This is a genomic window from Citrobacter freundii complex sp. 2025EL-00176 (assembly GCF_053309355.1).
Map to the genome: position 1 here is coordinate 1 of NZ_JBRYHT010000009.1, position 57,671 is coordinate 57,671.

At 53.0% G+C, this 57,671-nt stretch carries 51 protein-coding genes and 1 pseudogene (1 of these 52 running past the window's edge); 21 read left to right on the top strand and 31 right to left on the bottom strand.

The window, feature by feature from the left end; all coding sequences use genetic code 11:
- Positions 1–114: 114 nt before the first annotated feature.
- Genes tauD through tauA form a run of 4 tightly spaced genes read right to left on the bottom strand, consistent with a single transcriptional unit; the run spans position 115 to position 3,531 of the window.
- Positions 115–966, bottom strand: coding sequence for a taurine dioxygenase (gene tauD / locus ACVXHP_RS16730; RefSeq protein ID WP_316128393.1), 852 nt, complete (start codon positions 964–966; stop codon positions 115–117).
- Positions 963–1,793 (bottom strand): taurine ABC transporter permease TauC, encoded by an 831-nt coding sequence (gene tauC, locus ACVXHP_RS16735; protein ID WP_447571843.1) that lies wholly within the window; start codon positions 1,791–1,793, stop codon positions 963–965. The genes tauD and tauC overlap by 4 nt, the downstream gene beginning before the upstream one ends.
- Positions 1,790–2,557, bottom strand: a complete 768-nt coding sequence (tauB, locus tag ACVXHP_RS16740) for a taurine ABC transporter ATP-binding subunit (protein WP_200007795.1) — start codon at positions 2,555–2,557, stop codon at positions 1,790–1,792. Before tauB ends, tauC begins: the two co-directional genes overlap by 4 nt.
- Positions 2,558–2,568: 11 nt before the next feature.
- Entirely contained in the window at positions 2,569–3,531 is a 963-nt protein-coding gene (tauA, locus tag ACVXHP_RS16745; RefSeq protein ID WP_316128394.1) for a taurine ABC transporter substrate-binding protein, read from the bottom strand.
- A 343-nt stretch (positions 3,532–3,874) separates the two neighbouring features.
- On the opposite strand from tauA, the gene ACVXHP_RS16750 reads away from it, so the two are divergent.
- The 6 genes from ACVXHP_RS16750 (at position 3,875) to fbpC (ending at position 11,658) form a co-directional block, all read left to right on the top strand.
- Positions 3,875–4,504, top strand: coding sequence for a response regulator transcription factor (locus ACVXHP_RS16750; RefSeq protein ID WP_137360367.1), 630 nt, complete (start codon positions 3,875–3,877; stop codon positions 4,502–4,504).
- Positions 4,504–6,045, top strand: coding sequence for an MASE1 domain-containing sensor histidine kinase (locus ACVXHP_RS16755; protein ID WP_447571844.1), 1,542 nt, complete (start codon positions 4,504–4,506; stop codon positions 6,043–6,045). Before ACVXHP_RS16750 ends, ACVXHP_RS16755 begins: the two co-directional genes overlap by 1 nt.
- An 85-nt stretch (positions 6,046–6,130) precedes the next feature.
- Positions 6,131–7,426 (top strand): MFS transporter family glucose-6-phosphate receptor UhpC, encoded by a 1,296-nt coding sequence (gene uhpC, locus ACVXHP_RS16760; protein ID WP_304696766.1) that lies wholly within the window; start codon positions 6,131–6,133, stop codon positions 7,424–7,426.
- Entirely contained in the window at positions 7,423–8,454 is a 1,032-nt protein-coding gene (locus ACVXHP_RS16765) for an ABC transporter substrate-binding protein (RefSeq protein WP_200007803.1), read from the top strand. The genes uhpC and ACVXHP_RS16765 overlap by 4 nt, the downstream gene beginning before the upstream one ends.
- Before the next feature lie 67 nt (positions 8,455–8,521).
- Entirely contained in the window at positions 8,522–10,600 is a 2,079-nt protein-coding gene (locus tag ACVXHP_RS16770; RefSeq protein WP_316128398.1) for an ABC transporter permease, read from the top strand.
- A gap of 11 nt (positions 10,601–10,611) precedes the next feature.
- Positions 10,612–11,658, top strand: coding sequence for a ferric ABC transporter ATP-binding protein (gene fbpC, locus ACVXHP_RS16775; protein WP_447571845.1), 1,047 nt, complete (start codon positions 10,612–10,614; stop codon positions 11,656–11,658).
- A gap of 108 nt (positions 11,659–11,766) precedes the next feature.
- Here the strand turns inward: fbpC and mmuM are convergent, their stop codons facing one another.
- From mmuM to ACVXHP_RS16815, 8 genes are all read right to left on the bottom strand, one after another.
- Entirely contained in the window at positions 11,767–12,699 is a 933-nt protein-coding gene (gene mmuM / locus ACVXHP_RS16780; protein WP_447571846.1) for a homocysteine S-methyltransferase, read from the bottom strand.
- 146 nt (positions 12,700–12,845) lie between these two features.
- A complete protein-coding gene (gene mhpT / locus ACVXHP_RS16785) occupies positions 12,846–14,057 on the bottom strand; it encodes a 3-(3-hydroxy-phenyl)propionate transporter MhpT (protein WP_200007811.1) in 1,212 nt (403 codons plus the stop codon).
- A gap of 68 nt (positions 14,058–14,125) precedes the next feature.
- Positions 14,126–15,139, bottom strand: a complete 1,014-nt coding sequence (gene mhpE, locus ACVXHP_RS16790; RefSeq protein ID WP_038638043.1) for a 4-hydroxy-2-oxovalerate aldolase — start codon at positions 15,137–15,139, stop codon at positions 14,126–14,128.
- Complete coding sequence (mhpF, locus tag ACVXHP_RS16795; protein WP_447571847.1) at positions 15,136–16,086, bottom strand: acetaldehyde dehydrogenase; 951 nt, start codon at positions 16,084–16,086, stop codon at positions 15,136–15,138. Before mhpF ends, mhpE begins: the two co-directional genes overlap by 4 nt.
- Positions 16,083–16,892, bottom strand: a complete 810-nt coding sequence (mhpD, locus tag ACVXHP_RS16800) for a 2-keto-4-pentenoate hydratase (RefSeq protein WP_304696762.1) — start codon at positions 16,890–16,892, stop codon at positions 16,083–16,085. The genes mhpF and mhpD overlap by 4 nt, the downstream gene beginning before the upstream one ends.
- 9 nt (positions 16,893–16,901) lie before the next feature.
- Positions 16,902–17,768, bottom strand: a complete 867-nt coding sequence (gene mhpC / locus ACVXHP_RS16805) for a 2-hydroxy-6-oxonona-2,4-dienedioate hydrolase (protein ID WP_200007818.1) — start codon at positions 17,766–17,768, stop codon at positions 16,902–16,904.
- Between the two features lie 28 nt (positions 17,769–17,796).
- Positions 17,797–18,741 (bottom strand): 2,3-dihydroxyphenylpropionate/2,3-dihydroxicinnamic acid 1,2-dioxygenase, encoded by a 945-nt coding sequence (mhpB, locus tag ACVXHP_RS16810; RefSeq protein WP_200007820.1) that lies wholly within the window; start codon positions 18,739–18,741, stop codon positions 17,797–17,799.
- Between the two features lies 1 nt (position 18,742).
- Positions 18,743–20,407: a bifunctional 3-(3-hydroxy-phenyl)propionate/3-hydroxycinnamic acid hydroxylase gene (locus ACVXHP_RS16815; protein ID WP_447571848.1), complete on the bottom strand. Its 1,665-nt coding sequence runs from the start codon at positions 20,405–20,407 to the stop codon at positions 18,743–18,745.
- A 190-nt stretch (positions 20,408–20,597) separates the two neighbouring features.
- On the opposite strand from ACVXHP_RS16815, the gene ACVXHP_RS16820 reads away from it, so the two are divergent.
- Complete coding sequence (locus ACVXHP_RS16820) at positions 20,598–21,410, top strand: DNA-binding transcriptional regulator (RefSeq protein WP_316128500.1); 813 nt, start codon at positions 20,598–20,600, stop codon at positions 21,408–21,410.
- 567 nt (positions 21,411–21,977) lie between these two features.
- Here the strand turns inward: ACVXHP_RS16820 and ACVXHP_RS16825 are convergent.
- Positions 21,978–22,700, bottom strand: a complete 723-nt coding sequence (locus ACVXHP_RS16825; RefSeq protein WP_447571849.1) for a hypothetical protein — start codon at positions 22,698–22,700, stop codon at positions 21,978–21,980.
- 389 nt (positions 22,701–23,089) lie between these two features.
- On the opposite strand from ACVXHP_RS16825, the gene ACVXHP_RS16830 reads away from it, so the two are divergent.
- Entirely contained in the window at positions 23,090–23,611 is a 522-nt protein-coding gene (locus ACVXHP_RS16830; RefSeq protein ID WP_316128404.1) for a hypothetical protein, read from the top strand.
- Positions 23,612–23,739: 128 nt separating this feature from the next.
- The gene (locus ACVXHP_RS16835) at positions 23,740–24,597 is read left to right on the top strand and encodes an alpha/beta hydrolase family protein (protein ID WP_447571850.1); all 858 of its coding nucleotides are present in this window, start codon (positions 23,740–23,742) and stop codon (positions 24,595–24,597) included.
- 110 nt (positions 24,598–24,707) lie between these two features.
- Here ACVXHP_RS16835 and ACVXHP_RS16840 read toward each other — a convergent pair whose 3' ends face one another.
- A complete protein-coding gene (locus ACVXHP_RS16840; protein ID WP_200007833.1) occupies positions 24,708–25,424 on the bottom strand; it encodes a YebC/PmpR family DNA-binding transcriptional regulator in 717 nt (238 codons plus the stop codon).
- Between the two features lie 512 nt (positions 25,425–25,936).
- Between ACVXHP_RS16840 and ACVXHP_RS16845 the strand changes: the two genes are divergently transcribed.
- Entirely contained in the window at positions 25,937–26,491 is a 555-nt protein-coding gene (locus tag ACVXHP_RS16845) for a GNAT family N-acetyltransferase (RefSeq protein ID WP_316128406.1), read from the top strand.
- A 101-nt stretch (positions 26,492–26,592) separates the two neighbouring features.
- Here the strand turns inward: ACVXHP_RS16845 and ACVXHP_RS16850 are convergent, their stop codons facing one another.
- Positions 26,593–27,285 carry a B3/B4 domain-containing protein gene (locus ACVXHP_RS16850; RefSeq protein ID WP_447571851.1) on the bottom strand — a complete coding sequence of 231 codons (693 nt, stop codon included), beginning with the start codon at positions 27,283–27,285 and terminating at the stop codon, positions 26,593–26,595.
- Positions 27,286–27,328: 43 nt separating this feature from the next.
- Here ACVXHP_RS16850 and ACVXHP_RS16855 point away from each other — a divergent pair, with 43 nt between their 5' ends.
- The gene (locus ACVXHP_RS16855) at positions 27,329–27,931 is read left to right on the top strand and encodes a helix-turn-helix domain-containing protein (RefSeq protein ID WP_447571852.1); all 603 of its coding nucleotides are present in this window, start codon (positions 27,329–27,331) and stop codon (positions 27,929–27,931) included.
- 55 nt (positions 27,932–27,986) lie between these two features.
- Here ACVXHP_RS16855 and ACVXHP_RS16860 read toward each other — a convergent pair whose 3' ends face one another.
- Positions 27,987–28,463, bottom strand: a complete 477-nt coding sequence (locus ACVXHP_RS16860; protein WP_038638021.1) for a cold-shock protein — start codon at positions 28,461–28,463, stop codon at positions 27,987–27,989.
- Positions 28,464–28,549: 86 nt separating this feature from the next.
- The gene (locus ACVXHP_RS16865; RefSeq protein WP_042310259.1) at positions 28,550–28,795 is read right to left on the bottom strand and encodes a YmjA family protein; all 246 of its coding nucleotides are present in this window, start codon (positions 28,793–28,795) and stop codon (positions 28,550–28,552) included.
- 378 nt (positions 28,796–29,173) lie between these two features.
- Between ACVXHP_RS16865 and ACVXHP_RS16870 the strand changes: the two genes are divergently transcribed.
- Positions 29,174–29,950: an MBL fold metallo-hydrolase gene (locus ACVXHP_RS16870; protein ID WP_447571853.1), complete on the top strand. Its 777-nt coding sequence runs from the start codon at positions 29,174–29,176 to the stop codon at positions 29,948–29,950.
- A gap of 18 nt (positions 29,951–29,968) precedes the next feature.
- A complete protein-coding gene (locus tag ACVXHP_RS16875) occupies positions 29,969–30,919 on the top strand; it encodes a GlxA family transcriptional regulator (protein ID WP_447571854.1) in 951 nt (316 codons plus the stop codon).
- On the opposite strand, the gene ACVXHP_RS16880 is transcribed toward ACVXHP_RS16875, so the two are convergent.
- Entirely contained in the window at positions 30,916–31,551 is a 636-nt protein-coding gene (locus ACVXHP_RS16880) for a class I SAM-dependent DNA methyltransferase (RefSeq protein ID WP_447571855.1), read from the bottom strand. The genes ACVXHP_RS16875 and ACVXHP_RS16880 overlap by 4 nt on opposite strands.
- Before the next feature lie 124 nt (positions 31,552–31,675).
- Between ACVXHP_RS16880 and ACVXHP_RS16885 the strand changes: the two genes are divergently transcribed.
- From ACVXHP_RS16885 to ACVXHP_RS16895, 3 genes are all read left to right on the top strand, one after another.
- Complete coding sequence (locus ACVXHP_RS16885; RefSeq protein WP_316128411.1) at positions 31,676–32,767, top strand: LacI family DNA-binding transcriptional regulator; 1,092 nt, start codon at positions 31,676–31,678, stop codon at positions 32,765–32,767.
- Positions 32,768–32,888: 121 nt separating this feature from the next.
- Positions 32,889–35,966, top strand: a complete 3,078-nt coding sequence (locus ACVXHP_RS16890; protein ID WP_447571856.1) for a beta-galactosidase — start codon at positions 32,889–32,891, stop codon at positions 35,964–35,966.
- 123 nt (positions 35,967–36,089) lie between these two features.
- Entirely contained in the window at positions 36,090–36,362 is a 273-nt protein-coding gene (locus ACVXHP_RS16895; RefSeq protein WP_447571857.1) for a YceK/YidQ family lipoprotein, read from the top strand.
- Positions 36,363–36,408: 46 nt separating this feature from the next.
- Here the strand turns inward: ACVXHP_RS16895 and prpE are convergent, their stop codons facing one another.
- The 4 genes from prpE to prpB form a co-directional block, all read right to left on the bottom strand.
- Positions 36,409–38,295, bottom strand: coding sequence for a propionate--CoA ligase (gene prpE, locus ACVXHP_RS16900; protein WP_447571858.1), 1,887 nt, complete (start codon positions 38,293–38,295; stop codon positions 36,409–36,411).
- Between the two features lie 40 nt (positions 38,296–38,335).
- Positions 38,336–39,787 carry a bifunctional 2-methylcitrate dehydratase/aconitate hydratase gene (locus ACVXHP_RS16905; protein WP_200007855.1) on the bottom strand — a complete coding sequence of 484 codons (1,452 nt, stop codon included), beginning with the start codon at positions 39,785–39,787 and terminating at the stop codon, positions 38,336–38,338.
- A gap of 37 nt (positions 39,788–39,824) precedes the next feature.
- Complete coding sequence (gene prpC, locus ACVXHP_RS16910; protein WP_200007857.1) at positions 39,825–40,994, bottom strand: bifunctional 2-methylcitrate synthase/citrate synthase; 1,170 nt, start codon at positions 40,992–40,994, stop codon at positions 39,825–39,827.
- Positions 40,995–41,062: 68 nt separating this feature from the next.
- Positions 41,063–41,944: a methylisocitrate lyase gene (gene prpB / locus ACVXHP_RS16915; RefSeq protein ID WP_447571859.1), complete on the bottom strand. Its 882-nt coding sequence runs from the start codon at positions 41,942–41,944 to the stop codon at positions 41,063–41,065.
- A 252-nt stretch (positions 41,945–42,196) separates the two neighbouring features.
- Here prpB and prpR point away from each other — a divergent pair, with 252 nt between their 5' ends.
- A complete protein-coding gene (gene prpR, locus ACVXHP_RS16920) occupies positions 42,197–43,807 on the top strand; it encodes a propionate catabolism operon regulatory protein PrpR (protein ID WP_200007862.1) in 1,611 nt (536 codons plus the stop codon).
- A gap of 32 nt (positions 43,808–43,839) precedes the next feature.
- Here prpR and yahO read toward each other — a convergent pair whose 3' ends face one another.
- A complete protein-coding gene (gene yahO / locus ACVXHP_RS16925; protein ID WP_003830901.1) occupies positions 43,840–44,115 on the bottom strand; it encodes a DUF1471 family periplasmic protein YahO in 276 nt (91 codons plus the stop codon).
- Between the two features lie 337 nt (positions 44,116–44,452).
- On the opposite strand from yahO, the gene ACVXHP_RS16930 reads away from it, so the two are divergent.
- The 4 genes from ACVXHP_RS16930 to ACVXHP_RS16945 all read left to right on the top strand — a co-directional run bounded on the left by ACVXHP_RS16930 (position 44,453) and on the right by ACVXHP_RS16945 (position 48,553).
- On the top strand, positions 44,453–45,085 hold the full coding sequence (locus ACVXHP_RS16930; protein ID WP_200007864.1) for a LysE family transporter: 633 nt from the start codon (positions 44,453–44,455) through the stop codon (positions 45,083–45,085).
- Positions 45,086–45,165: 80 nt separating this feature from the next.
- A complete protein-coding gene (locus ACVXHP_RS16935) occupies positions 45,166–46,554 on the top strand; it encodes a diguanylate cyclase (RefSeq protein ID WP_200007866.1) in 1,389 nt (462 codons plus the stop codon).
- A gap of 220 nt (positions 46,555–46,774) precedes the next feature.
- Positions 46,775–47,869 (top strand): 4Fe-4S binding protein, encoded by a 1,095-nt coding sequence (locus ACVXHP_RS16940; protein ID WP_316128416.1) that lies wholly within the window; start codon positions 46,775–46,777, stop codon positions 47,867–47,869.
- Positions 47,870–48,004: 135 nt separating this feature from the next.
- Positions 48,005–48,553: a hypothetical protein gene (locus ACVXHP_RS16945; protein WP_316128417.1), complete on the top strand. Its 549-nt coding sequence runs from the start codon at positions 48,005–48,007 to the stop codon at positions 48,551–48,553.
- Between the two features lie 100 nt (positions 48,554–48,653).
- Here ACVXHP_RS16945 and foxA read toward each other — a convergent pair whose 3' ends face one another.
- The 8 genes and pseudogenes from foxA to pepT all read right to left on the bottom strand — a co-directional run.
- Positions 48,654–50,762, bottom strand: coding sequence for a ferrioxamine B receptor FoxA (gene foxA, locus ACVXHP_RS16950; protein ID WP_165408425.1), 2,109 nt, complete (start codon positions 50,760–50,762; stop codon positions 48,654–48,656).
- 121 nt (positions 50,763–50,883) lie between these two features.
- Positions 50,884–51,864, bottom strand: a complete 981-nt coding sequence (locus ACVXHP_RS16955) for a helix-turn-helix transcriptional regulator (RefSeq protein WP_447571860.1) — start codon at positions 51,862–51,864, stop codon at positions 50,884–50,886.
- Between the two features lie 174 nt (positions 51,865–52,038).
- Positions 52,039–52,854, bottom strand: coding sequence for a methyl-accepting chemotaxis protein (locus ACVXHP_RS16960; RefSeq protein WP_447571930.1), 816 nt, complete (start codon positions 52,852–52,854; stop codon positions 52,039–52,041).
- Positions 52,846–53,622: pseudogene (locus tag ACVXHP_RS16965) on the bottom strand (HAMP domain-containing protein); the annotation flags it as partial. The pseudogene ACVXHP_RS16965 and the gene ACVXHP_RS16960, both read right to left, overlap by 9 nt.
- Positions 53,623–53,938: 316 nt before the next feature.
- Positions 53,939–54,187 (bottom strand): hypothetical protein, encoded by a 249-nt coding sequence (locus ACVXHP_RS16970; RefSeq protein ID WP_233612645.1) that lies wholly within the window; start codon positions 54,185–54,187, stop codon positions 53,939–53,941.
- Positions 54,188–54,202: 15 nt separating this feature from the next.
- Positions 54,203–54,832: a DUF2913 family protein gene (locus ACVXHP_RS16975; RefSeq protein ID WP_447571861.1), complete on the bottom strand. Its 630-nt coding sequence runs from the start codon at positions 54,830–54,832 to the stop codon at positions 54,203–54,205.
- A gap of 298 nt (positions 54,833–55,130) precedes the next feature.
- Positions 55,131–56,492 carry a C4-dicarboxylate transporter DcuC gene (gene dcuC, locus ACVXHP_RS16980; RefSeq protein WP_447571862.1) on the bottom strand — a complete coding sequence of 454 codons (1,362 nt, stop codon included), beginning with the start codon at positions 56,490–56,492 and terminating at the stop codon, positions 55,131–55,133.
- On the bottom strand, positions 56,489–57,671 hold the 3' portion of the coding sequence (gene pepT / locus ACVXHP_RS16985; protein ID WP_447571863.1) for a peptidase T. The gene runs 74 nt beyond the window's last position; the window shows 1,183 of its 1,257 coding nt (coding positions 75–1,257); its start codon lies beyond the right edge, outside the window — the gene reads right to left on this strand; it ends in the stop codon at positions 56,489–56,491. Before pepT ends, dcuC begins: the two co-directional genes overlap by 4 nt.

Below are 57,671 nucleotides of genomic sequence, written 5' to 3' on the forward strand. Positions count from 1 at the left end.
ACGGCGCTGTGACTGGTCGTGCCTGCAATCCGTAACCGCGAAACGTGAAAAGGCTTGCAGGCAATAACAGTATCTACTCTCTGTAGGTCCGGTCAGCGAAGCGCCAGCGGCCATTTATCCCGCCCGATAAAAAGGTTTGTCACCCAGAATCGTCGCCCGGTGCATAATGCGCCGCTGCGGCAGGTAATCCGCGTTGGCATAGTGCTGCGTCACGCGATTATCCCAAATCGCCACATCGTTAGGCTGCCAACGCCAGCGCACCTGGAACTCCGGTTTGGTGATATGTGCAAACAGGAATCCCAGCAGCGCCTCGCTCTCTTTTTCCGTTACATCAACAATTCGTGTGGTAAATCCTTCATTCACAAACAGCGCCTGCTTACCCGTTACCGGATGGGTACGCACCACCGGATGTAACAACGGTGGATGTTTGGCGACAGCCTCCAGCCAGCGCTGATGATCCTCTGGCGTCTGGCGATATTTATATTCCTGAAACGATTTACGAAAATCATGCTCTGCACGCAGGCCGCTCAGCAACTGGCGAAACGGCAGTGAAAGAGCATCATAAGCAGCAATCCCGCTGGTCCACAGCGTGTCTCCCCCGGTCGAGGGCAACTCTTTTGCCGCCAGAATCGCCCCGGCGGGCGGCGTGTCGATAAACGTCACATCAGTGTGCCAGTTGTCGTTATCGGGCGGATTATCGTTGTGGGTATCCAGCACGATTATTTCGTCCACCCCTTCGGCATGTGGGTAAACCGGATGAATATGCAGGTCGCCAAAACGTAGCGCCAGCGCACGCTGCTGCTGGGGCGTAATCACCTGCTCACGCAGGAACACCACCTGGTGGCGCAATACAGCATGATAAAGCTGTTCAAACTGGTTATCGCTTAATGGGCGCGTTAAATCCGCGCCGGTAATTTGTGCGCCAATGTACGGCCCCAGCGGGGTAATGCTCAGACGTTCACTCATTGTACTTCTCCATGCCAGGGCGTCAGACGGCGCTGAAGCGCGCGCAGACCCAGCTCTAAAATAAACGCGATAACTGCAATCACCGCGATCCCCGCCAGCACCACATCCGTTGCCAGAAACTCACCGGCTGATTGCACCATAAATCCTAAACCTCGCGTGGCGGCAATCAGTTCGGCTGCCACCAGGGTTGACCACCCCACGCCCAGTCCAATACGCAACCCGGTAAGAATTTCCGGCAAGGCACCCGGTAAAATCACAAACCACAGCACCTGCGCACGGCTGGCCCCCAGCGACTGTGCGGCCCGGACTCTCACCTGCTGCGCGCTTTTTACACCCGCCAGCGCCGACATCGCCACAGGGGCGAAAATCGCCAGGTAGATCAGCAGGATCTTGGAGGTTTCACCAATACCAAACCAGATAACCATCAGCGGTAAATAGGCCAACGGCGGTACCGGACGATACAGTTCAATGATGGGATCGAGTATGCCGCGAATCGTCGGGCTTAACCCCATGGCGATACCAACCGGAATCCCCAACAGCACCGCCGCCAGCAGCGCGATAACAATACGCGTCAAACTGGCCGCCAGATGCTGCCACAGCGTGGCATCCATAAACCCCTGCAGCCCGGCAATACTGATGAGTTTTTGCAAAACCTGGCCCGGCGGTGGCAGAAACAACGGGCTGATTAACTGCAGCGCCGCCACCGCCCACCACAGCGCCAGAATCACGGCTAGCGTTCCAAGGCTTAAGGTAATCTGCCGCGAGAACGGCCAGCGCCAGTTCAGCGCCCGCGGGCGGCGGGGTTTGTCATTGATCACCACGCTCATGAGAAGGCCTCCCGTTGTTCAAAGACACGACTTAACACATACTCGCGCATGGCGATAAACTGCGGATCGGACTTAATGCTGCGGCTTGCCTCTCCAGCCACAAAACGCCGGGCGAAATTAAGCGGCAGTCGCTCCAGCACCCGGCCAGGCCCTGGCGACAGCAATACCAGTTCTGTGGCCATAAACACCGCTTCTTCGATATCGTGGGTAATCAACAACACCTGTTTCCCGGTCTCATGCCACAGCTTCAACAGCAGGGTTTGCATCTGCTCGCGGGTAAAGGCGTCGAGCGCGCCAAACGGTTCATCCAATAGCAACAACTGCGGGTTGGCCGCCAGCGCCCGGGCAATGCCGACGCGCTGACGCTGTCCCCCGGAAAGCTGCCAGATAAAGCGTTTTTCCGCGCCCTCCAGCCCAACTTTCTGCAACATTTCCTGAGCAATTCTCTGACGCTGCGGCTTTTCCATGCCCGCCAACTGCAGACCGAAAGTGACGTTATCCAGTACGTTACGCCAGGGCAACAGACCTTCATTCTGAAACACCACCCCGCGTTCTGCGCCAGGTCCTTCGACCTTATTGCCCGCCAGCATAATGCTGCCGTGTTGATACGGCACAAATCCGGCTATCAGATTTAACAATGTGGTTTTCCCACAACCGGAAGGTCCCAGCACCACCAGCAGTTCACCGCTATCGAGCGTCAGGTTGATATCTTCAAGCACCGGTTTGCCGCCGTAACTGGCATTAAGATGAGAGATTTGCAGCATCAGCGTCCCCTTTATTGCACGAAACGATCGGTCACGTATTGGCTGTAATCCGTCGCGACGGCGGGCACTTTGCCCTGCTCTTTGAGAAACTGCGCGGTGTCGATAATCGCTTTGTTCACCGGCCCGGTTAACTCAGCAGTTTGCTGTTGTGGTGTCAGGTAAGTGTTACCTTTCACCAGGCCCGGCACATCCGCCTCTGGCACGCCGCTTAAGCGCGCCAGTTTGCTGATATTTTCTGGCTGCTTGAGCCATTCATCAGGATTAGCAATATAGGGCTGCTGCGCATCAATGGCGCTTTTCGCAAATGCTTTCACTACCTCAGGGTATTTCTCGGCAAAATCTTTGCGTACCACCCAGACGTCAAGCGTAGGCGCACCCCATTCGCCGACCTTTTCCGAGTCAGTCAGTACCTTACCGTCTTTTTCCAGTGCATTGACCGCCGGAGCCCAAACGTACGCGCCGTCAATGTCTCCGCGCTGCCAGGCGGCAATAATCGCTGGTGGCTGTAGGTTCACAATCTCTACCTGGCCGGGTTTAATCCCCCAATGTTTCAGCGCGGCCAGCAGACTGTAATGGGTGGTGGAAATAAACGGTACGGCAATGCGCTTACCAATCAAATCTTCCGGTTTACTGATGTTTTTCTTTACCACCAGCGCTTCAGAATTGCCGAGCTTTGATGCCAGCAGGAAAACCTCAATCGGCACCTGCTGACTGGCCGCTACCGCCAGCGGACTGGAGCCAAGATTACCTATTTGTACGTCGCCGGATGCTAACGCGCGGACGATGCTCGCGCCGCTGTCAAACTTGCGCCAGTCAACGGTGGCTCCGCTCTCTTTAGCAAAGGTATTATCCGCTTGCGCCACTTTGGCGGGTTCGGCGGAAGTTTGATACGCAACGGTGACGTTCACCGCCTGCGCCTGAAAGGTGATGAATGCCAGTGCGGCAAGAAGTGCGTTACGCGATGAAATAGCCATGATTGTCTGCTCCCCTGTCTTGTTATGGAGGCAGTATTTCGTTGCGGCACACTTTGATAAAGGAATTAAAAATTCTGGCTAAGAACAAAGCGTTTTTAGAAAAAAAGTGGCAATGCTTATACACAAAATCATTCAAGATGCGTCGAGGCGGCAAGGGAAGAAATCCCCAGGAGCATAGATAACTATGTGACTGGGGTTTCTGAGTGCAGCCAACAAAGAGGCAGCTTGAAGGATGACGTGTATTGCGATTTTGTTACATTCGTTACATAACTGCGCCTGGATGATTGCCAGCGCTGCGCTGGCAGGCATCATAGAGGCTATTGTCAGGCAAGAGAGCAATATCATGATTCATGTTGTGCTGGTGGATGACCATGTGGTGGTGCGTTCCGGCTTTGCGCAATTACTCAGTCTCGAAGATGATCTCAACGTCATCGGTCAGTTCAGCAGCGCGGCCCAGGCCTGGCCTGCATTACTGCATGACGATGTCAGCGTTGCGGTGCTGGACATCGCCATGCCGGATGAAAATGGCCTGAGCCTGCTAAAACGACTGCGGGCGCAGAAGCCCGGTTTTCGCGCCATTATTCTTAGCATTTATGACTCGCCGACGTTTGTACAAAGCGCACTGGATGCTGGCGCCAGCGGCTATTTGACCAAACGCTGCGGACCCGAAGAACTGGTGCAGGCGGTACGATCGGTGGGTATGGGCGGGCATTATCTGTGCGCCGATGCGCTGCGAGCCTTACGCGGCGGCGAACAGCCCGCGCAGGTCCTGGAGGTACTGACCCCGCGCGAGCGCGAAGTGTTTGATCTATTGGTCAAAGGCGACAGCGTGAAAGAAATTGCTTTTAAGCTCGATCTTAGCCACAAAACAGTACACGTCCACCGCGCGAACGTGCTGGGCAAACTGCAATGCCACAGCACTATCGATCTGGTGCATTTTGCCCTCGACCACCAGCTACTGACGGGGCATTAATGTCGCGTAACCTTCGTCATTGGGTCATCTCCCTGTTTATTCTGCTGGCCTGGGGATCGGGCTGGCTGATGCTGTGGACGCTGGGATTTTACCTGACCCACAACGGTCAGCAGGCGGCATTATTCCTGCCACACGGGGTCTATCTTGCACTGTTGATTCTGCTTTCCCGCCGCTACTGGCCCGCGCTGGTGCTGCCGCCGGTACTGATGTTGTTCTGGCTGCATAGCGAGCAATTACTGAATGGCTATATCCTGCTGGTGGCCCCATTCATTAGCCTTCTTCCGGCGAGCATCGGCCAGTCATACTGGCACCGCTTCCCCCTGTACTGGCAACGTTTAACGCTGTTGCTGACCGCCGTCACCGTCACGTCATTGCTTAATACCGCCCTGCTGCCACCGTTTATCGCAAGCCCGGCAACGTTAATTGGCCTGGCGTCGTTTACCGGCGGCGTGCTGCTGACGCCGTTTGTCTATCTGATCTATGAATTTCTGCGCCAACAGCACCGTTATCATTTGCTCGGGCTGGATACTACCAATCCTCCGCTGCGCACCTCGCTGATCATCTGGTGCAGCCTGTTTTTTATTATTGGCATTGGCACACAGATGGTGTTGTCGCCGGATATCGAGCGCCTGCTGCTGATCGTGGTCTTTTTACCGAACGTGGTGATGGCATGGAAATTTGGCTGGCAGGGCGGCGTGTTGTCCGGATTGCTCGGCAGTATGATGATCACCATCGCCCGGCAGATAGGCGTGGGATTCAGCAATCTGCTTGAACTGGAGATTTTCCTCGCCACGCAAGCGTTGCTGGGTATTGGTCTTGGCATCGCCATCAGCCGCCAGCAGCATCTGGCGCAAAACTTGCACCATTATCGCCAGCGTCTGGAAGCCGAACTGGCGGCCCGCCGTGCGCTAACCGAACAGCTGATTCGTACCGAGGAAGACACGCGAAAAAGCCTGGCGCGCGAACTGCACGACGAAATAGGCCAGAATATTACCGCCATCCAGATTCAGTCGCAGCTGGTCAAACGCGCGCCGGGTCGCGAGCAAACGCTTGAGGCGGCGAATCAGATCAACGATCTTGCCCGGCGCATTCACCACTCCACTCGCCAACTGCTTCGCCAGTTGCGTCCGCCCGCGCTCGATGAATTGTCTTTCAAAGACGCGCTGCATCATCTGGTGAATGAATTTGCCTTTGCCGAACGGGGCATCCGCTGCCGATTTAATTATCATCTGGAAAATACGCCAGAAAATGAAACGGTGCGCTTCACACTGTATCGCCTGATGCAGGAACTGCTCAATAACGTCTGTAAGCATGCCGATGCCAGCGAGGTATCGATTACGCTACGCCAGCGGGAACACCGCCTGTCTCTGGAAGTCGAGGACAACGGCGTGGGTATCCTCCCGGAAAAAATTCCCGGTTTCGGTATCCAGGGGATGCGTGAGCGGGTAAGCGCCCTCGGTGGCGAACTCACGCTGGAATCAAACCACGGCACGCGGGTAATTGTTAACCTGCCCACAAATTTGCAACAAACCAGCCGCTAACCAGGAAAAAGTCTTAGTCACTGCGGACTTTCTCTCATCCCCTTTTGCTTTCACTTTCCTATAGTCAGCACAAACGGAGACCGCCATGCACGCACGCGAAACAGACCAACAATACCGGACGTTACGTCCCCGCCTGCTGATGTGTATGGTGATTGGTTACGCCGCGTTTTATCTGACGCGCAAAAGCGTCAACTATGTACTTCCGGCGCTGCAAACGGATCTGGGACTGGATAAAAGTGATATCGGCCTGCTGGGATCGCTGTTTTATCTGACCTATGGCCTGTCGAAATTCGCCGCCGGATTGTGGCACGACAGCCATGGGCAGCGCGCGTTCATGGGCATCGGCCTGTTTGCTACGGGTGTTTTGAATGTGGTATTCGCCTTTGGTGAATCGCTGACGTTGCTGCTGGCGGTCTGGACGCTGAACGGATTTTTTCAGGGCTGGGGCTGGCCGCCCTGCGCCCGATTGCTGACCCACTGGTATTCACGCAACGAACGCGGTTTTTGGTGGGGCTGCTGGAATATGTCGATCAACATCGGCGGGGCCATCATCCCGCTGATTAGCGCTTTTGCCGCCCACTGGTGGGGTTGGCAGGCAGCGATGCTGGCACCAGGGATAATCAGCATGGCGTTAGGCATCTGGCTCACCCTGCAACTGAAAGGCACGCCCCGGGAAGAGGGATTACCGACGGTTGGAGAATGGCGGCACGACCCGCTGGAGCTGCGTCAGGAGCAGCAAAGTCCACCGATGGGGCTGTGGCAAATGTTACGCACCACCATGCTGAAAAACCCGATGATCTGGCTGCTCGGCGTGTCGTATGTACTGGTCTATTTGATCCGCATTGCGCTCAACGACTGGGGCAACATCTGGCTGACCGAAAGCCACGGCGTGAATCTGCTCAGCGCCAATGCCACGGTGATGTTGTTTGAAGTCGGCGGCTTGCTGGGGGCGCTATTTGCCGGATGGGGATCGGATTTACTGTTTAGCGGTCAGCGTGCGCCGATGATTTTGCTGTTCACGCTGGGGCTAATGGTCTCCGTCGCCGCGCTGTGGCTGGCCCCGGTGCACCACTACGCGCTATTGGCAGTGTGTTTCTTTACCGTGGGCTTTTTTGTATTTGGCCCGCAGATGTTGATTGGTCTGGCCGCTGTCGAATGCGGACACAAAGCGGCGGCAGGTTCAATCACCGGTTTTCTCGGGCTGTTCGCCTATCTGGGGGCCGCGCTGGCGGGTTGGCCGCTGTCGCTGGTCATAGAACATTACGGCTGGTCGGGAATGTTCAGTTTGCTCTCGGTTGCCGCTGTCTTTATGGGTTTATTGCTGATGCCGTTGCTTATTGCCGGCGTTACCCCTTCTCTCAGTCAAAGGATAAAACAATGAAACTGACGCTTACCTCTACCCTGATTGCCTCTGCTCTGGCGCTGGCTGCCTTCAGCAGTGCGGCACAAGCTCAAGGACGTCTGGTGGTATATTGCAGCGCCACCAACGAAATGTGCGAAACCGAAACCAAAGCCTTCGGCGACAAATATGATGTGAAAACCTCATTCATTCGCAACGGGTCGGGCAGTACGTTGGCGAAAGTGGATGCCGAGAAGAAAAACCCGCAGGCGGATGTGTGGTACGGCGGTACGCTGGATCCACAGTCCCAGGCCGGTGAAATGGGCTTGCTGCAGCCGTACAAATCACCTAACCTCGCGCAGATCATGGAGAAATTCCGCGATCCGGCAAAAGTAAAAGGTAACCTCTCCTCGGCGGTGTATGTCGGTATTCTGGGCTTTGGCGTTAATACTCAGCGTCTGAAAGAGAAAAATCTACCGGTCCCCAAATGCTGGAAGGATCTGACCAAACCGGAATACAAAGGGGAAATCCAGATTGCTGACCCGCAAAGCTCCGGCACCGCTTACACCGCACTCGCGACCTTTGCCCAGCTGTGGGGTGAGGATCAGGCTTTTGATTACCTGAAACAGCTCAACGCCAACGTCTCCCAGTACACCAAATCCGGCATTGCTCCAGCACGTAACGCCGCCCGTGGCGAAACAGCGATCGGCATTGGCTTCCTGCACGACTACTCGCTGGAAAAAGAACAGGGCGCGCCGCTGGAGCTGATCTCCCCGTGCGAAGGCACCGGCTATGAGATCGGCGGCGTCAGCATCCTGAAAGGCGCGCGTAACCTCGACAACGCCAAACTGTTCGTTGACTGGGTGCTGTCGAAAGACGCCCAGGAGTTGGCATGGAAGAAAGGTAAATCCTATCAGATCCTGACCAACACCACCGCCGAGACCTCGCCGAACTCGCTGAAGCTCGACGACCTGAAGCTTATCAATTACGACATGGATAAGTACGGCTCGACCGACGTGCGTAAAGCCCTGATCAATAAGTGGGTTAGCGAAGTTAAGATGGGTAAATAAGCCCACGTTGCGTTCATTTGCCGGGTGCGGCGTAAGCGCCCGCCCGGCCTGAAATACCGGAACCGCTATGTCACACACACTTGCACTCCATCCCGTGAAAAAACGGGATGCGATATTTCTTTGGGTTTTGCTCGGCTGGCTGGCGTTTGCCCTGCTGCCAAGCTGGAGCCTGGACTACGGTCTGCTGGAGTCGACGAGCGAGGAAATACTCGCCGCGTACGGCTGGTCACAATTCAATATCAGTTGGTTATGGTATCTGCTGCCGAGCCTACTGCTGGTTCGCCCGTTTCATGAAGCCAGACGCGAACAGCGCGGCCGCCATTATCTTGATGCGGGCTGGGCATTCTTCTGTATGGCCTTTATCGTCGCCAGCGCCACGCTTGAAGGTCGCGGCTTAGGCTATGCCACCATCGTGCTGTTTGTGGCGCTCGGGGCGATCATGACCCTGGCACTCACCCGTCTGGAATGGCTGGGTGGCGACCGTTTTGTCATCGGCTCACTGACCGCGATTGTCGCACTGATCGGTATTTTTATCGTCTGGCCGAGCATCGCCATTTTCATTCCGATGTTCACCAACGACGCCGGAGAATTTGCCCCGCTGGCGTTTATGAATGTGCTGTCGCAGGCGCATATCATTCAGGTGATCCTCAACTCGATTATGCTGTCGATTGCCGTTGGCGTCGGCTGTACCTTCTTTGGCCTGGTGCTGGCGATCTACACCACCCGTATCGCCAAACGCAGCGCCATTATCGGACGTATTTTTTCGATTTTACCGATCGTCACCCCGCCGTTTGTCGTCGGTTTAGGCGTTACGCTGATGATGGGCCGCTCCGGTTACATCACCGAATTTATGGTCGAATGGTTTGGTTTAACCAACACCAACTGGCTGTACGGTTTTACCGGCATCTGGCTGGCACAGGTGCTGGCCTTCACCCCCATGGCGTTTATGATCCTCGACGGGGCGATCAAGACCATTCATCCGTCTTTGGAAGAAGCGTCATACACCCTACGCGCCAGCCGCTGGCAGACCTTTAACGGCGTGTTTGTTCCGCTGCTGAAACCGGCGCTGGCGAACGCCTTTTTGATTGTGGTGGTGCAGTCGCTGGCCGACTTCAGTAACCCACTGGTGCTCGGCGGTAACTTCGACGTTCTGGCGACGCAAATCTACTTCTACATCACCGGTTCACAACTCGATTACCAGGCCGCCAGTACGCTGGGCGCATTCCTGCTGCTGTTCTCGCTGCTGGTATTCTGTGTGCAGTACATGTGGATCGGCAAACGTTCGTACGTTACCGTTTCCGGTAAATCCTACCGGGGTGATGTGCAGCCGCTGCCAGTCACGCTGGTGTGGAGCGTGGTTGCGCTGCTGGCGGTGTGGATTGCCTTTAACGCCCTGCTCTACGGCAGCATTTTCTACGGCAGTTTCACCGTTAACTGGGGCGTGGACTACACCCTGACGCTGGCGAACTTTACCAAACTGTTCGGCCAGGGGATGAGCGACGGCGCTTGGCCTTCACTGCTCGACACTCTGCTCTACGCCGGGATTGCCGCGCCGATCACTGCCATCTTTGGCCTGCTGATCGCCTGGATTGTGGTACGCCAGCAGTTTAAAGGTAAAAAAACCATCGAGTTCACCACCATGCTGTGCTTTGCCGTTCCCGGCACCGTGGCGGGCGTGTCGTACATTCTGGCCTTTAACAGCGCCCCGGTGTACCTCACCGGCACCGCCGCCATCGTCATTATCTCAATGGTGATGCGTAACGTGCCGGTCGGTATCCGGGCGGGCATCGCGGGCTTAGGCCAAATCGATAAATCGCTGGATGAAGCCTCGCTTAGCCTGCGTGCCGGTTCCCTGCGGACCATTACGCATATCCTGCTGCCGCTGCTGCGCCCGGCAATCCTCTCGGCGCTGATCTACAGCTTTGTGCGCGCCATTACCACCGTCAGCGCCATTGTGTTCCTCGTCACGCCGGATACCCGCGTGGCAACGGCCTACATCCTCAACCGCGTGGAAGACGGTGAATACGGCGTGGCGATTGCCTACGGTTCGATTCTGATCGTGGTGATGCTGGCGATTATTTTCATCTTTGACTGGCTGATCGGTGAATCACGTACCTCCCGTTCAAAAGCTAAAAACCAGGCGTAATGGAGCGCACTATGACTCAGAAAAATTTCGTTGAACTGCGCAACGTCACTAAACGATTTGGCAGCAACACAGTTATCGACAATATCAACCTCACCATTCCGCAGGGGCAAATGGTGACGCTGCTCGGCCCGTCCGGCTGCGGCAAAACCACCATTTTGCGCCTTGTCGCCGGGCTGGAAAAACCGAGCGAAGGCCAAATTTTTATTGATGGCGAAGACGTCACCCACCGTTCAATTCAGCAACGCGATATCTGTATGGTGTTTCAGTCGTATGCCCTGTTTCCGCACATGTCGCTGGGGGAGAACGTCGGCTATGGCCTGAAGATGCTCGGCGTGTCGCGCAGCGAAGTGAAGGTGCGAGTGAAAGAAGCGCTGGCGATGGTGGATCTGGAGGGTTTCGAAGAGCGTTATGTCGATCAGATCTCCGGCGGGCAGCAGCAGCGTGTGGCGCTGGCCCGCGCGTTGATCCTCAAACCGAAGGTGCTGTTGTTTGATGAGCCGCTGAGCAACCTCGATGCCAACCTGCGTCGCAGCATGCGCGACAAGATCCGCGAGCTACAAAAACAGTTTGATATCACCTCGCTGTACGTTACCCACGATCAGAGCGAAGCCTTTGCGGTTTCCGATACCGTACTGGTGATGAATAAAGGACACATCATGCAGATCGGTACGCCGCAGGATCTCTATCGTCAGCCAGCCTCACGTTTTATGGCGAGCTTTATGGGCGATGCCAACCTGTTCCCGGCGACCTTCAGCGCAGAATACGTTGATATCTACGGCTATCGTTTGCCGCGCCCGCCGCACTTTAACGATCATGGGGAAGGGATGGTCGGCGTACGCCCGGAAGCGATCACGCTCAGCGATCGCGGTGAAGAGAGCCAGCGCTGCGTGATCCGCCACGTCGCGTATATGGGCCCTCAGTATGAAGTCACGGTGGAGTGGCATGGACAGGAGATCTTATTGCAGGTCAACGCCACGCGCCTGCAGCCGGACGTCGGCGAGCAGTATTACCTCGAAATCCACCCGTACGGCATGTTTGTTCTGGCGGATGCGGCATAACGCTATGTTGCTCGGTAGGCCGGATAAAGCGTTTGTGCCGCCATCCGGCAATGCCTGATGCGCTGCGCTTATCAGGCCTACAGTGAACGATGTAGACCCGATAAACTCTCAGCTTCGCGCTTTTAGCGCGGCAATATCCGCAGGCGTGGTGCGACAGCACCCGCCAATCAACCTTGCGCCAGCGGCCTGCCACTGCGGCAAATAATCAGCCAGCCGCGCGCAATGTTCACCGTGATGATGCCAGGTTTTGCTCGCAGCATCGTAATGCTCGCCCGAATTCGGATACACCACCAGCGGTAGCGCCGTTAAGCCATGCAGATGCTGCAACGCGGCAGTGGTATTTTCCAGCGCAATACAGTTGATGCCTAACGCCACTACCTGCGGATACCCCGCCAGCAGCGCGATAACGTCACGCAGCGGCGTACCGTCGCTCAGGTGCTCGCTGTCGCGCAGGGTAAATGAGAACCACGCGCGAGCCCGCGGATACGCGGTCAACAGCTCAGCCAGCGCGCTAATCTCGGTAAAATTCGGCAGGGTTTCACAGGCCAGCAGATCGGCCCCGGCATCCAGCAATGCTTCCACGCGCGGACGGTGAAACGCCTGAAATTCCTCAGCGCTACGTTGGTAATCGCCACGATACTCTGATCCATCTGCCAGATACGCGCCGTAAGGCCCAACGGATCCTGCCACCAGCAGCGTACCCGCCTGCGGGTTCTCAGCCAGCCAAGCTTCACGCGCTTTACGCGCCAACTCCACGCTTTTGCCAATCAGCGCTTTCGACTGCGCTTCATCCAGGCCGCGCGCGGCAAAACCTGCTGGCGTGGCCTGATAGCTGGCGGTGATCGCGCATTGCGCCCCCGCCCGGTAATAATCAAGATGTACTTCGCGGATAAGCTCAGGGTTTTCGACCAGCACTTTGGCTGACCACAGGCTGTCGGCTAAATCACAACCGCGCGCTTCCAGCTCCGTCGCCATCGCACCATCCAGTAGCAGGAAATCCTGTTTGTCGAGGATGGCGCTTAACGGATTATTCTGCGACATGTTCTGGCTCCTGTTTTAACGGAAATCAGCCCTCACACTATCACAGCCATACCCGCAAGGCTCCGCGCTCACCCGCAATTATGGTGATGTCTCGACCTTGCATCAGACGCAGATGCCAGGTCGGACACTCCCCACCGGACGATCGCTTAAGCACCGTTAGCCGGGATCGGCATCTGCGATTTACGGCTCATCAGAATAAATACCGCCAGGCCCGCCAGCAAAATCCCCGGCGCAGACGCCGCCATTACACCCACCGTTCCGGTGCCCAGCGCTAACATTTTCCCGGCCAGCAGCGGGCCGCTCATCGCCCCCAAACGTCCGACGGCGACGGCAGTGCCCACGCCGGTGGCGCGGATCTGCGTGTTGTAAAACAGCGGCGCCAGCGCATACAGCACGCTTTGCCCACCGGTGGCAAACATCCCCGCGACAAATCCCGCCATCAGCATACCGCTCAATGACGACACCGTCCCCAGCGCCAGCAGCGAAGCCAACATGCCGGTGTAGATCAGTAGCGACATCACCACCGGACGCAGTTTGTCCATCAACGCCCCAAGAATTAACGTCCCGCTGGCCGCGCCGATTTGCAGAGCAAACATCACGCCTGCCGCTTGCGAGGGCTGAAAGCCCTGCTCCACCAGTAGCATTGGCAACCAGTTGATCAGCATATACACCACCAGCAGGGTGAAGAAATAGCACAGCCACAGCAGCAGCGTAGCGCTCGCCGTCGCTGGTGCAAACAGGGCGCGTAGCGGCGCGGCAGCCACCTGTGGTTGTTGGGTATAAACCTGTGATTCCGGCAGCCAGCGCATCAACAGCGGAACCAGCAGCAGCGGGATCACCCCGCCAACCCAGAACACCGTTTGCCAGGCGGAGGCGAGGCCGCTAAACCCAAGCGCCGCCGCCAGCGCCGCGCCAATCGGCACGCCGCAATACATCAGGCTCACCGCCGTGCCGCGAAAACGTGGACCCGCCGCCTCGGAGGTCAGCGCGATCAGATTCGGCAATGCCGCCCCCAGCCCGACGCCGGTCATCAGACGGGCAACAACCAGCGACGAGAAGTCCCAGGAAATCGCCGTCGCCAGCGAGAACAGGCCGAACAGCGCCACGGAGGCAATGAGAATACGCTTGCGGCCATAGCGGTCAGCCAGCATACCGCCCACCAATGCGCCGGGCAGCAGCCCGAGAATACCGGCGCTGAAGATCCAGCCCATCTGCATTTTATCCAGCGCAAACGCCTGCGCGATACCGACGGCAGCGATCCCGGCGGCTTGTAGATCCAGCCCTTCCATCAGGGCGACTAAAAAACACAGCCCGACGGTCAACGTCAGGCGGTAAGATGCGGGGGTACGGGTAGTCATAAGATGTACCTCTGAGGTCACGATGCAGGTGAATCGCGGCTGATACATTGCCAGCCGCGTAATCATTTTTATTTGCTGTTACGCAGATCCAGCGCCACGTCGACGATCATATCTTCCTGGCCGCCCACCATTCGGCGCTTGCCCAGTTCAACCAGAATATCGACCGCGCTCAGACCATAGCGTGCCGCAGCCACTTCACAATGACGCAGGAAGCTGGAGTACACCCCGGCATAGCCCAGCGCCAGCGTTTCGCGATCCACCCGCACCGGGCGGTCCTGCAGCGGACGCACCAGATCGTCGGCGGCATCCATCAGCGCATACAGATCGGTACCGTGCTGCCAGCCGAGCTTATCCGCAGCAGCAATAAACACTTCCAGCGGCGCATTTCCCGCGCCTGCGCCCATCCCTGCCAGGCTGGCGTCGATACGATCGCAGCCCTCTTCCACCGCGGCAATCGAGTTCGCCACGCCGAGACTCAGGTTGTGGTGCGCATGCATTCCGGTTTCCGTCTCCGGCTTCAGCACCGCTTTCAGGGCGCGGAAGCGGGCGCGAATATCGCTCATGTTCATCGCCCCGCCGGAATCGACCACGTAGATACAAGTCGCGCCGTAGTTTTCCATCAGCTTCGCCTGCTGCGCCAGATTTTCCGGCGTGGTCATGTGGCTCATCATCAGAAAGCCGACGGTATCCATACCCAGTTCGCGCGCATACTGAATATGCTGGGCCGACACGTCCGCTTCGGTGCAGTGGGTCGCCACGCGTACCACTCGCGCCCCGGCCTGATACGCATTTTTCAGGTCGTGAATAGTACCGATCCCCGGCAGCAACAGCGTGGCGATCTTAGCGTGCTGCACCACGTCCGCCGCCGCTTCAATCCACTCGAGATCGCTGTGCGCACCAAAGCCATAGTTAAAACTGGAACCTTGTAAACCGTCGCCGTGCGCCACTTCAATGGAATCAACCCGCGCGTCATCCAGCGCTTTCGCAATCTGGCGCACGTTTTCCAGCGAATACTGGTGACGAATGGCGTGCATGCCGTCACGCAGGGTCACGTCAGAGATATAGAGTTTTTTACCGTTCATGCTGCTTCTCCTGCCTGACGGGTGAGTGACTGCGCCATCTTCTCAGCGGTCGCCAGCGCGCTGGAGGTCATTATGTCGAGGTTGCCCGCGTAGGCAGGTAAATAGTGCGCCGCGCCTTCCACTTCCAGATACACCGCAGTTTTCAGCCCGGAAAACTGGCCGATACCCGGCAGATTCACCGGTTTATCCTGTGGAATGACTTCAAACTGCACGCGCTGTTTCAGGCGATAACCTGGGACATACGCCTGTACCGCCGCCGCCATTTCGTTAATAGAAGCTTCGACTTCAATCTGGGAGGCCGCTTCGCTCAGTACATACACCGTGTCGCGCATCATCAGCGGCGGTTCGGCCGGGTTGAGCACAATAATGGCTTTGCCTTTTTCGGCGCCGCCAACCACTTCAATCGCCTTTGACGTGGTTTCGGTGAACTCATCAATATTGGCGCGAGTGCCCGGCCCCGCAGATTTACTGGCGATCGAGGCAATAATTTCGGCGTAATGGACTTTTGCCACGCGAGAGACTGCCGCCACCATTGGGATGGTCGCCTGCCCGCCGCAGGTCACCATATTGACGTTCTGCTGGTCAACGTTAGCCTCCAGATTCACCACCGGCACGCAATACGGACCGATCGCCGCAGGCGTCAGATCGATCAGGCGGATCCCCGGTTTAACGGCGCGAAGCAGGGCGTCGTTCTTCACATGTGCCCCCGCGCTGGTGGCATCAAACACGATGTCGATGTCAGCAAATTCAGGCATGGCGATAAGCCCTGTCACCCCTTCATGGGTGGTGGCAACGCCCATACGTCTGGCGCGCGCCAGACCATCGGATTCCGGGTCAATACCCACCATCACCGCCATCTCCAGATGCACGCCGTGGCGCAGAATTTTAATCATCAAATCGGTACCAATGTTGCCGGAGCCGATAATGGCGACTTTACGCTTACTCATGACTGACTTCCTTTTGTAACCGCCGCTGAGAAAGTGGCGGCAACTGAACCAATACCGTCGATATGGGCTTCAAAACGATCGCCCGCGTTTACCGCCACCATCGGGCCTAAGGCTCCAGTGAGAATGATGTCTCCCGCACGCAGCGGTTCGCCGAGGCTGGCCATTTTGCGCGCCAGCCAGACGGCGGCGTTGATCGGATGCCCCAGGCATTCGCTGCCGCGCCCGCTGGAGACCTCTTCGTTATTGCGCGTCATTTTCATCGCGCAGTTTTTCAGATCTAACCCTGCCGGACGCTGCGCCGGACCGCCGACCACATACACACCGCAGGAAGCGTTATCCGCCACGGTATCGACAAACTTTATTGACCAGTCGCGGATGCGACTGCCAACTACTTCCAGCGCGGGCAACACCCACTCGATGGCGTTATACAGTTCGTCGAAAGTGGTGTCGGCGTTGGGTAGATCGCGATTCAGCACCAGCGCGATTTCCGCTTCAATACGTGGTTGCAGCACGCGGGCAAACGGAATGGTGTCGTTATCGCCATAGCACATGTCGGCAAACAGCGTGCCGAAGTCCGGCTGATCGACGCCCAGTTGCTGTTGCACTTTCGGGTGCGTCAGCCCCACTTTGCGACCAACCACGCGCCGCCCGCGCATCACGTCGTACTGTACGTTGATGCGCTGAATGGCGTAGGCCGCTTCGGCGTTGTCCACGCCAATCAATTCGCGCAGCGGGGCGATAGCTTCCCCTTTTTCCTCTGCCAGGCGTAAGTCAGCGGCTAACTGCTCAAGATTAAGATTCGTCATGTCCGTTCCTTAAGAGCGTGCGAGGAAGTTCAGCACCAGTTGGTTAAAGGCATCCGCATGTTCCCACTGCGCCCAGTGCCCGCAGTCGCGGTAGATGTGCAGTTCAGAACCGGCAATCCCGGAGAGCAGGCGCAAACCGGCGTCCATCGGCACGAACCGGTCGTTGCGGCCCCAGACAATCAGGGTCTGGGCTTTAATTTCACCCAAACGCGGGCTGAAGTCCGGGAACTGTTTCGGGTTGGCTTCCAGGCTCTGGACAAAGTTTTCCAGGTGATCGCGACGCGACAGCATGTTATTCAGGCGCGCCTCAAACAGCGCTTCAGTCAGGTCACTGGTGTCGAAGACAAAGATATCCATCATCAGCTTCAGATTTTCGATGGTCGGTTCACGATACAGCTGATTCAGACGCTTGATGCCCTCGGTCGGCATCGGGGTAAACAGGCTCATGCCCCCTGTTCCACCGCCCATCAGCACCAGCTTGCCCACGCGCTCCGGCCAGCTCAAAGTAAACGCCACCGCACTGTGACCACCCATTGAGTTGCCCAGCAAGTGGATTTTCTGAATATCCAGCTGATCGACCACGCTTTTCAGAATGCGCGCGTTGAGATCGGATCGCGAACCGCGGTTAACGATCCCATCGCTTTTTCCCCAGCCAGGGCAATCCAGCAGGATCACCCGGTATCCGGCCTCAACCAGCGGATCGATGTTGCGGCTGAAATTCGCCCAGCCCGTCGCGCCAGGACCTGAGCCGTGCAGTAGCACCACGGTCTCTTCGCCCTGCCCACAGTCATTGAAATGCACGCGTAAGGTTTCGCCTGCTTCCTGTACGTCAAGAAAACGACTGGTAGCGGCTTCGGTTTGCGGTTGGTAAGTCATGATCTTCTCCTGCATATTCAGTTCTGTTTCAGTTCTGTGTGGTGGCGCTCAGGGAGCCAAATCCGGCGATCCACTCCGGGATCGGGCGGTAATAACGGCCTTCGCTGCGCCAGTTGCCAAAGGCGGAAATGGCGGCGAAGGCGGCAACCCAGGTTTTCACTTCGTGCGTTGATTTGCCCGCCATCGCGGACAGCTCTTCATTGCTGACCGCGTCCAGCTCCTGCAAACGCCCTTGCTCAAGCAGGGTCATAAAGCGGTTATCCCAGACGGGGTTAAGCGGGTGCAGCGTATGCTGGTCTTGCACGAATTTCTCGGCGGCGCTGATCACTCGCTGCTGGCGCAATTCACGCTCGTTTTCGGGTAATTGTTTACCGCTGCCAAGCAGACGATCGCGCATATGGGCATCGGCCTTCGCCAACTCCGGCACCGGTGGCTGATGCGACAGGCCGCCGGAACCTAAAAACAGCACGCGCTTATTCAGCGAACTGGCGAAACGACCAATGGCTTCACCGAGCATGCGGGTACGCTGAAAGCCCGGCAGCGGCGTGGCGACGCCGTTAATAAACACCGGTAACACCGGGACCTTATCCAGGCCGCCGAGCAAAAACTCCAGTGGCTGCGCAAAGCCGTGATCGACCTGCATGTTGTAGGACACGGCAAGATCGATACCGCTTTTCATCACCGCATGCGCGCAGGCTTCAGCGATATCTGTCGGCACCGGCAGTTCACCCGCCGCACTGCCGAAATCGCCGATTGCGGTGGCCCCTACGCCTAAACAGAACGGCGGCATCACATCGTAGAAAAAACCGTTGTAGTGATCGGGGGCAAACAACACCACCAGTTCAGGGTCAAACGCCGCAATACGTGCGCGGGCGCTGGCGATCACGCCGTTAACTTCATCGAGCACGGCCTGCGCCGGGTCGACGTAGCCCACCAACGGCGAGTGGGAAAGACAGTGAAGATAAGCGTGCATATCAGGCCACCTTTTCAACGGGAATATCGGTATTAACGCGGGTGAGCGTCATCACCGACGCCAGTTTATTCAGGGTGCTGCCCAGGGTTTGCGGAATCGCGATCGCGGCCACAAAGCGGTCCGGACGCATCACCACCAGCGCCGAATTGTGCTGGGCAAACCACGCGCGCAGACGGTTTTGCGTATCGCCAATGCGGGTAACGCCGTCATGGTTATCCTGATCGGTATGTATCTGCGTATCCGGCACCACCTGGATAAACCGCGTCCCCAGCGCCTGCCACTGCTGGATCTGCGCTTCACTCATGCCCCATAGCGGATTACAGCCCCAGCCAATCACCGCGAAATTCGGGCCGATGACGTTGTCGAGCAACGTTACTTCGCCGGTTTCCAGCGTGACCTTCGGCTGGATAAACATCTTGCCGACCGGTGAGGTTTTCGCCTCGCCTTCACGTACCAACGCCCCAGTGTGGTACTGCGGCATTGGCTTAAAGCGCATTTCAAGGAAGTAACGTTTGACCGGCGGAATGTAGTTCAGCAGCCAGGAAACCCCGTCGCGCACCGCGCCGTGCCAGCGTTTTGGCGGCGCCAGCACGTTGCCTGCGGTAACCGACAAATCAATCATCGCTTTGGCGTGATCGCGGCGTTCCTGTTGGTAAGTATCCAGCAGCGCATCACCGGCTTTGCCATTAATCACCAGCGCCAGTTTCCACGCCAGATTGAAGGCATCGCGCATACCGCTGTTGTACCCCTGCCCCTGCCAGACCGGCATAATGTGCGCCGCATCTCCCGCCAGCAGCACACGGTCAATACGAAAACGTTCAGCCAAACGGGCGTTATGGGTGTACACGCGCTGGCGGATCAGCTCGACGTTGTCCGGGTTCGGCAGCACTTTGCTCAAGAGTTGGCGCATATTCTGCGGCTCGCTAAGCTGAGCCTCGGTTTCTCCCGGCATCACCATAAATTCAAAGCGGCGCACCGCATGCGGCAGCGCGGCAGAAACATACGGGCGTACCGGATCGCAGCACAGATACACATGCGGCGTACTCAGCGGATCGTTGGCGATATCCACCACAATCCATTGATTCGGCGCGGTTTTGCCTTCGAACGGCACATTCAGCGAGCGCCTGATGTTGCTGGCGCCACCGTCGCAGGCCACCAGCCACTGGGCCTTCACCGTTTCCCGCTGGCCGTCCGGCGCTTTCAGGTTCAGCGTCACTTCGCCATTTTGCTGGCTGAAGGCTTCCAGTTCGCGAGAAAACAGGCAGCGCACGTTGGGAAAACGCGCCAGCCCTTCCAGCATCACCGCATCCACCTGCGGCTGAATAAACGCATTGCGGCGCGACCAGCCAAATTCGTCGGTCATCGGCTGGATATCAGCAAAGCAGCGGCCTTTCGGGGTAAGAAAGCGCATCGCGTGCCACGGCGTGGTGTGTGGCAAAACGTTCTCGACCAGACCAACGGACTGCATGGTGCGCAGCGCTTCATCGTCAATACCGATGGCGCGGGGATAGTCGATCAGCGTGTCGAGCTTCTCCACCACCAGCACCTCAATGCCCATCTGACCAAGATAGTTCGCCATCATCAGCCCTACCGGGCCGGCCCCAGCAATCGCTACCTGCACGGTGTGCTGCACTGCGGGTTGGATATCAGGATTTATCGTTGTCATTTCAGAACCTCACTACTCGGACAAAACGCAATTGCAGGCCCTGGTGAGGCGCAATTTGTTTTGTTAAAAATATGTGAATAATTTTTATTGTGCGGTCAGTATAGAAGTGAGTTTTTGCGCTACAATCAAAACATGCCTGGATGTGCACCAAGTGCACAACGTTGTTTTATCTGTAGATTTGTCAATGAATATGAAAAGTGACGACGGTACTGAATACAAAACCGTGCGCGGGCTAACGCGTGGGTTAATGTTATTAAATATGTTAAATCGGCTTGACGGCGGGGCCAGCGTTGGCCTGCTGGCAGAGCTGAGCGGTCTGCACCGCACCACGGTCAGACGTCTGCTGGAAACCTTGCAGGATGAGGGTTACGTCCGGCGCAGCCTGTCCGATGACAGCTTTCGCTTAACCATTAAAGTCCGTCAACTCAGCGAGGGATTTCGTGACGAGCAGTGGATTTCTGCGCTTGCTGCCCCGCTGCTGGGGGATTTGCTGCGCGAAGTCATCTGGCCGACCGATGTGTCCACGCTGGATGTAGACGCGATGGTGGTACGTGAAACCACCCACCGCTTCAGCCGCCTGTCGTTTCACCGGGCGATGGTCGGTCGTCGTTTGCCGCTGCTGAAAACCGCCTCCGGCCTGACCTGGCTGGCATTTTGCCCGGAGAATGAACGTCAGGAACTGATTGAAATTCTGGCCTCAAGACCGGGAGAAGAGTTCCAGTTGGCCCGCGAACCACTGAAGCTCGACGCTATTCTGGCCCGCGCACGTAAAGATGGCTTTGGACAGAACTATCGCGGTTGGGATCAGGAAGAAAAAATCGCCTCCATCGCCGTTCCCATTCGCAGCGAACAGCGGGTTATCGGTTGTCTGAACCTGGTGTATATGGCCAGCGCCATGAGCATCGAGCAGGCCGCGGAAAAGCATCTTCCCGCCTTACAAAAGGTGGCGAAACAGATAGAAGACGGCGTGGAGTCACAGGAGATTTTGGTTGCCGGGAGGTGAAGTAGATCACATTTGTTAGGTATCGGAGCGTCAGGCTTGAGGATAGCTGAGGCAAATAGCGACTTCATGTCATTTAGGTTGGTTTACACTATATTGTCACATATAAATGGCAATCATCGATTAAGCAATCGACAATTGCCAACAGGATTGAAATCAAAATGGCATATTACACTGGCTGATTAAACTCAACATAAACTGTATAGTTCTCATCCTGCTCTTGATTGAGATCCACGCTTGCGCCTACTGAACCTTTGAACGCATTCATACCAAATCCTAAACGTCCCTCTTTAGTCGATGAGAATACGCTCTTCTTTTTTAGTTCCAGTTCTGCACTAAGGCAACCCCCCTTTTCCCTTGCAAATACAATGCCTTCCTATGATGGTTCATACGGTAATCGGTCGAGGGTTAATCTTGAAGATCTTCATCCACAATAAATATTAAATTTTTCACCTTATCTCCAGACTTAAAACATTCCTATTTTTCGATATCACTTTATACATATAATATACAGACAACAGAATTTCTATGTGATAAAAACCAAATCCTTCTCACAAAAAATAAAAACAATCAATTATTAATGTATTTTTTACATTCTTCTGTTTTTGCAAAGACGTCATCATCTCGACAAGCGATTTTTACTGCATCAACAAAGTTGTTATTGCTTATTGGAGTCCAGAAATTATTAACAATTAAATATTTTTGCCGCTTAACACCATCTCTAAGATTTAAAGTTATTAAAGCAGATTCAAGTTTTGCCATGTATTTATTATTTGACTTCGTCCTATATTCAGCAAATACTACAACATACTCCGGCTCCACATAATTCCTCGCCACCAAAGGTGGGACAAAGAAATTCACATCAGACTTCGCAGCTAATACGTAGCCATTCATTTCTTTATATTCATACGCAGGCATAGAGGATATATTCCCCCCAGGAATTGAAACACCATCCTTAGTAAAAACACCGGTAATATCTTTAGTAATTTTATATATTACCTTTTGTTCAAAATCAGGAACTATTCTGAAGTTTTCAATAACCTGGTCGGTAGAGCTTTTATTCATTAAGTTAAATTGATAGCTTCTTCCAGAAGATTTAACGTACTTGACCTCTACATCTCCAGTCAAAAAATCGAAAACATAGGTAACAGCAAATGTAAGCCCACCAGTAGCTGAAAGCCATAAAATAAAACTACTAACTTTTTTGAGAAAAGGTTTAGGTACACTCTTATCCTTTGGCTTTTTTTTTGACGGATTAGATTGCGGAGCCTTTCGTTTATTGCTTCTTCCCATTTTTATTTATTCATCTCGGTATTATAGTTTTGATGGATGAATGCTTGTATTTTTCCACTGTAGAGTAACAGACATAACCATCCATTTTGATTAGTCATATGGTACTTTACTATTATTTTTTTACAACAGTTTATTGTATCAAAATGGCTATAGATGACTACTAAATATGGTTAGTATTTGGAGTTATTTGGAATCATTTGGTAATTAACGAAGCGCACTTACATAATATAGCCACACATTCTGTAAATGTTGGCAGGATTAGCCTGATTATTAGATTTTAGATAGATTACCAATAGCTCAGGTAGTACTAGCCTTATGACCTCCACTCCGTTAATATATCGACAAAATCATTGTATCAATATTATTAAAATAACGTAGCAGGATGTAATATGAAGAAAGTACTGGGATTATTGTTAATGATGTTTTTAACAGGCTGCTCTACACCAGGCAAACCAGCCTTTTATTACCCCTGGACGCAGTACAAAACGGGCATCGATATCCAGTTACCGAAAGACCCTAAATATAATGATGCTTTCCATGGGACTTTACGCCTCGATGACGATGGTGATTATGCGATGATGGTTATTTATAACGGTGGTAATGTCGTTAATCAGTTCGGCTACGTCACGAAAAGCAATCTTGAAAATTGGATCGCACTTTATTCAAACTTCTTAAAATGGGATCCACAAGATTCGGGTGTAACAACAACGTTCACCATTCCTGATGCTGGCTCGACGTTTAACAAAGAATACGATGTTGAATATCGTTTCGCTCAGGGTAAAAAACGCTTTGTCATCAATAAGCACAGCTCAGGAACCTGGTTTATCGACTTCTCGGAGATATCTTTGGATGAGGCGAATGTGCAGAAAGCGCTTGACGTCTATGAAGCTCTGAGAGGAAAGCTTAAATAGTCTTCCGCTATTCCCGATCTCCTTTAACGAGACCGGAATACAGAACAAAAAAAATCGCCAGATTCGCGAGTTAAAGCTACATTGAATTCAGAACCCACTGGTATGACCACATAGATAAGGCTCAATGAATGAATTCAATAATAATACCGGTCAATGAAGGCGGATTTCTGTCTGCCACGATTTGGCAAAGAAGCGATGCCAGAGCGATCGTTATACTTCACCCAGCCACGGCGGTTGTACAGGCGTTTTATAAGGGGTTCGCTGAGTATCTTTTTAACCAGGGATTCAATGTCATCACTTATGATTACCGTGGAACGGGCCGCTCGAAATCCGGAAAGCTCCGTAGCTACAGCATCTCAATGTCAGACTGGATCGAGCAGGACGTGGGCTGCATCACTGCCTGGGCTAAAACGCGTTACCCTGGGCTTAACCTGCTGGCGGTAGGACACAGTGTCGGCGGGCATGCTGTTCTGCTTTCGACGGCCACCTCCGCCCTGCACGCTGCCGTCATTGTGGCCTCCCATGCCGGGGTGACGAGCACAATAAAACAAACGGCAGAGAAGATGCGGGTCTGGTGCTTGCTGCGTGTTCTGGCCCCGGTTCTTTGCCGTATCTTCGGGTATATGCCTGCCAGGCGCCTCGGACTGGGCGAAGATTTGCCTGCTCCTGTGATGCTTCAGTGGGGACGCTGGAGCGCAATGCCGGGTTATTTCTACGACGATCCTGACTGGGATGCACGCCAACGGGCAAACGAGATAACCTTACCTTTACTGGTGGTGGGTTTTGATGACGACCCGTGGGCTAACCCTGAAGCTATTGCATCCCTGATGGAGCCAGTGCAAAACGCAAAAATCGAACATCGCGAAATTCGGCACGCAGATTTTGGTCTTTCTTCCGTTGGACACATGGGCTTTTTTAGGACGCGGAGTGCGGAGAAATTATGGCCTATCGTCGGTCAGTGGCTGGCGAGACAGAGCCAGAATTGAGCCAGCAGATATTTACTTTTTTTCTGCCGTACTGTCAGACCAGATATACTTTTTTAACAAATTTATTCGTTAAAGAAATCTGCCACAAGACAGATTTCTTTAATTTAGAATTAGATATTTGCAACGTTATGATATACTTTTTGAACATCATCGTCATCTTCAAGGGCATCAACAAGCCCTGCAAAGATTTCTAAATCTTCTGGTGAAAGTTCAATTTCTGATTGAGCAATCATTTCTAATTCTGTTGTGGAGAACTCGGTAATTCCCGCTGCTTTTAACGCTGCAATACCTTTATGAAGGTCGGTAGACTCAGTATAAATAACGATATTGCCTTCATCTTCGGTGACATCACGAACATCAACTTCAGCTTCAAGCAAAATTTCAAAAATATGGTCAGGGTCAGTGCCTTTAAATACAATGACTCCGGTATTGTCAAACATATAGCTGACAGAACCCGCCGCCCCGATATTTCCGCCTTTTTTATTGAAGATTGAGCGAATATTAGCAATCGTGCGGTTAACATTTGAAGTCAACGTTTCAGCGATAACCATGGAACCACTTGGACCAAAGCCTTCATAACGCCCTTGCATGAACGTTTCGTCGCTACCACCTCTGGCTTTATCAATCGCTTTATCAATAACATGCTTTGGAACCTGGGCTTGTTTCGCACGTTCAATAACGAATTTTAAAGCGGTGTTTAATTCTGGGTCCGGTTCACCTTGTTTAGCAGCAGCATAGATTTCCACACCGAATTTTGCATATACTTTAGACGTTGCACCGTCTTTAGCCGTTTTTTTACCAACAATGTTGGCCCATTTACGTCCCACTGGAATACACTCCCCGAAAATTTATTTACGTTACGCGCAGATTAATAAACTGCGAGTTTTCTCCATCATATTATATCATGATGTCTAAATTCTCGTCTATGAGAATTGAAAATACCCCAACCTCACGAGATGCTACTTTTATTTAATCAATAATTAACATTCTGAATAGGTTATTACCAAATTCCTCCTGTTCCTTTTGCTTTTACCCTAACTAATTGGACCACAGCGATAATAAATAAGAAAAGAGATACAAAAGGTATTCATGCAACGTACTGCCTTCGCCTTTTATGTAAAACGTTCTCCTCCGCTGCTGGCACGAAGCCACCTGTTATCCTGAAACAGTTTGTCTGACATCGCCAGGCAGCGATGAGCGGATACTGTCCCTGTTAAGGATAAATCGAAGTAATTTTATGAATAAACAGAACGCGATTATTAGAAAAAATAAACTAAGTAGTTTGTAAGAAACAAAATTTGTTAATATACACACCCCAATTCTTACGTGCGGATGAATTATGAAACTGTTTTCGACAGAACGAACAGATGTGCATTTGCTTGTCGATGAATACGCAAAAAATCTTCAGCATTATTTAGTGAATAACAGAACTCATCTGGCACCCTACGAACCTTTGCGCGACGATGAATATTTTTCATTAGAGAATATACAAAATCGAATAATCAACTCCCTCAACGATTATCAGGAAAAAAGAAGTCTGCCTCTGGTTGTTACGTTGAAAAATGATGAGCATATTATAGCGACGATCAACTTTACCAACTTTGTATATGGCGTTTTTCAGGCATGTTACCTTGGGTTTTCATTAGAAAATGCTAGCCAGGGTAAAGGTTTAATGTATGAATCTTTAGAAAGTTCGATCGAGTATGTTCGTAAGCGTTACGGAATACACAGAATTATGGCAAATCATCTCCCTGATAACTTACGCAGCAGCAATACGTTGAGAAGATTAGGATTCAAAAAAGAGGGATATGCACAATCCTACTTGAAAATTAATGGGATATGGGAGGATCACATCCTGAACTCGCTGATATTTCTGGATGAGTCCTCTCAATAAGCATGTCAGTTTCTGGCACAAAACGGACCTCCTGCGATATCAAGGTCCACTATGAGTAAGCAGCCAGCTGTTGTCATTCGCCTTTCTCCTGCAGAAGCTGACTACTGTTGCTCTTCGATGAGAGCAACGTCAAACCACAGGCCTGGCATCATTTTTTCAAGACCGTCGGTCAGCATCTTCCCGGCTTCATAAAGCTTCTCCAGCGGCATCTGCGGCAGACTTTCCAGAATAAACCACATTTGCTGGGCTTCCACGTTTAATCGGGTGCGGATCCCTTGCCGCCAGTTCCAGCGACGGCAGGTCACGCCTGCATCATCGCACCAGATAACCTCGCCTTGCGAAGGGTATTCAATGGCGGTCTCACCGTCTTTAACGGTATCAAAAGGCTCAGTGCCCTTTGCCACAACCAGACGTGGAGCCCCCTGATAGGCCGCAATGTTTTCGCCACCCACGGGAATGGCATAGCGGAGGCTAACGGCATTATAGAGATCAACAATGGGATCGAGTGCAGGCATCGTTCCGTCGCGTAATACGCGCTTACGTAACGCATCGGCTGAACAAGGGGTACGCTTGGGCTTAGCGCCAAACTGTTGAAAAACCTCAGCCCATGCGGCCAGATGAGATTCCGCCCATTCCGGCTCACCGCTCAGAACCGCCTCACAGGCTTCCTGCAGCGCCGTTTCGCCAATATCGGGGTTCAGCACCGGGGCGGCTTTTACGTGGATACTCAGCGCTCGAAAGCCGGGTGCAATACGATAAATTTCAGGAGCAATTGACGGAGATACTGTGCACACGTGATAATCCTATAATGACCAATTTATTCCATGATAATGACCTATGACCAAAAAAGTCAATTTAATGACCGATGCGGATGCGATTGCCAGCACCGTGAACGAAGCCGTATCTCAGCGTATTAAGCTGTATCGTAAGCAAAAGAAAATATCACTTGATGAGCTGTCCCGTCGCGCGGGCGTCAGCAAGGGGGCGCTGGTTGAGATTGAGGGATGTCGGGCGAATCCGAGCATTGCCCTGCTATGCCGCCTGGCTGCCGCGATGGGGGTTTCGGTGGCTGACTTTGTGGATGTCAGTTCAAAACCAACCGTGCATCTCATTGCTGAAGATGAGATCCCGGAATTGTGGGAAGGTGAAAAAGGCGGGAGAGCAAGACTGCTCGCAGGATCCGGCGGCCCCGAGATGACCGAGCTCTGGATGTGGGAAATGCAGCCGGGGGAAAAATTTGCGTCACCCGGTCACACGGAAGGGACGCTTGAACTGTTTTATGTACAGGCAGGTACGCTCACGCTTGGGGTACAGGACCATCGGTATCAGGTGCAGACCGGTTGTTCAGCAACGGCCAGAACGGACGTTGCGCATTTTTATGAAAACCAGGGGGAAAACCCGCTGGTTTTCATCATGACGGTACATGAAAAAGCATCCTGAGCGTTGCCCGGTATGAAGGTCAGCCTTCGTCAGGCTGGGTCAGCTCCGCAGGGCTTCAGACCTTAAGCAGTTTCACTGTCGCATCGATGTCGATTTCATCTTCGGAGAAGATCAGCGTCGTCCCCTGGAAAGTGGTGATAGCCAGTTTTTTCAGCTTACGCATTTCGCCAGGCTTCACCTCTGATTTCGGCCGGATGCTGTTCATCAGCACGCCGACAGACAGCACCGCGTTTTCTTTATCAATACGGGTCTCGACAGGGACTTCTTCGCTGTATACCAGGTACGACTTGATCGCCGTGAGCTTCAGGCGCTCGCCCGCGATATAGATGTATTTGCTGTCTGGAATGACTTTCACCGCATAGGCAGACAGACCTTTGTTGTTGGTGGTCGGTTCAAAGGTTACCGCCGCGTCTTTCTTGATCAGCTCAGGATTAGCAACCTTAATCACATGAAAATAGCGGTTATCGCCATTTTCATCTTTGATAAATCCAAAGCCTTTATCTTTAAACCACGTTGTGATTGTTCCGTTCATTGCTGTTCCCACCTGATTAAATCTAATACTCGCAGAGTATATCTACTGAATTTGCGCGCAGTGTAAAACACAGACCACGTCTTTGGCTACTCGTTACCCCAGCGATTGAGGAACTCCGCGATATCGTCGATACGCTGCGCGTCGACACCGGCCACGGTTGCCATCTCCTGCTGCGCTTCTTCGCTAATCTCTTCGTTGTTCATTAAACGGGTGATCAGTTGCTGGAAGTAGTGCGCCAGCGCATCGCGTTCGGCATCGCTTACCGGCTTTGCGGCTTCGGTCGCGTACTCGTCGGCGATATCATAATATTTTAGCGGAATGTCGTTGTTCATGAGGTGCTCCGGGCTGAATGCGTTGGCCAGCAGTTGCCTGCCGTGTCTGGTGTGAATGATAGCATTCTTATTTCATGGTTCGCGATCTGTTTTATTGACTGCAATATATTGCATTTAACTAATATATTTTCTGAAACCGCTTTGCATTTAATTAATCTTTATTTATATATCTGTATTTTTATGCAGTTCGGTCTAATAGCAATGAATTAATCCGGGAGTTACAAAGTAAATATTCAATGACTTTAAATCTGATTACATTATCGGCCTCTGACCTTTAGGATTGGCCCGATCCCATCGCTACTCGCCCATTTGCCCACATTCAACTTATGCACAACACTCTACGATGACACCACTGACCCAACACGTGGAGCAAACACCATGAATATCACGCAAATCCGCAACGCCACGCAGTGCATCACCTTTGGCGGCAAGACCTTTCTAATCGATCCAATGCTGGCTGCAAAGAGTGCTTATCCGGGCTTTGCCGGAACAGCACGTGCGGAGATCCGCAATCCCACCGTCGATCTGCCTGTCAATATTGATACGCTGTTTAACGTCGATGCGCTGATCGTGACGCATCTGCATGAAGATCACTGGGATGAGGTTGCAGCACGGGTCGTGCCGAAAGACAAACCGATTTACGTGCAAAATGAGCAGGATGCGCAGGTGCTGCGAGTTCAGGGTTTCACCCAACTTAACGTACTGACGCACAACACCACGCTGGGCGACATCACCCTACGTAAAACCGGTGGTCAGCATGGCTCAGATCGCGCTTACGCCATCCCGCAAATGGCGGAACGTCTAGGCGATGCCTGCGGGGTTATCTTTCAACATCCGGCGGAAAAAACGCTGTATCTGGTTGGGGATACTATCTGGCGTGACGAAGTGGAAGCCAACATGCTGACTTTTCAGCCGGACGTGGTAATTTTGAACGCCGGTTTTGCTCACGTCATCGGTTTTGGCCCAATTATTATGGGCGCAGAAGATGTCCTAAAAACCCACTTCACCCTTCCCAACGCACAAATTGTGGCCACGCATATGGAGGCGATAAACCACTGTTTGTTGACCCGCGCCGCGCTGAAAGAGTACGCCAGCGACAACCAGATTGCGCAATGCGTCAACGTGCCGGAAGATGGTGAAACCCTGACATTTTAATATCCGCAGAGGAATCGTATGCAGCCGCTTACCGTCGCTATTGTCGCCGTGGAAGATTTCAGCCCGTTTCACTTCTCGGTGCCATGCATCATTTTCAGTGACAAAGTAGCGGCGAAAAAGCACTTTGACGTGCAATTGTGCGCCGAACTGCCCGGTATTGTCTCCTCGCAGGACGGTTTCTCCATTAACGCAGCCCACGGCTATGAAGCGGTAGAGGCAGCCGACATCGTGGTGATCCCTTACTGGGGGACTACGGCAGATCGCCCGCCGCAGAGTTTGCTTAATGCGCTCAACCGCGCGCGGCAAAACGGCGCGCAAATTGTCGGGCTGTGTCTGGGCGCATTTGTCCTCGGCTATGCAGGTCTGCTGGATGGCAAACGAGCAGCCACGCACTGGGAGTTCGAGCAGGATTTTCAGGCCCGCTTCCCGGCTGCGCGTCTGGATATCAACGCTCTATATGTGGATGACGACGGTATTATTACCTCAGCAGGCACTGCCGCCGCGCTGGATTGCTGTTTGTACGTGATCCGCCAGCGTTTTGGCAGCACGGTAGCGAATCAGATTGCGCGGCGGATGATTGTGCCGCCGCATCGCGAAGGTGGTCAGGCACAATTTATCGAACAGCCGGTAGCGAAAAACACCCAGGATCAGCGCATCAACGCCCTGCTTGATTATTTACGCCTGCATATCCACGAGCAGCATAGTCTAGATGCGCTGGCGCAGCGGGTGATGATGAGCCGTCGCACTTTAACCCGTCACTTTATGAAAGCCACCGGGTCGAGCGTGGCAGAGTGGTTGATTGCCGAGCGTCTTCACCGCAGCCAGGCGTTACTGGAGTCCAGTCAGTTGCCCGTTGAACGCATCGCCGAAAAGGTCGGTTTTCAATCGCCCGTCACCTGGCGTCAGCATTTTAAATCTCATTTTGGCGTCAGTCCCGCCGAATGGCGTAAAACCTTTCGCGGTATTTAGTTTTTTTTCGCCAACCATACCGTGTGCCCTGCGCATTCCGGGTCTTCCATCACCATCTCAATCAACGCAAAGCCGTGCACTGAGAGCAATGCACGATACTCATCAGGTGCGAGGCTGGCGTGAAATAGCGGCTCACCTTCAAATTGCCCCATCGCAATGCCGTCCCCCGTACCGCTGGTAAACATCAGCGCGCTGCCGGGATGGCTAAGCTGGTCAAAAATCGGGAACATCTTTCGTTGGTCTTGCTGGGTTAAATGGAAAAAACTGTCCCACGCAATCAGTCCATCAAAGGTTTCATCAATCGCTAGCTCACGCATATCTTGCTCCAGCCAGCGATGAGCGGGAAAGGATTGCCTGGCCCGCGCCAGCATCGCTGCGGAACCATCAATCCCCGTGAGCTGAAAACCTTGCTGGATAAAGTACCCGGCAATCGGCTGACCGTTCCCGCAGCCAATATCCACAATGCTCCCCTGCCTGCCCATTACCGCGATGAACTTGTCCAGCCAGCTTTTTTCAAACAGAGCACGAGAGCGCTGACTGGCAAAGGCATCCGCATGACGCCGGTAGATGGACAGAATGTTGTTTGCCGCAGAGTCGCTCACGATGCCCTCACTTTTTATTCTGTTAAACATCACGACGATAAATCCTCCGGCACACGAGGCGCAACCCTGGAATGTGCCTCGCAGAACCTGGCCGTACATAACCCAAAACGGTTTCTCTGTGGCATGATAGCGCGTAGATAACGACATAACAGGGGTGATAAACGTGAAACCGGTAACGCTGTACGATGTGGCAGACCATGCAGGAGTCTCTTACCAGACCGTCTCGCGCGTCGTGAATCAGGCCAGCCACGTTTCCGCCAAAACCCGACAGAAAGTTGAGGCCGCGATGGCGGAACTCAATTACATCCCTAACCGCGTCGCACAGCAACTGGCAGGTAAACAGACGTCGCTGATTGGCGTCGTGACGGCGAATCTTGCCCTGCACGCCCCTTCACAAATCGTTGCCGCCATAAAATCCCGCGCCGACCAGTCCGGTGCCAGCGTGGTGATCGCCATGGTCGAACGCAGCGGCGTTGAAGCATGCAAAGCCGCAGTCCACAACCTGCTTTCTCAACGCGTAACCGGGCTTATTATTAACTATCCGCTGGATGAAGAAGACGCCATTGTAGTGGCTGCCGCCTGCGGTACGGTGCCGGTGCTGTTTCTCGATGTCTCTGACCAGACGCCAATAAACAGCGTGATTTTCTCCCATGACGACGGCGCCCGCCTCGGCGTTGAACATCTGGTGCAGCACGGACACCAGCGTATCGCCCTGCTGAGCGGGCCGCACACTTCGGTTTCGGCAAGGCTTCGCCATTCGGGGTGGCATAAATATCTGGCGTCCTACCAGTTGCAACCCGTCGCAGAGCTGGAAGGCGACTGGAGTGCGATGTCCGGTTTTCAGCAAACGCTGCATATGCTCAATAGTGGTAATCTCCCCACCGCTATGCTGGTTGCTAACGATCAAATGGCGCTGGGCGCGATGCGGGCAATCAGCGAGTTCGGTCTGCGGGTGGCGGTGGATATCTCGGTGATCGGCTACGATGACACAGAAGATAGCGCCTGCTACATTCCACCACTAACCACCATCAGGCAGGATTTTCCGTTACTGGGTGAAACCAGCGTCGACAGGCTGCTGCAACTTCCCCGTGGCGAATCAACCGTGGGTAACCAACTGCTGCCCGTAACCCTGGTTAAGCGCAAAACGGTTCTACCTCCCGATACGCAAACTACGTCTCCCCAGACGCTGGCGGACTCATTGATCCAGCTCGCGCGGCAAGTCTCTCAGCTCACACCTAAAATGTGAACGCATAACAATTATGTGAGTCAGTTCACTCATTAAACGCCACATCCTTTACAGTTGGGATCGCTTATCCGTATTTTGTTTAAAATTGTGAGCGAGTAACAAAACCAAGCAGGATACCGTTATGAACCTGAACACAGATTCACTCTCCGCTGTTCTGGCCCGCCACGACTGGGAAAATCCCGGCGTCACGCAACTCAATCGCCTGGAGGCGCACCCGCCTTTTTGTAGCTGGCGCTCAGCGGATGATGCGCGAGCTAATCAGCGTTCAACTCAGTTACGCTCCCTGAATGGCCGGTGGCAATTCGCCTGGTTTCCCGCGCCGGAAGCAGTGCCGGAAAGCTGGCTGACAAGCGATCTCCCCCAAGCTGATACTATCAATGTCCCCTCTAACTGGCAGATGGACGGTTACGACGCACCAATTTATACCAACGTCACCTACCCGATTCCGGTTAACCCACCCTATGTTCCGGCGCAGAACCCGACCGGATGTTACTCGCTCACATTGAATATCGAAGATACGTGGTTAGATGAAGGTCAGACGCGCATTATTTTTGACGGCGTCAATTCCGCGTTTCATCTGTGGTGCAATGGTCGCTGGGTTGGCTACGGTCAGGACAGCCGTCTGCCGTCTGAATTCGATCTTAGCGATTATCTGCTGCACGGCGAAAACCGCCTGGCCGTGATGGTGCTGCGCTGGAGCGACGGCAGCTATCTGGAAGACCAGGACATGTGGCGTATGAGCGGGATCTTCCGTGATGTCTCCCTGCTGCATAAACCCACCGCACACATCCGCGACCTGCGCATTAACACCCGCTTTAACGACGACTTCAGCCGCGCCGTGCTGGAAGCGGATGTCAGGATAGCGGGCAACGCGAGCGAAGATTTACGCCTCACCCTGCAATTGTGGGAAGGTGAAACGCTCACTAACGAAACGACATCCCCGCTCGGCAGCGAAATTATTGATGAACGCGGCACTTATCATGACCGGGTTACCCTGCGTCTGAACGTCGAAAAGCCAGCGCTGTGGAGTGCCGAAACGCCCAATCTGTACCGTGCCGTTGTGCAGTTACACACCGTCGACGGAGTGCTGATTGAAGCGGAAGCCTGCGATGTCGGCTTTCGCGAGGTCCGCATTGAAAACGGACTGCTGTTACTCAACGGTAAACCGCTGTTGATTCGCGGCACCAACCGTCATGAGCACCATCCGATCAATGGTCAAGTGATGGATGAGGCGACGATGGTGCAGGATATTCTGCTGATGAAGCAGAACAACTTTAATGCCGTGCGCTGCTCGCATTACCCGAACCATCCGTTGTGGTACACCCTGTGCGATCGCTACGGCCTGTATGTGGTCGACGAAGCCAACATAGAAACCCATGGTATGGTGCCGATGAATCGCCTCACCGACGATCCCACATGGTTGCCTGCCATGAGCCAGCGCGTCACACGCATGGTGCAACGCGATCGCAACCACCCGAGCATTATCATCTGGTCGCTGGGCAATGAATCCGGTCATGGCGTCAATCACGACGCGCTGTATCGCTGGGTGAAATCGGAAGATCCGTCCCGCCCGGTACAGTACGAAGGCGGCGGCGCGAATACCGCGGCGACCGACATTATTTGCCCGATGTACGCTCGTGTCGACAAGGATCAGCCTTTCCCGGCGGTGCCTAAATGGTCGATCAAAAAATGGCTGTCGATGCCCGGCGAGCAGCGTCCGCTCATTCTCTGTGAATACGCCCATGCGATGGGCAATAGTTTCGGCGGCTTCGCCAAATACTGGCAGGCATTTCGTCAGTATCCGCGCCTGCAGGGCGGGTTTGTCTGGGATTGGGTGGATCAGTCGCTGATTAAACATGATGACAACGGTAAGGCCTGGTCAGCCTACGGCGGTGACTTTGGCGACACGCCTAACGATCGTCAGTTCTGTATGAACGGACTGGTGTTCGCCGATCGCACCCCGCATCCGGCATTATACGAGGCCAAACATGAACAGCAGTTTTTCCAGTTCACGTTACTGCCGGGCACCGAACGTCAGATTGAAGTGACCAGCGAATACCTGTTCCGCCGCAGCGATAACGAAGTTCTGCACTGGTCGATTGCCCAGGATGGCAACCCTCTGGCCGCCGGCGAAATCATTCTGGATATCGCCCCGCAGGGACGCCAGGTGATTACCCTGCCAAATGTCCCGATGCCGGAAACCACCGGCCAGCGGTGGCTGACGGTACGCGTGGAACAACCTCAGGCCACCGCATGGTCAGATGCGGGACACATCAGCGCCTGGCAGCAGTGGAAGCTGGAAGAGAAACTGAGCCTGGCGCGGCTGCCAACTGCCCGCACAACGCCACAGCTCAACGTTAGCGAAAACAGCTTTACTGTTGAGAACGACAACAAGCGTTGGCAATTCGACCGTCGGTCTGGCCTGCTGACACAGTACTGGATTGGCGATGCCGCCCAACTGCTAACCCCACTGACCGACCAGTTCACCCGTGCGCCGCTGGATAATGATATTGGCATCAGCGAGTCAACCCGCATTGACCCGAATGCCTGGGTTGAACGCTGGAAGGCAGCCGGTCATTATCAGGTCGAAGCAACGTTACTGGACTGTGCTGCCGACACGCTAAGCAAAGCGGTACTGATCACCACCGAACATGCGTGGCAGTATCAGGGTGAAACGCTGTTCGTCAGCCGAAAAAGCTACCGTATCGACAGTCATGGCGAGATGCAGATAACGGTGGATGTCGACGTCGCCAGCGGCACACCGTATCCGGCGCGTATTGGCCTGAGCTGCCAGTTGGTACAGGTGGCCGAGCGAGTGAACTGGTTAGGTCTCGGCCCACATGAGAACTACCCGGATCGCCTGAGCGCCGCCTGTTTTGACCGTTGGGATCTGTCACTCGATGAGATGTACACCCCGTATGTTTTCCCGAGCGAAAACGGTCTGCGCTGCGGCACGCGCGAACTGCACTACGGCACGCATCAATGGCGCGGCGACTTCCTGTTCAACATCAGCCGCTTTAGTCAGCAGCAGCTGATGGAAACCAGTCACCGCCATCTGCTGCAACCGGAGGCGGGTACCTGGCTCAATATTGATGGCTTCCATATGGGCGTCGGCGGCGATGATTCATGGAGTCCTTCCGTGTCGCCGGAGTTTTTGCTGAGTGTGGGCCATTACCATTATCAACTGGGTTGGCGCTAATCATACACCGGATGGCGCTGCGCTTTTCCGACCGACAAAGCGTGTTCAATGCGCTTAAGTTCTGCGGACAAAAGCCGCTTTTAACCTGTTATGGTAAACGAGACGGTAAACCCAGGTCACAGGATGAGCAGAAAGACGGTTGCGGTAATGGCACTCTTTATCAGCACATTACTTTCAGGATGTGGCAGCATTAATGCGCGCACGGAAGGCGAGGATTCGAATACCTATTATGTGGGTACGCACCACGACATTGATAAACTAAAAAATCCAGGCGCTTACGATTATAACTATTTCGATTTAGCGCTGTTATTTATCGATGTGCCGCTGTCTTTTATGGCGGATACGGTCTATGCGCCGTTTGATTACTATCACGGACCGTATAAGAAAGTCGATTAAAATTCAGGCCCGGTAAGCATCGCGCCACCGGGCCAATTAATAACGGCTACTCCTCGATCGCCTGGCGAATTTGCTGCAGCGATGCCGGATCGTCAATGGTCGTCAGATCGCCGGGATCGCGGCCTTCACAGATCGCCTGGATCGTGCGACGCAGCATTTTACCGGAGCGCGTTTTAGGCAACTGCGACACAAACCAGACGTGTGCCGGACGGCCAAAATTACCAATCTGGCTATCCACCAGCGCCATTATCGCCTTCTCTTCTGAATGCGCGATGTCACGGTCTTCCAGGCTATCGCTCTGTTTCGGAATGACAAATGCAACCGCCACCTGCCCTTTCAGCGCATCTTTCACGCCGACCACCGCCACTTCTGCGACGTTCGGATAGCTGGAAATACTCTCCTCTATCTCACGCGTACCCAATCGGTGCCCGGCGACGTTAATGACGTCATCCGTCCGGCCAAGGATGAAGTAATAGCCGTCGGCATCGCGAATGCCCCAGTCAAAAGTGGCGTATACCTGACGAGAAAACAGCGACCAGTAGGTATTTACGAACCGCTCGTCATCGCCCCAGATGGTCTGAATACACCCTGGCGGCAGCGGCCCTTCAATGACCAGCATCCCCTTTTCATTCGCTGCGCAGGGTTCACCGGTAACCTCATTGAGCAACTGCACGTTATAGCCATACATCGGCACGCCAGGGCTGCCCAACCGCGATGGCCTGTCGTCCAGCCCACGGGCGATCGCCATAATTGGCCAGCCGGATTCGGTCTGCCAGTAATTGTCGATAACCGGGACGCCCAGGGTTTCCGTTACCCAACTGGCGGTCGGTTCGTCCAGCGGTTCCCCAGCCAGATACAGCACCTCCAGTGAGGAGAGATCGTGATTGCGGATCTGTGCGGTCGGGAATTTCTTCAGTACGCGTATCGCCGTTGGCGCGGAGAACATCCGGCTAACCTGATACTTCTCAACAATCTTCCACCACACGCCGCAGTCCGGGTACGTTGGCAGACCTTCGTACACTACCGTCGCCATCCCCGCCAGCAACGGGGCGTACACGATATACGAATGCCCAACCACCCAGCCGATGTCCGACGCGCAGAAGAATACGCCGCCCGCTTTGCCGCCAAAAATGGTGTCCATCGAAGTCGCCAGCGCGACCGCATAGCCGCCAACGTCACGCTGCACGCCCTTCGGTTTACCGGTTGTGCCGGAGGTGTAGAGAATGCAGGACGTTTCGTTCGACTCCAGCCACGTCACCGGTACGCGCGTACCAAGATGCTGCTGGCGCAGCGCGGCAAAGTCGAGGTCGCGTCCCTCAACCCGCGCCATTTTCGCCAGGCCACGATCGACCAGCACGACATGGCGCGGCTGATGCTGCGCCTGGCTGATAGCATCATCAAGCAGCTTTTTATACGGCAGGATCTTGCCCCCGCGCGCGCCGGCATCCGCCGAGACGATAACCACCGGTCGGGCATCGTCGATCCGCGCCGCTACGCTGTGCGAAGCGAACCCCCCGAATACCACCGAATGGATCGCCCCAATACGCGCGCAGGCCAACAGCGTAATGTGCGCCTCGGCGATCATCGGCATGTACACCAGAACCCGATCGCCGCGCTGCACGCCCAGAGACAACAACATCGCCGCCGCGACGTTCACTTCGTCGTATAGCTGACGAAAGGTAAACGTGCGTTCTTCTTCGGTTTCCGATGACACCGCAATCAGCGCCAGCGCCTCGGGTTGTTTTTCCACCCAACGGTCGATGGCGTTATGGCATAAATTGGTCTTCCCGTCGCAAAACCAGCGGGCAAACGGCGGGTTGCTGTGGTCCAGCACCTGCGTATACGGCTGCTGCCAGTCAATTCGCTGGGCCTGCTCGGCCCAGAACGACTCCGGTTGCGTAATCGAACGTTGATAAAACTCGCTATAAGACATAATGCTCTCCTGTTGAACTTACGCCTTGCCGCACGCAGGTTTAGATTACATAAAGGTCCATATACTCATTGACCGGCATCTGCTCCAGGCGAGTTCTGTCCAGGGAGACATCCAGAATGCGCTGCTGCTGACGGGTCGGAAACTGACGCGCCAGGTTGATTTTGAACTTCTCGACCAGCTTCGGCATACCGTCGTGACGACGGCGCGCATGACCGATCGGGTACTCCACCACCACTTCCTCAAAGCGTGAACCGTCGGTGAACTCGAGAGTGATGGCGTTCGCGATAGCGCGTTTTTCCGGGTCGTGATAATCAGCGGTAAAGGCCGGATCTTCGAAGCAGGTGATCTTCTCACGCAGGGCATCAATGCGTTTATCCTGCGCCACACCGTCTTCGTAATCGGCTGCCGTTAAGCGTCCAAACAGCAGCGGCACGGCGACCATGTACTGGATACAGTGGTCACGATCCGCCGGGTTATCCAGCGGGCCTTTTTTATCGATGATGCGGATGCAGGCTTCGTGGGTACGAATGGTCACTTTTTCGATATCCGCCGCCGTTTTACCCGCGGCCTGCAGTTGCTCATACAGCGTCATTGCCGCTTCTACCGCGGTCTGCGAGTGGAATTCGGCCGGGAAGGAGATTTTAAACAGCACGTTTTCCATCACGTAAGAGCCGTACGGACGCTGGAAGCGGAACGATTCCCCTTTGAAGGAGACATCATAAAAGCCCCAGGTTTTCGCCGTCAGCGCCGACGGATATCCCATCTCGCCCGTTTTTGCCATCAGCGCCAGACGTACCGCGCGGGAGGTCGCATCGCCTGCCGCCCAGGATTTACGCGTGCCGGTATTTGGCGCATGACGATAGGTACGCAGCGACTGGCCGTCGACCCACGCCAGCGAAACGGCGTTGAGAATTTCATCCCGGCTCAGCCCAAGCATTTCAGCGACCACCGCCGTGGAGGCGACTTTTACCAACAGAACGTGATCGAGACCTACGCGGTTAAAGGAGTTTTCCAGCGCGATACAGCCCTGAATTTCATGGGCTTTGATCATCCCGGTCAGCACTTTTTTCATGGTCAACGGCGCTTTCCCCGCCGCTACCGCGTTGCGTGACAGCCAGTCAGCCGTGGCCAGAATACCGCCGAGGTTATCGGAAGGATGGCCCCATTCCGCCGCCAGCCACGTGTCGTTGAAGTCCAGCCAGCGGATCATCGCGCCGATGTTAAACGCCGCCTGCACCGGGTCAAGCTGGAACTGGGTGCCCGGTACGCGAACGCCGTTCGGCACCACGGTCCCCGGCACCACCGGCCCTAACAGTTTTTTACAGGCCGGATATTCCAGCGCTTCCAGGCCACAGCCAAGGGTGTCGAGCAGGCAATAATGCGCGGTGTCGTACGCCACCTTTGAGGTGATCTCGTAATTCATAACGTAATCAACGATATCGACGATTTCACGGTCAAAGTCTGGGCGGACGTTCGAAATATGTGCGGACATAGGGTACAACTCCTGTTTTTATATTTAGAGGTTTTAATTAGCAACGCTTTTCGATCGGCACAAATACGCGATCTTCCGGGCCGGTGTAGTTGGCGGAAGGACGGATAATTTTGTTATCCTGGCGCTGTTCGATGATGTGCGCCGCCCAGCCGGTAACGCGGGCGATAACAAACAGCGGAGTGAACATTTCGGTCGGGACGCCCATCATGTTGTAGGAGACCGCCGAGAACCAATCGAGGTTGGGGAACATCTTTTTCGTTTCCCACATCACCTCTTCCAGACGGTCGGCGATGTTGTACATTTTCAGCGAACCGCCTTCCTGAGAAAGCTGCTTCGCCACGCGCTTAATCACCTGATGACGCGGATCGGCAATGGTGTAAACCGGGTGACCAAAGCCAATCACCACTTCTTTGTTTTCCACGCGTTTGCGGATATCCGCTTCGGCTTCATCCGGCGTTTCATAACGCTGCTGGATCTCCAGCGAAACTTCATTCGCCCCGCCGTGTTTCGGCCCACGCAGCGCGCCAATCGCGCCGATAATCGCGGAATACATATCAGAGCCGGTCCCCGCAATCACACGACTGGTGAAGGTGGACGCGTTGAATTCGTGCTCGGCATACAGCACCAGTGAAATGTGCATCGCCTTTTCCCAGCTTGGCGACGGTTTTTCGCCATGCAGCAGATGCAGGAAGTGACCGCCAATGGAATCATCATCCGTTTCCGGCTGAATGCGCTCGCCGTTATGGCTGTAGTGATACCAGTACAGGAGAATAGAGCTGAGCGACGCCAGCAGCTTGTCTGCAATATCGCGCGCGCCGGAAACGGTATGCCCCTCTTTTTCCGGCAATGTACACCCCAGCGCGGAGACGCCGGTACGCATTACATCCATCGGGTGGGATGCGGCAGGCAGCGCTTCCAGCACGGTACGCACGTTTGCAGGTAAGCCGCGCAGCGCTTTGAGTTTGCTTTTATAGGCGGTGAGCTCGTCGCGAGTGGGTAATTTACCGTGGATCAGCAGATGCGCGACTTCTTCAAATTCGCACTGTTGCGCCAGGTCGAGAATATCGTAGCCGCGATAATGCAGGTCGTTACCACTTTTGCCGACAGTACATAACGCGGTATTTCCGGCGGCCACGCCAGACAGCGCAACTGACTTTTTCGGTTTAATGACATGCGTGTTGTTTTGCAGGATTGTTGTGTCGCTCATGTTGTCCTCGTCATTTTTATAATATGTAGGGTGCTGAGGGTGTGAGAGTAGCCACGTAAGCCGGACGGCTACTTTTTGCTATACAGCGCGTCGAGTTTCTCTTCGAACTGGTAGTAATTGATGCTTTCGTACAGTTCGTTGCGCGTCTGCATAATGTCGATCACGCTCTTTTGCGTACCTTCCTGACGCAGCACGTTGTAAACCCGTTCAGCCGCACGGTTCATGGCGCGGAAGGCCGACAGCGGATACAGGGCCATGGCGACGTTCGCGCTACGCAATTCATCGGTAGTGAACAGCGGCGTGGCGCCAAATTCGGTAATGTTAGCGAGGATCGGTACCTGCACCGCATCGGCAAACTGGCGGTACATTGACAACTCGGTAATGGCTTCCGGGAACAGCATATCGGCCCCCGCTTCGACATACGCCTGGGCACGATCGATAGCCGCCTCTAATCCTTCCACCGCCAGCGCATCGGTTCGCGCCATAATCACAAAGTTAGGATCGGTACGGGCATCCACGGCGGCGCGGATCCTGTCGACCATTTCTTCTTTGGAGACGATCGCCTTGTTCGGACGATGCCCGCAACGCTTGGCGTCGATCTGATCTTCAATATGCAGCGCAGCGGCCCCGGCTTTGGCAATCGACTTCACGGTGCGCGCCACATTGAACGCCGACGATCCAAAACCAATATCCGCATCCACCAGCAATGGCAGCGGGCAAACATCGGTGATACGACGAATATCGGTCAGTACATCATCAAGGGTCGAAATACCGAGATCCGGCAGACCCAACGACCCGGCCGCGACGCCGCCGCCGGAGAGATAAATCGCCTGATACCCGGCACGCTGAGCCAGCAGAGCGTGATTGGCGTTGATGGTGCCAACGATTTGTAATGGATTTTCTTTGCTGAGCGCGGCGCGAAACGCCAGCCCTGGGGAGTGTTGAGACATATCCCGTCCTCTTGTTATCAACTTGTTATCATTCGTTGATTTACCTAAAGCAAGGGGTATGCCAAAGACCGTAACTTTTATTCAAATTTCATTTTTACTTTTTAAAACAGATAATTACATTTAGACCCTGTATTTTTATTGCACAAAAGCGTGTCAGCTATCGTTTCATGAAACGTTCCTTCACGTTTCATTGCAACATTTATGAAACACAACTAAACCCTTATACTCGGTTCCTTACTTTTTGGGTTGCTTATGGCTGATACGCATCTTCCGCCGCGGGTGAATGACGACAAACCGGTTATCTGGACGGTTTCGGTCACGCGTCTGTTCGAACTGTTTCGCGACATCAGTCTGGAGTTCGACCACCTGGCGACTATCACCCCTATTCAGCTTGGTTTCGAAAAAGCGGTGGCCTATATCCGTAAGAAGCTGGCCACCGAACGTTGCGATGCCATCATTGCGGCAGGCTCTAACGGCGCGTATCTGAAAAGCCGTTTATCGATTCCGGTGATCCTGATTAAACCCAGCGGGTTTGACGTACTACAGGCGCTGGCGAAAGCGGGAAAACTGACGTCGTCGATTGGCGTCATTACCTATCAGGAAACCATCCCCGCGCTAATCGCCTTTCAAAAGACCTTCAATTTGCAGCTTGAACAGCGCAGCTATATCACCGAGGAAGATGCCCGTGGACAAATCAACGAGCTGAAGGCCAACGGCACCCAGGCGGTGGTCGGCGCAGGGTTGATTACCGATTTGGCGGAAGAAGCGGGCATGACCGGTATCTTTATCTATTCGGCGGCTACCGTGCGCCAGGCGTTTATCGACGCGCTGGATATGACCCGTCTGACGCTACGCAGAAACGGGCAATACGCCTCTGGTGATACGCTGCGCACCCGCTATGCGCTGGGAGATATGCGCGGTCACTCTGCGCAAATGGAACAGGTGCGGCACACCATTATGCTCTACGCCCGTTCGCGTGCGCCGGTGCTGATTCAGGGTGAAACCGGCACGGGTAAAGAACTGGCGGCGCAGGCTATTCATCGTGAATATTTCACCCGTCAGGAGAATCGGCGCGGAAAACCTTCACCGCCGTTTGTTGCCGTCAACTGCGGCGCCATCACCGAATCATTGTTGGAAGCGGAGCTGTTCGGCTATGAAGATGGCGCGTTTACCGGCTCCCGCCGGGGAGGACGCGCGGGCCTGTTTGAAATTGCCCACGGCGGGACGCTGTTTCTTGATGAGATAGGCGAAATGCCGCTACCGTTACAAACCCGATTATTACGCGTGCTGGAAGAAAAAGAGGTCACCCGGGTCGGTGGACATCAGCCGATTCCGGTCGATGTGCGGGTGATTAGCGCCACGCACTGCAACCTGGAACAAGAGATGAAACAGGGTGAGTTTCGTACCGATCTGTTTTATCGCCTGAGCATTCTGCGCCTCAAATTGCCGCCGCTGCGCGAACGGCTGCCCGATATTCTGCCGCTGGCGGAAGGCTTTTTAAAACAGTCGTTGGCGGAACTGGACGTACCGTTTTCTGAACCCGTGCGTAAGGGTCTGGGACTGAGCCAGCCTACGCTGCTGAATTATGGCTGGCCGGGGAATATTCGCGAGTTGCGCAATATGATGGAGCGTCTGGCGCTGTTTTTGAGCGTCGAACCGCAGCCTGAGTTGAACGTACAATTTCTGCAGCAGCTATTACCAGAACTGGCCGCGGTTGCTGAGCCACCGCAGGTCACTTCATCACTGACGCCGCAACAGGTGCTGGCACAATTCAATGGTGATAAAACCGCGGCTGCGCGATATCTCGGTATTAGCAGGACCACGTTCTGGCGCAGACTAAAAGAAAACCCGCCGGTACAATGACCGGCGGGTTGCGTAATATTTACAGCTACGTATTATTTTTTCTTGTAGATATTGGCTGTACCGTGGATTTTATTGTCCGTTTGGCCGGAAGTTAATACCACCACATCGGCACCTTTCTCTTCGGCTTTCTTCAGCAGCTCTTCTTTAGCATCTGCCACAGAAACTTCGTTACTTGTTGAAATATCACCGATTTTTGTGTACTGCGACTCAACCTTTTCAAACTCAAGTTTTGTCATAAATTCCGCGGCATAGGCGTTGGAAAAGACTAAAGCTAACGCACCAATTAATACTTTATATCCAGTTTTCATATAAAAGCTCCAGGTTTTGTTATATATGCCATCATCAATCCTGAACATCCGCCATGCGAGTCAAGGATGATTAATAAGTAGTTCAGGCCGCTAAAAAGATCCAGAGCTGGCGGAAATATAAAGATATTTTGCGCGTTGTGAATTACAGAAGATCCCACGCCGCTGCATTAACCGGCGCAGCGGGGTTACAGAAACCAGGCGTAGGCGTTATTTGCAAATTTAGGCGCATTTCACAATACAGTGTGAGTGAATACGCAGAATGACAAACGCGCTAAAATTATAGTGTTAGCAGTCTAAGCATGCCGCAGGCCCGCTCTCACTAATGGAATCGTTGTCTATGGAACCTTTACACGCCGTCGTACTCACCATCAGCCTGTTTGTTTTAACCTTTTTTAATCCCGGCGCGAACCTGTTCGTGGTGGTGCAAACCAGCCTGGCCTCTGGACGACGCGCAGGGGTGATGACCGGTCTGGGCGTGGCCTTAGGCGATGCGTTCTACTCCGGCCTCGGGCTCTTTGGCATGGCGACGCTCATTACCCAGTGTGAAGAGATATTTTCACTGATTAAAATTGTCGGCGGCGCCTACTTGCTGTGGTTTGCCTGGAACAGTATTCGCCATCAGGCTACACCGCAAATGCCAACGTTACAGCAGCCGATTTCCGCCCCGTGGTACGTATTTTTCCGCCGCGGGTTATTAACGGATTTATCTAATCCGCAAACCGTTCTGTTTTTTATTAGTATCTTCTCCGTCACCCTCAGCGCAGAAACGCCTACGTGGGCGAGGCTAATGGCCTGGGCAGGTATTGTGTTGTCTTCCGTCATCTGGCGTATTTTTCTCAGCCAGGCGTTTTCTTTGCCCGCCGTGCGCCGTGCGTATGGCCGTATCCAGCGGGTTGCCAGCCGGGTGATAGGCGCTATTATCGGCGTCTTCGCGCTCAGGCTTATTTATGAAGGTATCAGCCATCGTTAAGAGAGTTTAACTTGACCATTGTGACGTAATTGTCCGTAATACCGCCTGAATTTTTAAATCGCATTTTGAGTGGCAGTGAGATGGAACAGGTTGCTCCGGTTAACGACACATTACTCCTTACAGAATGGCAGGCGTTGTTACGTCAAACATCCCCTGAAGTTCATACGATCCTGACATCATTAAGCGACGAAGAGATCCGCCATTTAGTGAGCGTTTTTTATGACTATATGCTCTCCCATGCGGAGAGTGCATTGTTCCTCAATACTGAACAGGTCAGCACCCGCCTCAGCGGCAGTATGTTTGACTGGCTACGCAGCGTACTCGGCAGCGCGCATGAAGACCTCTCACAACTGCTGGCAAAACAGCGCAAAATTGGCGTGGTACATGCCCGCATCGGGCTGCCTATCGATCTGGTTAATCGCGGCGCGCGTAAGTTGAAAGATGAATTGTATCGGGTCCTGAAAAAGAAAGCGGAATACTCGCCTGCCCTGCTGAGCGACGCTATCTGTTTCAGCAGCCTGGCAATGGATACCGCCCTGGAGGCCATGACCGTCTCCTATTCCCCCAGCTATCAAAACTCCATGCATACGCAGGAACAGTATCGCCTGCAGACCATTTACGATGACGTCAACGTCGAACGCGAGCGGCAAATACGTTCATTTACCGACTGGGAAAACCAGTTTATCTATAATATCGCCACCGGAATGCCTTTCGGTGAGCTGGTTCTTTTGGCGAATTCTGATTTTGGTATGTGGTTCGCACACAAGGGAAAATACATTCTGGGCAACAGCAATCTGCTGAAAGAAATGGAGTCGCTGATTGCGGAAATCGACAACCGCCTGACCACCACGCTGTCGCATCAGCATCAGGCGACAGAACCTGAACGGATGAGCTTGTTGCAGGATGTTCGCCAGCTCTCGGCAAAAATCCATTTCCTGCTCGCCTCAATGTTCGACGCGCTGGTGAAGCAGGAAAATGGTAAAGACTCACTGACGCAATTGCTTAACCGCCGCTTTATCCCGACCATTATGCGGCGTGAGATCTCGCTGGCGTTACATACCCGCAAGCCCTTTACCCTGGCGATGCTGGATATCGACTACTTTAAGCAAATTAACGACAACTACGGGCATAACACTGGTGATATGACGCTCAAAAACGTCGCGGCGGTTATTTATGATCATATTCGCAGCAGCGATTACGTGTTCCGCTACGGCGGCGAAGAATTTATGATTCTGCTTGTCGAGTCAGATCAGTCTCAGGCCAGTATTATCCTCGAAACGCTGCGTATGAAAATTGCCGAGATGCGCATGGCGGCCTCAGCGACAGAAGTGTTTTCTGTCACCGTCAGTATTGGCATCGCCGAATATGACTACCATCCTGACTATAAGCAGTTGGTTGATAAGGCCGATCGGGCGCTGTACCTGGCGAAAAGTAATGGCCGCGACCGCGTAGAGATATTTCAGGAATAACCTATTTCTCCACAGAGAAATAAATACCCCGTTAAGGGTATTTATCTGACCTGCGATAAGTATCGGGCTGTTATTTTTATTCAGGCATATTCGCGCCATAAAAATAACAGCCGCTTAATAAGATGCAAATCAAATACACCAAATCTGAATAGCGCTAGCATATCCCGGTGATGACGCCTTCTGAAAGCAGGAGGGGAAATATGAGGGATAATGTGAAACCATGAACGGGAAAAAGAGAACGCGCTGGCAGCGTCGCCCAGGCACGACCGGAGGCAAAATGCCGTGGAATGACTGGCGTAATGCCAGCACCTGGCGAAAAGCCACCCAGTTTCTCCTGCTGGCCAGCAATATCTATATTGGCGTGACATTTTATTATTGGGTCCGCTACTTTGAAACTGCCGGTACCAGCGTCTATATTCCAAGACCTGGCGGCATTGAGGGATGGCTGCCTATCGCGGGTTTGATGAATATCCGCTACACGCTGGAGACCGGTTTTCTCCCGCCCATCCATGCTGCCTCTATGCTGCTGCTAGTTGCGTTTATCCTGATTAGCCTGTTGTTAAAAAAAGCCTTCTGTTCGTGGCTATGCCCGGTTGGTACGCTTTCCGAACTGCTTGGTACTCTGGGAAGAAAAGTAGTGGGTCGCAACTTCACGCTGCCGCGCTGGCTGGATATCCCACTGCGCAGTCTGAAGTATCTGCTGTTGGGTTTCTTCCTGTATATCGCTCTGTCGATGCCCGCCCAGGGAATTCAGTACTTTCTGATGTCGGCCTACGGCATGATCATTGACGTGAAGATGCTCGATTTTTTTCGTCATATCGGCTCCGCCACACTTATTTTCGTGGTAGTTATCAGCGTCCTGAGCCTGTTCATTCGTAACGCCTGGTGCCGTTATCTGTGTCCTTACGGCGCACTACTTGGCCTGTTCTCTCTGCTCTCGCCGTTTAAAATCCGGCGTAATGCAGACAGTTGCATTGACTGCGGGAAATGTGCGAAAAACTGCCCGTCGACTATTCCGGTTGATCGACTGATTCAGGTGCGTACCGTGGAATGTACCGGCTGTATGACCTGCGTTGAATCCTGCCCGGTGGCCTCTACGCTGAGCTTTTCACTGCACACCCCACCAGGGGAACAAGGAAACGGCAAACCGTTATGGCGGCAAACGGCATTGTCAGGCGTTGTTATGACTATACTGGTGCTGGGTATTCTTTTTGCCACCGTTGGTTATGCGGTTTATGCCAATGTCTGGGATACGCCGGTGCCCGAACACATGTATTTCCAACTGATCCCGAAGGCTAAAATGATCGGCCATTAATGTTGTAATAACCCTGCCAATTCTGGCAGGGTTTCCCGCCTGTTCCGCCATTTTAAGACTATTGTCCTTGTGCCTTCACGCCCCGGTTTATACAACCTTAACTATCACCATTAATTATTCATTTTCTATTTTGTTATGGCTGACTGGGTTCACAATAATGAACAGGACAATATTATGACTAAAATAAAACTGGCACTGCTATTACCTCTGTTTCTGGTGGGTTGTACGATGAGCGATGGGGAATTAAGGAACGCTTACGCACAGCATTATCAGCAACCCGCCGCGTATGTCGAGACTTATAAACAGAAGATAGCCAGCATGGATATTAATACCCTGGCCCAATATGCCGCCGCAGAAGATAAGAAAAAAATGCGTGGGCAGCCGAGACTGAAAATCGACGAATTCATTACCATTGAGAACGTACAGGCGAAAGCGAATCGGGTGGTCTACGATTACTCGCTGTCAGAGAGCTGGCTGGCGCTGTCTGCTGACAAACAGCGCGAGAAGCAGACCAATATGAATAAAGATCTGATCTACCGTACCTGCTCGCTGGAAACAGTACGTCTGGCGCAGGCGAAAGGGCTGGAAGAAGAGCATAACTATTACAGCCGGTACCCAGACAAAATCGCCTTCACTCTGAGAACCAGCGCGCAAATTTGTATGCAAAACGGTTTTACAAAATAGCCGCAATCCACTACGACTGATGCGCTGCGCTTATCCGGCCTACAATTTACACACTACCGTAGGCCGGATAAGGTGCCAGCGCCGCCATCCGGCTAAAGCATCAGAATTTCCAGGATACGCTGCCGACAATGCTGCGCTCAGCGCCAAAGTAGCAGTATGAGAGCGAATTACAGGCCGCAACGTAGCGCTTATCGGTCAGGTTGTTGACGTTCAACTGGGCGCTCAGTCCTTTAATACCGATATTCGTTAAATCGTAGCCAATTGCCATATCCACCAACGTATAGGATGGCAGGGTATGCGTATTCAGACGATCGCTGGTGATCCCATTGACATAACGCACGCCCGAGCCGAGCGTCAGACCATCCAGCGGGCCACTTTTCACATCGTAGCTCAGCCAGGTGCTGGCCTGATTCCGTGGTGCATACACAGCACGCTTGCCCTGCTCCTCCGGACTGCTTTTCTTGTAGCGGATGTCGGTATAGGTATATGCCGCCTGCAGACGGAAGCTGTCCGTCAGCTGACTTATCGCCTCCAGCTCCACCCCTTCAGATTCAATTTCCCCAATCGAGCGGTACGGATCGGTCGGCTCTTCTTTGGTGGCGATATTGGTTTGATTAATGCGGAACACCGACGCGCTGAACTGACTGTTAAGTCCTTCCGGTTCATATTTCAGCCCTGCTTCCCACTGCTTGCCTTTCATCGGATCCAGCAGATTGCCGTTCTCATCGGCAAAGCTGGTTGGCGTAAAGGCGGTGGAATAACTCACGTACGGCGCAAAGCCGTTATCGAACAAATAGAGCAATGCGGCGCGGGTACTAAAGTTGTTTTTATCCAGATCGCTGCGGGTATCGTTGATCTTATCAATGTTAGAAACGCTGACCTGATCGTAGCGACCGCCGAGCGTAATACGCCAGCGATCCCATGACATCTGATCCTGTAAATAGTAGCCCGTCTGGCGCAGCTTGTGCTTTTCACGCGCATACATGTCGATATAATCCGGCTTCGCGCCATACACCGGGTTAAAAGCGTCGATCGGCGGGAATGCGCCGTAGTAGCCGGTGGTATTGTTGCTGCGATCCTGATAATCAATCCCCACCAGCAGACGATGGTTGACCTGCCAGGTATCAAAGCTGCCGTCGAGCTGGTTATCCAGCGTAATCGCCGACATTTTTTCATCCGAGCCGGAATAGCCGCGATTAAGCTCGGTTTCGTTCAACCATCCCGCCGCATATACCTGGTTCAGTTCAACGTCGGTATGCAGATAGCGCAGCTTTTGCCGCACCGACCAGCCGCTATCAAACATGTGCTCAATATTGTAGCCCACCATGTTTTCACGGCGATCGTATTTGTCGTAATCATCCTCACCTTCGTAAAAGGTGTTAGAGATCTTTTGCCCGTAATGCGGAACGACTGTGCCGTCATAGGGCAGACCGGAGTGGCTACCGCCTTCTGGATCGCGATGCAGATAGGCCATCAGATCCAGACGTGTCTGGTCGGTGATGCGCCAGGTCAGACTGGGCATCAGCGCGTAACGTTCTTCTTTCAATGGGCCAAACTGTGAGTCCGCGTAACGCGTCATCCCGCTCAGGCGCGCCGCCACACGATCGTTATCATCCAGCGCCCCGGTAACGTCAAACGCCGCGCCGCGCTGATTATTGTTGCCGGCAAACAACTTTACTTCCCCACCCGCGTCGAACGACGGCTTACGCGACGTCAACGCGACGATCCCCCCCGGAGAAGAACGCCCGTACAGTACGGAAGCCGGACCACGCACCACTTCGATATCTTCAAGGAACCACGGATCGACCACCAGCGAGCTGTGTGAGTTGGTATCGCCCATCATCTTCAGACCATCGAGATAGACGTTGTCCAGGCTGCCATCGGAGAAGCCGCGCAGCACAATGTAGTCAAAGCGGTTGGAGGCGCCAATCTGATTGCTGTAGACCCCCGGCGTATAGCTAACGGCCTGGCGCACGCTGGTTGCGCCCTGCTCTTCAAACTGTTCGCGGGTAATGATGGATACCGATTGCGGGGTTTCAATATCCGGCGTGGCAAGCTTGGTGGCCCCGCTCTGCATTTGCGAGGTGACAACGACCGTATCGTTTTTTGTTGTTTCCTGCGCCAGCAGAGGAAAAGCCACGCTGCCGGTCACCCATCCTACCAGCAGCGCCAACCGAGTCTTCGCGAACATGAGTATCTCCAAAGGCATTTCTAATTGTAAGTGAGAATTATTACCTTTTTGCTGACGGAGATAGCTATGCCGGATGCCAGATTACCTATGCGCAGTGCCAAATTGTCTGCCTGCAACGTGCGCAAAACGCAAAAATGGATTAGCAAAGCTTGAGCAAATCGCCTGGCGAAAAACCGTAACGACGACGAAAGGCGGTAGAGAAGTTGGTGGCATGCTGGTATCCCGACATCCAGGCTGCCTGCTGTACGCTGTATCCTTCCAGTAAATAACCGCGCGCGCGTTCCAGGCGGCAATCGCGCAGGTAATCAAAGACCGAACAGCCATAGGCTGCGCGAAACTTGCTACGCAAACTGCTGGGACTCATCGCCGCGCGTTGCGCCAGCTCATTGAGCGTGTGGTCATTTTCAGGATTCTGTTCCAACAGGCGACGAACGACTTCCAGCCGCTGCTGTTCACCGCTGGCCGCAAGGTGTTTGCCGCTCTCGACCTGGCACACGCTGAGACCATGGCCGAACAGTTGCAATATCAACCCTTCCAGCATCAACTGACGAGAGACATTGCTGAGCGTACCCTGCTGCGCATACTCCAGACCACTGAGTAAAAATCCCGGCACCTGCCAGATAAGCGTCGGCGTCTGGCATCTTTCCCACTCACGCATCAACGATTCGAGCAACCCCGTGCGCCACGCGCCGTCGGGATACAGACCGAGCGATAAGGTTCGCAGTTTGCAGTCGGCATGATGGCGGGCGCGCATCGTCTGGTGCTCGCTCAGGCGTGAGCTAAATGCCATGCCGGAACGTACCACATGTTCCTGGCCGTTAAGCGAGAGGATCACGCAGCCTTCCAGTACCACCAGCATATACAGGGGACTGCTGTGGCGGGAGGTGGTTTCGTAGGGTTGCAATACTTGTACATCAGAGTGCGTCACGCACATCCCGCAGGGAAGCGTCATCTCCTCAATTTCACCTTGCAGCACAGGGCTAGCGGACGGCAAGTCCGGCTTTTGCGCCAGCAGGGGAAAGCGATAGTCGATCCCATAACGCTCACCAAAATCCATAAACTCGCTGACGGAAAAAGTACGGGCTACGCGTCTGGACGCATTCAGAGTGGTGTTGTTCATGCTGTCTTCTGCACAGAAAATGGGATTAACAGGTTATGGCCAGGAGCAACATTACCATTCCCTGCGCGACACAACAATAATAATGAGAATTATTATCAATATGATTGAGGCACTATTTCCCGACAGCCAGCCATCTCATCAGACTGAATTTACAGCTGATGAGATGAGCATGTTCTACTGCTTGTCCTGCGTGCCCTGCTGCGGGTTTTCATCAACCTGAAACACAGCCACCGCCTGGGATAGCATTGCCGACTGCTCTTCCACACTGCCTGTCGTGGCGGCGATTTCCTCTACCAGCGACGCGTTTTGTTGAGTGACTTGCTCCATTTGCGTGACAGCAACGCGGATCTGCTCGATGCCGCTACTCTGTTCCCCCGATGCGCCGGATATATCTTCCATGAGTATATTGATATTGCGTATTGCCTTAGCAATGTCCGCCATCATGGCCCCACTGTTTTCAGCTATCTCCACCCCTTCCTTGACGCTGATTGCCGCCTTAGCCACCAGTTCGCTAATTTCTTTCGCTGAGGAGGCGCTACGTTGGGCAAGGGTTCTGACTTCACTCGCCACAACGGCAAATCCACGCCCGGATTCGCCAGCGCGCGCCGCTTCTACCGCGGCGTTTAAGGCGAGAATGTTGGTCTGGAAAGCAATACTATCAATCACATGAGAGATTTCATTCACGCTTTGCGCGTTGCGGCTGATCAGGTGAATTTTTTCAACCATGTCGCTCATTAAGCGCTCGCCACGCAATGCCATTTCCGTACTTTCACTCGTCATGGCGGACGCCTGATGTGATTTATCAGTGTTATTTTTGGTCGTTACAGAAATCTGTTCCATACTGGCCGCCGTTTCAACCACCGCCGCAGCCTGCTGCTCCGTTCGGGTTGATAAGTCTGAATTACCCGAAGCAATTTCCTGCATTCCAATATTAATAGACTCAACGCCATCGCGGATCGTACTGACGGTCTCCCGCAGGCCGTTTTGCATATGTTGTAAATTTAAACACAGTAAGCCAATTTCATTGTTACCCGGCACCAGAACGGGATGACTCAGATCGCCTTTACCTATCCGTGAAAAATGCTCAGACACGATATTTAATGGCTGAATGATTGTTCGGTTTATCCAGAGATTGCAGAGAATAAAGATAAGAACCGTACCTGCAAGGAGCAAGGATATTTTAAGTATTGAGGTGTTAAACTGAACGTGTGTCTGCTCTACGATTTTTTCACCGACCAACATGGTTGATTTGAAGTAGTTCTCGATCTCCCTATCAAAATTTTTTCGCAAAGGCAGCAGCTCAGCGTTGGCATTTGTTTGTGTACCGACAATACTACCGTTAGAAAAAACCTCATTTAACTTATCAACATACTTTTGTTCAGCATTCATTTGTTGCTCAAAAGCAGTTCTGACGATTTTACCAACCTGCGGATCATCCGCCGTCAATCCTGGTATATCCCAAAAAATAGCGAACTGCTTTCTGGCATAGGCAATCTCATCCTGCACCTGTCGCAATGTCTGTTGGGTAGCAGCCGTATCTTGCAGTTGAATATTATCAAGAACGCTTCTTACTTTATAGGTAGCCCCAATGACGTTATGCAGCGCATCCTGTTCCTTTACTATATTGTGCAGTAGAAGCGTACTTTTTTGATTTCCCTTGAGATCGACTAATTCGAAACCATTAGAAAGGAATTGCATGAAGGTAAATACCAAAAGCAATAATAACAGGCTGGTTTTAATCCTCACATTTCTTAACATTTAAACATCTCCATAACAATTAGACAATCATCTCTGACTAAATTGTTATCGACACGCCACGTAATACCTTAACCAATAAAATGGTTAATTATGAGAAAGTTTCCCCGCTCACCATAGCCTAATAAATAACGTACGCCGTTGCTCACATGGCAGCAAACCGCCATTTTATTGGCGTGAAGAATTAAACTATAAAAAAACCAACATTAATATTATTTATGGATGAAAAAAACAGTTATATTAAACACCCTGCGCCACTGAGAATGGGCAAGATAGCCGTATCTGATCGGCATAAAGCGAACAAAGCACCAGCCAAACGTCAGAGAATATAGACGGTAACTTTTTCCTGACGATCTGCCGGCACCCTTACCCATGACATTGAATCAACTGCAATTGTCGCCATTTCATTTTCTAACCGGAGTAGCGGCGTGCTGTTATCTGGCGCAGAAGAACTTTCGCCAATCTCGAGAATGCCCCGAAAAGAGATAGATAAATTGTCAGCAGCATCCGACAACCTAATCCATTCGGTCGCGATCTCTAATTTTTGCTTTAACAATTCTCTGTTCATAACTTCTGCTAATCATTACTTATCAGTAAGAAACTGGAAGTGATGAAATTCATTAGAAATATCCTTCACAAATTCTACCGGGAGGTTGTGTTTGATAAAGGTTAATTTTGCGAACTCAACATCACCATACACCCGGATACAGAAAGGTTTGACAATCTCGCCCTGAGTGCCAAAGCACTCCTGAAGTCTGGTATCATCCATAAAAATAAAGTTACCCTTCCTCACTTTAATATTATCATGCAGGTCACGCCACTTCTCTGGTGTGAGTAGAAAGTTCTGCCATCCGTTGTTTCTCAACATTTCAATCGCGTGGGTGAATTTAAAATAATCATTTTGCATTGTCACGTCACCACTTGAGGTGGCATACAAATATTCTATTTTAAATTTTAGCTGTGCGTTGAGGCTTTTTTTCTTGCCTTCATCAATTAACCATTGAAGCTCATTGGCAATACTCCGCGAGAAGAGTTTTCTTTTTTTTGCGATTGCCAACCAATGCATAATAAAAATATGCTCTGACATTTTAGAGTAGATCTTGTGATCCTGTATTGCGATACCAATTGCAACTAACGCGCTCCAGGTAAACGCCTCCAGGTCATCCTGATAATGATGCCTCGATTTACTCACTTTTCCTAAATTTTTTACCACTTAAAACCCACCCAGAAAAATCATTATTGCATTTAATTAGTTACTGCTCAATTTAAAAACCTACTACAACTAAAACCAGCATAATATGATCCAGATTAATTTATCTCAATGTAAAAAAAGAGCCATGAAACACATTATTTTTATTAACCATTTATAGCTACAAAGTTGACCACAAATAATAAGAATAGCTCGATAAAGATGAAAACTAATAATTATCACCAGTAATCAATACACCAATGCATCAAACCAGAAAACCTCCAGATTTAATGAACCGGAGGTTTGTCTGTGACTGCAATTGTTAGTAGAAAATACCGATGATTAGCGTATGGGTAACAAAACCGACAATCAACGGTACGGCGGTGCGTTTAACCACATCGAATGGGGTTATTTTTGCCCCGCTGGAAACGGCGATCACCACGCCAGATACCGGTGAAATTGCTCGTCCCATATGCGATGCCTGCTGCATCGGCAGAATCATGGCTACGGCATTCGCCCCCATACTGGCAGCGATTTGCGGGATAAGCTCAACGAACGCAAGGAATGGCGCATTACCCGATCCCATAATGATAGCCGCCGCAAGCGTCACCAGTGCAAACACCACCGCCATGGCAAATGGCGGTAATCCCACGTGTTCGGCCATCAGAATTAATTGATCAATCGCACCAATGACTTTAATACCATGAGCAAAAACACCCGCCGCAACCAGCAGTCCTACCACACCGGTAAAGGCAGTACCCATTCCTTGCAGAAAATGGCTAAATCCTTCGCACACCGCCTTTAAATCTCGCACCCGAAGCCATTCAATCAACATACAAATAGCCATTGAAATGAGCACAATGGTAATGATATTCAGGTTAATACCGCTGACGAACATTTCGGAGGATCCCACTGCCATCAGGATCGGAAGCATGGGAAGCAGCGCATAAAAAGCAGGCGCTTTTCCTGAGTCAGTCACTTCAGCGCTACCGATTTCCCGTGGTAAGGTTCCCGCTTTACGGTCGCAATACCGCTGCCAGAAAAAATGGCAGACTCCCACGACCAAAACGGTAGCCAGAGCTGCCGGTCCCTGGTGGTAGACAACGTATTCCACCACATCCATATTGACCGCTTTCGATCCCCTGATAGCATCGATTGCCGTTGGGGTGTACGCCACGCCAAGCGAGGTGGCAATTACCCCGGCAGCAGAAGCAGCGGAAAGCCCTAATCCCAGCATAATGGGGAACATTGTTCCCATCAGCAGTACGGCGAGTCCAGTGGCTGAAGGAATAGCTAACTGCAGGAGACTGGCGAGCAGGTATGAGAAAAAAAGCAGAATATAGGGCGAGCGCAGCGCACGTAAGGGTTTTGTGACGACACGCACCACCGCCTCATTTGCGCCGATATGATCCATGTAGTGCGCAAATCCCATCAGCGCCATGATCATCAGGCCAAGATCGGCAGCGCGGGTGCTGAAAAGATCGCGCATAACCTCGAACGGATCGAGAAAGGAAATCCCCGTGCCAGCAACGCCTTTCGGTAGTACGGAACCCCACCCGGTGAGTGCGGTGCAAATCATTAGCACCAAACCCGCAATAAATAGCACGGGTTCCGCACGATAACCTTTCAGGATCAGACGTGCGACCACCACAATAACCAGTAGAGCAATTAACACCTGAATCATGACTGAGTTCTCCGCTGCGTGAACTCAGCAAAGGTTTCCTCAATAACCGCTACCACAACATCGCTGGCGGCCCGTAGTGAACGCACCGGCAGATATTCATAGATTGAGTGAAAATTATGGGCACCGGTAAAAATATTCGGACAAGGCAATCCTTTCTGCGATAAAACTGCACCATCATATCCGCCGCGCATGGCGACAGGTGCCGGCGTAATTCCACATTTCTGATAGGCGCGTAATGCAATATCAATCGGATAATGAGCATCGCCCTGCAAACTATTAAACACGTTCGCATAGCGATCGGCTAAATGACAGACCACGCTATTTTCACCCCATAGCGCGCAGGTACTAACGGCAAGCTGACGGATAAATGCCATACGCGCCTTATAGCCTTCTTCGCTAAAGTCGCGGATATCCAGCTTAAGCACCGTGCGGGCACTGTTACCCTGCAGCTGCTTAACCCAGTAATAACCTTCGCGCCCTTCCGTATATTCAGGCGCTTCTCCGCCTGGCAGCATAGCAATAAACTTATGCGCCATCAGCAGCGAGTTCTTTAACTTACCTTTGGCCGACATGGGGTGCGCAGACTGGCCGGTAAAGATGATTTCCGCATCGCCCGCATTCCAGTTTTCATAAACAAACTCCCCGATACCACAACAATCCAGGGTATACCCAAAATCAGCGCCGAAGCTGGCAACATCAAACGCTTTTGCGCCACGCAATCCTTGCTCTTCATCAGGCACAAAACCCACCTTCACCGGTCCATGTTTGATTTCGGGATGTGCCACCAGATACTGTAATGCGTTCATAATTTCGGCGATGGCGGCTTTATCATCAGCCCCTAACAGGCTGGTTCCGTCAGTGACGAGCAGATCATCACCGATATAATTTTTCAGTTCCGGGAATTCGCTTTCGCGCAGAAAAATATTCAGCTCTTTGTTCAGGCACAAATCCCCACCGCTATAGTGAAGACGTTGCGCATTTGTGTCCGCAGTCTGTTCCGCGCTGGTATCCAGATGTCCAAAAAATGAAACAACGGGAACCGTGTCATCGGTATTCCCGGGCAGTGTTGCCGTTACGATAGCGGTATCCCTGACCTCAATGTTTTCCATTCCTAATGCTTCAAGTTCTGCTGCAAGCAGTTTTGCCAGTACCATTTGACCAGCAGAAGAAGGCATTATC

Coding starts and splice junctions, on each gene's coding strand:
- mhpF (WP_447571847.1), bottom strand. CDS start 16,086: ATGAGTAAGCGTAAAGTCGCCATTATCGGCTCCGGCAACATTGGTACC.
- ACVXHP_RS16860 (WP_038638021.1), bottom strand. CDS start 28,463: ATGAACGGAACAATCACAACGTGGTTTAAAGATAAAGGCTTTGGATTT.
- ACVXHP_RS16945 (WP_316128417.1), top strand. CDS start 48,005: ATGGCTGACTGGGTTCACAATAATGAACAGGACAATATTATGACTAAA.
- ACVXHP_RS16955 (WP_447571860.1), bottom strand. CDS start 51,864: ATGAACAACACCACTCTGAATGCGTCCAGACGCGTAGCCCGTACTTTT.
- dcuC (WP_447571862.1), bottom strand. CDS start 56,492: ATGATTCAGGTGTTAATTGCTCTACTGGTTATTGTGGTGGTCGCACGT.
- ACVXHP_RS16865 (WP_042310259.1), bottom strand. CDS start 28,795: ATGAACAACGACATTCCGCTAAAATATTATGATATCGCCGACGAGTAC.
- ACVXHP_RS16855 (WP_447571852.1), top strand. CDS start 27,329: ATGACCAAAAAAGTCAATTTAATGACCGATGCGGATGCGATTGCCAGC.
- mhpB (WP_200007820.1), bottom strand. CDS start 18,741: ATGCACGCTTATCTTCACTGTCTTTCCCACTCGCCGTTGGTGGGCTAC.
- ACVXHP_RS16895 (WP_447571857.1), top strand. CDS start 36,090: ATGAGCAGAAAGACGGTTGCGGTAATGGCACTCTTTATCAGCACATTA.
- ACVXHP_RS16825 (WP_447571849.1), bottom strand. CDS start 22,700: ATGGGAAGAAGCAATAAACGAAAGGCTCCGCAATCTAATCCGTCAAAA.
- fbpC (WP_447571845.1), top strand. CDS start 10,612: ATGACTCAGAAAAATTTCGTTGAACTGCGCAACGTCACTAAACGATTT.
- tauC (WP_447571843.1), bottom strand. CDS start 1,793: ATGAGCGTGGTGATCAATGACAAACCCCGCCGCCCGCGGGCGCTGAAC.
- ACVXHP_RS16870 (WP_447571853.1), top strand. CDS start 29,174: ATGAATATCACGCAAATCCGCAACGCCACGCAGTGCATCACCTTTGGC.
- ACVXHP_RS16940 (WP_316128416.1), top strand. CDS start 46,775: ATGAACGGGAAAAAGAGAACGCGCTGGCAGCGTCGCCCAGGCACGACC.
- yahO (WP_003830901.1), bottom strand. CDS start 44,115: ATGAAAACTGGATATAAAGTATTAATTGGTGCGTTAGCTTTAGTCTTT.
- ACVXHP_RS16815 (WP_447571848.1), bottom strand. CDS start 20,407: ATGACAACGATAAATCCTGATATCCAACCCGCAGTGCAGCACACCGTG.
- ACVXHP_RS16905 (WP_200007855.1), bottom strand. CDS start 39,787: ATGTCCGCACATATTTCGAACGTCCGCCCAGACTTTGACCGTGAAATC.
- ACVXHP_RS16880 (WP_447571855.1), bottom strand. CDS start 31,551: ATGTTTAACAGAATAAAAAGTGAGGGCATCGTGAGCGACTCTGCGGCA.
- ACVXHP_RS16875 (WP_447571854.1), top strand. CDS start 29,969: ATGCAGCCGCTTACCGTCGCTATTGTCGCCGTGGAAGATTTCAGCCCG.
- prpB (WP_447571859.1), bottom strand. CDS start 41,944: ATGTCTCAACACTCCCCAGGGCTGGCGTTTCGCGCCGCGCTCAGCAAA.
- ACVXHP_RS16830 (WP_316128404.1), top strand. CDS start 23,090: ATGAAGAAAGTACTGGGATTATTGTTAATGATGTTTTTAACAGGCTGC.
- tauD (WP_316128393.1), bottom strand. CDS start 966: ATGAGTGAACGTCTGAGCATTACCCCGCTGGGGCCGTACATTGGCGCA.
- ACVXHP_RS16835 (WP_447571850.1), top strand. CDS start 23,740: ATGAATTCAATAATAATACCGGTCAATGAAGGCGGATTTCTGTCTGCC.
- ACVXHP_RS16935 (WP_200007866.1), top strand. CDS start 45,166: ATGGAACAGGTTGCTCCGGTTAACGACACATTACTCCTTACAGAATGG.
- prpC (WP_200007857.1), bottom strand. CDS start 40,994: ATGAGCGACACAACAATCCTGCAAAACAACACGCATGTCATTAAACCG.
- ACVXHP_RS16750 (WP_137360367.1), top strand. CDS start 3,875: ATGATTCATGTTGTGCTGGTGGATGACCATGTGGTGGTGCGTTCCGGC.
- ACVXHP_RS16960 (WP_447571930.1), bottom strand. CDS start 52,854: ATGCAAAACGGCCTGCGGGAGACCGTCAGTACGATCCGCGATGGCGTT.
- prpE (WP_447571858.1), bottom strand. CDS start 38,295: ATGTCTTATAGCGAGTTTTATCAACGTTCGATTACGCAACCGGAGTCG.
- ACVXHP_RS16755 (WP_447571844.1), top strand. CDS start 4,504: ATGTCGCGTAACCTTCGTCATTGGGTCATCTCCCTGTTTATTCTGCTG.
- foxA (WP_165408425.1), bottom strand. CDS start 50,762: ATGCCTTTGGAGATACTCATGTTCGCGAAGACTCGGTTGGCGCTGCTG.
- ACVXHP_RS16890 (WP_447571856.1), top strand. CDS start 32,889: ATGAACCTGAACACAGATTCACTCTCCGCTGTTCTGGCCCGCCACGAC.
- tauB (WP_200007795.1), bottom strand. CDS start 2,557: ATGCTGCAAATCTCTCATCTTAATGCCAGTTACGGCGGCAAACCGGTG.
- mhpE (WP_038638043.1), bottom strand. CDS start 15,139: ATGAACGGTAAAAAACTCTATATCTCTGACGTGACCCTGCGTGACGGC.
- prpR (WP_200007862.1), top strand. CDS start 42,197: ATGGCTGATACGCATCTTCCGCCGCGGGTGAATGACGACAAACCGGTT.
- ACVXHP_RS16820 (WP_316128500.1), top strand. CDS start 20,598: ATGAAAAGTGACGACGGTACTGAATACAAAACCGTGCGCGGGCTAACG.
- ACVXHP_RS16970 (WP_233612645.1), bottom strand. CDS start 54,187: ATGAACAGAGAATTGTTAAAGCAAAAATTAGAGATCGCGACCGAATGG.
- mhpC (WP_200007818.1), bottom strand. CDS start 17,768: ATGACTTACCAACCGCAAACCGAAGCCGCTACCAGTCGTTTTCTTGAC.
- tauA (WP_316128394.1), bottom strand. CDS start 3,531: ATGGCTATTTCATCGCGTAACGCACTTCTTGCCGCACTGGCATTCATC.
- ACVXHP_RS16765 (WP_200007803.1), top strand. CDS start 7,423: ATGAAACTGACGCTTACCTCTACCCTGATTGCCTCTGCTCTGGCGCTG.
- mmuM (WP_447571846.1), bottom strand. CDS start 12,699: ATGTCGCAGAATAATCCGTTAAGCGCCATCCTCGACAAACAGGATTTC.
- mhpT (WP_200007811.1), bottom strand. CDS start 14,057: ATGACTACCCGTACCCCCGCATCTTACCGCCTGACGTTGACCGTCGGG.
- ACVXHP_RS16770 (WP_316128398.1), top strand. CDS start 8,522: ATGTCACACACACTTGCACTCCATCCCGTGAAAAAACGGGATGCGATA.
- ACVXHP_RS16930 (WP_200007864.1), top strand. CDS start 44,453: ATGGAACCTTTACACGCCGTCGTACTCACCATCAGCCTGTTTGTTTTA.
- mhpD (WP_304696762.1), bottom strand. CDS start 16,892: ATGACGAATCTTAATCTTGAGCAGTTAGCCGCTGACTTACGCCTGGCA.
- uhpC (WP_304696766.1), top strand. CDS start 6,131: ATGCACGCACGCGAAACAGACCAACAATACCGGACGTTACGTCCCCGC.
- ACVXHP_RS16845 (WP_316128406.1), top strand. CDS start 25,937: ATGAAACTGTTTTCGACAGAACGAACAGATGTGCATTTGCTTGTCGAT.